The sequence below is a fragment of the Pirellulales bacterium genome, assembly GCA_036490175.1.
Lineage (GTDB): Bacteria > Planctomycetota > Planctomycetia > Pirellulales > JACPPG01 > JACPPG01.
On sequence record DASXEJ010000381.1, the window covers coordinates 1 to 57671 of the forward strand.

At 61.0% G+C, this 57671-nt stretch carries 48 protein-coding genes; 17 read left to right on the forward strand and 31 right to left on the reverse strand.

Features of this window, described 5'->3' with window-relative positions:
* Positions 1 to 1151: 1151 nt before the first annotated feature.
* The 4 genes from VGG64_28960 to VGG64_28975 form a co-directional block, all read right to left on the reverse strand.
* Positions 1152 to 1760, reverse strand: coding sequence for a hypothetical protein (locus VGG64_28960; GenBank protein HEY1603667.1), 609 nt, complete (start codon positions 1758 to 1760; stop codon positions 1152 to 1154).
* A 212-nt stretch (positions 1761 to 1972) separates the two neighbouring features.
* Positions 1973 to 2668: a hypothetical protein gene (locus VGG64_28965; protein ID HEY1603668.1), complete on the reverse strand. Its 696-nt coding sequence runs from the start codon at positions 2666 to 2668 to the stop codon at positions 1973 to 1975.
* 254 nt (positions 2669 to 2922) lie between these two features.
* Entirely contained in the window at positions 2923 to 3117 is a 195-nt protein-coding gene (locus tag VGG64_28970; protein ID HEY1603669.1) for a hypothetical protein, read from the reverse strand.
* Positions 3092 to 4366, reverse strand: a complete 1275-nt coding sequence (locus VGG64_28975; protein ID HEY1603670.1) for a hypothetical protein — start codon at positions 4364 to 4366, stop codon at positions 3092 to 3094. Before VGG64_28975 ends, VGG64_28970 begins: the two co-directional genes overlap by 26 nt.
* A 328-nt stretch (positions 4367 to 4694) precedes the next feature.
* Between VGG64_28975 and VGG64_28980 the strand changes: the two genes are divergently transcribed.
* Positions 4695 to 5405, forward strand: a complete 711-nt coding sequence (locus tag VGG64_28980) for a prenyltransferase/squalene oxidase repeat-containing protein (GenBank protein HEY1603671.1) — start codon at positions 4695 to 4697, stop codon at positions 5403 to 5405.
* Between the two features lie 62 nt (positions 5406 to 5467).
* On the opposite strand, the gene VGG64_28985 is transcribed toward VGG64_28980, so the two are convergent.
* Entirely contained in the window at positions 5468 to 6535 is a 1068-nt protein-coding gene (locus tag VGG64_28985) for an SMP-30/gluconolactonase/LRE family protein (GenBank protein HEY1603672.1), read from the reverse strand.
* A 412-nt stretch (positions 6536 to 6947) separates the two neighbouring features.
* On the opposite strand from VGG64_28985, the gene VGG64_28990 reads away from it, so the two are divergent.
* Positions 6948 to 8027, forward strand: coding sequence for a DUF3500 domain-containing protein (locus VGG64_28990; GenBank protein HEY1603673.1), 1080 nt, complete (start codon positions 6948 to 6950; stop codon positions 8025 to 8027).
* 60 nt (positions 8028 to 8087) lie between these two features.
* Here the strand turns inward: VGG64_28990 and VGG64_28995 are convergent, their stop codons facing one another.
* The 3 genes from VGG64_28995 to VGG64_29005 all read right to left on the reverse strand — a co-directional run bounded on the left by VGG64_28995 (position 8088) and on the right by VGG64_29005 (position 11439).
* The gene (locus VGG64_28995) at positions 8088 to 8486 is read right to left on the reverse strand and encodes a hypothetical protein (protein ID HEY1603674.1); all 399 of its coding nucleotides are present in this window, start codon (positions 8484 to 8486) and stop codon (positions 8088 to 8090) included.
* 87 nt (positions 8487 to 8573) lie between these two features.
* Complete coding sequence (locus VGG64_29000) at positions 8574 to 9557, reverse strand: zinc-dependent alcohol dehydrogenase family protein (GenBank protein HEY1603675.1); 984 nt, start codon at positions 9555 to 9557, stop codon at positions 8574 to 8576.
* Between the two features lie 142 nt (positions 9558 to 9699).
* Complete coding sequence (locus VGG64_29005; GenBank protein HEY1603676.1) at positions 9700 to 11439, reverse strand: acyl-CoA dehydrogenase family protein; 1740 nt, start codon at positions 11437 to 11439, stop codon at positions 9700 to 9702.
* A gap of 374 nt (positions 11440 to 11813) precedes the next feature.
* Between VGG64_29005 and VGG64_29010 the strand changes: the two genes are divergently transcribed.
* From VGG64_29010 to VGG64_29020, 3 genes are all read left to right on the forward strand, one after another.
* Positions 11814 to 12137 carry a hypothetical protein gene (locus VGG64_29010; GenBank protein ID HEY1603677.1) on the forward strand — a complete coding sequence of 108 codons (324 nt, stop codon included), beginning with the start codon at positions 11814 to 11816 and terminating at the stop codon, positions 12135 to 12137.
* 79 nt (positions 12138 to 12216) lie between these two features.
* On the forward strand, positions 12217 to 12582 hold the full coding sequence (locus tag VGG64_29015; protein ID HEY1603678.1) for a hypothetical protein: 366 nt from the start codon (positions 12217 to 12219) through the stop codon (positions 12580 to 12582).
* A gap of 5 nt (positions 12583 to 12587) precedes the next feature.
* The gene (locus tag VGG64_29020; protein HEY1603679.1) at positions 12588 to 13010 is read left to right on the forward strand and encodes a phage holin family protein; all 423 of its coding nucleotides are present in this window, start codon (positions 12588 to 12590) and stop codon (positions 13008 to 13010) included.
* A gap of 136 nt (positions 13011 to 13146) precedes the next feature.
* On the opposite strand, the gene VGG64_29025 is transcribed toward VGG64_29020, so the two are convergent.
* Complete coding sequence (locus VGG64_29025) at positions 13147 to 13863, reverse strand: hypothetical protein (GenBank protein ID HEY1603680.1); 717 nt, start codon at positions 13861 to 13863, stop codon at positions 13147 to 13149.
* 758 nt (positions 13864 to 14621) lie between these two features.
* Between VGG64_29025 and VGG64_29030 the strand changes: the two genes are divergently transcribed.
* Both VGG64_29030 and VGG64_29035 read left to right on the forward strand, forming a co-directional pair.
* A complete protein-coding gene (locus tag VGG64_29030; GenBank protein HEY1603681.1) occupies positions 14622 to 16316 on the forward strand; it encodes a transglutaminase-like domain-containing protein in 1695 nt (564 codons plus the stop codon).
* 17 nt (positions 16317 to 16333) lie between these two features.
* Positions 16334 to 17365: an alpha/beta hydrolase gene (locus VGG64_29035; GenBank protein HEY1603682.1), complete on the forward strand. Its 1032-nt coding sequence runs from the start codon at positions 16334 to 16336 to the stop codon at positions 17363 to 17365.
* Between the two features lie 113 nt (positions 17366 to 17478).
* Here VGG64_29035 and VGG64_29040 read toward each other — a convergent pair whose 3' ends face one another.
* From VGG64_29040 to trpB, 7 genes are all read right to left on the reverse strand, one after another.
* A complete protein-coding gene (locus tag VGG64_29040) occupies positions 17479 to 19323 on the reverse strand; it encodes a redoxin domain-containing protein (protein HEY1603683.1) in 1845 nt (614 codons plus the stop codon).
* Positions 19324 to 19627: 304 nt separating this feature from the next.
* Positions 19628 to 20329: a hypothetical protein gene (locus VGG64_29045; protein ID HEY1603684.1), complete on the reverse strand. Its 702-nt coding sequence runs from the start codon at positions 20327 to 20329 to the stop codon at positions 19628 to 19630.
* Positions 20330 to 20696: 367 nt separating this feature from the next.
* The gene (locus VGG64_29050) at positions 20697 to 22952 is read right to left on the reverse strand and encodes an alpha-amylase/4-alpha-glucanotransferase domain-containing protein (protein ID HEY1603685.1); all 2256 of its coding nucleotides are present in this window, start codon (positions 22950 to 22952) and stop codon (positions 20697 to 20699) included.
* A gap of 93 nt (positions 22953 to 23045) precedes the next feature.
* Complete coding sequence (locus tag VGG64_29055) at positions 23046 to 23555, reverse strand: tetratricopeptide repeat protein (GenBank protein ID HEY1603686.1); 510 nt, start codon at positions 23553 to 23555, stop codon at positions 23046 to 23048.
* Between the two features lie 85 nt (positions 23556 to 23640).
* Complete coding sequence (locus VGG64_29060) at positions 23641 to 24189, reverse strand: hypothetical protein (GenBank protein HEY1603687.1); 549 nt, start codon at positions 24187 to 24189, stop codon at positions 23641 to 23643.
* Between the two features lie 275 nt (positions 24190 to 24464).
* The gene (gene trpA, locus VGG64_29065) at positions 24465 to 25268 is read right to left on the reverse strand and encodes a tryptophan synthase subunit alpha (protein ID HEY1603688.1); all 804 of its coding nucleotides are present in this window, start codon (positions 25266 to 25268) and stop codon (positions 24465 to 24467) included.
* A gap of 192 nt (positions 25269 to 25460) precedes the next feature.
* Positions 25461 to 26708 carry a tryptophan synthase subunit beta gene (gene trpB / locus VGG64_29070; protein ID HEY1603689.1) on the reverse strand — a complete coding sequence of 416 codons (1248 nt, stop codon included), beginning with the start codon at positions 26706 to 26708 and terminating at the stop codon, positions 25461 to 25463.
* Between the two features lie 549 nt (positions 26709 to 27257).
* Here trpB and VGG64_29075 point away from each other — a divergent pair.
* The 6 genes from VGG64_29075 (at position 27258) to glnD (ending at position 34514) form a co-directional block, all read left to right on the forward strand.
* Positions 27258 to 27533, forward strand: a complete 276-nt coding sequence (locus VGG64_29075; protein HEY1603690.1) for a hypothetical protein — start codon at positions 27258 to 27260, stop codon at positions 27531 to 27533.
* Between the two features lie 254 nt (positions 27534 to 27787).
* Positions 27788 to 28771: an MBL fold metallo-hydrolase gene (locus VGG64_29080; protein HEY1603691.1), complete on the forward strand. Its 984-nt coding sequence runs from the start codon at positions 27788 to 27790 to the stop codon at positions 28769 to 28771.
* A 142-nt stretch (positions 28772 to 28913) separates the two neighbouring features.
* Positions 28914 to 29462: a cob(I)yrinic acid a,c-diamide adenosyltransferase gene (locus VGG64_29085; protein ID HEY1603692.1), complete on the forward strand. Its 549-nt coding sequence runs from the start codon at positions 28914 to 28916 to the stop codon at positions 29460 to 29462.
* A gap of 377 nt (positions 29463 to 29839) precedes the next feature.
* Positions 29840 to 31357, forward strand: a complete 1518-nt coding sequence (locus VGG64_29090; protein HEY1603693.1) for an ammonium transporter — start codon at positions 29840 to 29842, stop codon at positions 31355 to 31357.
* Positions 31358 to 31453: 96 nt separating this feature from the next.
* Positions 31454 to 31792, forward strand: coding sequence for a P-II family nitrogen regulator (locus tag VGG64_29095; protein HEY1603694.1), 339 nt, complete (start codon positions 31454 to 31456; stop codon positions 31790 to 31792).
* A gap of 55 nt (positions 31793 to 31847) precedes the next feature.
* A complete protein-coding gene (glnD, locus tag VGG64_29100; protein ID HEY1603695.1) occupies positions 31848 to 34514 on the forward strand; it encodes a [protein-PII] uridylyltransferase in 2667 nt (888 codons plus the stop codon).
* A 45-nt stretch (positions 34515 to 34559) separates the two neighbouring features.
* Here the strand turns inward: glnD and mutM are convergent, their stop codons facing one another.
* Positions 34560 to 35438: a bifunctional DNA-formamidopyrimidine glycosylase/DNA-(apurinic or apyrimidinic site) lyase gene (mutM, locus tag VGG64_29105; GenBank protein ID HEY1603696.1), complete on the reverse strand. Its 879-nt coding sequence runs from the start codon at positions 35436 to 35438 to the stop codon at positions 34560 to 34562.
* Positions 35439 to 35653: 215 nt separating this feature from the next.
* On the opposite strand from mutM, the gene VGG64_29110 reads away from it, so the two are divergent.
* Positions 35654 to 36733: a biopolymer transporter Tol gene (locus VGG64_29110; GenBank protein HEY1603697.1), complete on the forward strand. Its 1080-nt coding sequence runs from the start codon at positions 35654 to 35656 to the stop codon at positions 36731 to 36733.
* 59 nt (positions 36734 to 36792) lie between these two features.
* Here VGG64_29110 and VGG64_29115 read toward each other — a convergent pair whose 3' ends face one another.
* The 5 genes from VGG64_29115 to VGG64_29135 form a co-directional block, all read right to left on the reverse strand.
* Entirely contained in the window at positions 36793 to 38145 is a 1353-nt protein-coding gene (locus VGG64_29115; protein ID HEY1603698.1) for a DUF2252 domain-containing protein, read from the reverse strand.
* Positions 38146 to 38544: 399 nt separating this feature from the next.
* On the reverse strand, positions 38545 to 40737 hold the full coding sequence (locus VGG64_29120; protein HEY1603699.1) for a DPP IV N-terminal domain-containing protein: 2193 nt from the start codon (positions 40735 to 40737) through the stop codon (positions 38545 to 38547).
* A 200-nt stretch (positions 40738 to 40937) separates the two neighbouring features.
* Entirely contained in the window at positions 40938 to 41987 is a 1050-nt protein-coding gene (locus tag VGG64_29125; GenBank protein HEY1603700.1) for an Ldh family oxidoreductase, read from the reverse strand.
* A 146-nt stretch (positions 41988 to 42133) separates the two neighbouring features.
* Positions 42134 to 43303 (reverse strand): hypothetical protein, encoded by a 1170-nt coding sequence (locus VGG64_29130; protein HEY1603701.1) that lies wholly within the window; start codon positions 43301 to 43303, stop codon positions 42134 to 42136.
* Between the two features lie 214 nt (positions 43304 to 43517).
* The gene (locus VGG64_29135; protein ID HEY1603702.1) at positions 43518 to 44759 is read right to left on the reverse strand and encodes a Gfo/Idh/MocA family oxidoreductase; all 1242 of its coding nucleotides are present in this window, start codon (positions 44757 to 44759) and stop codon (positions 43518 to 43520) included.
* 262 nt (positions 44760 to 45021) lie between these two features.
* Between VGG64_29135 and VGG64_29140 the strand changes: the two genes are divergently transcribed.
* Entirely contained in the window at positions 45022 to 46056 is a 1035-nt protein-coding gene (locus tag VGG64_29140; GenBank protein HEY1603703.1) for a trypsin-like peptidase domain-containing protein, read from the forward strand.
* Positions 46057 to 46156: 100 nt separating this feature from the next.
* On the opposite strand, the gene VGG64_29145 is transcribed toward VGG64_29140, so the two are convergent.
* The 8 genes from VGG64_29145 to VGG64_29180 form a co-directional block, all read right to left on the reverse strand.
* Positions 46157 to 47890: a M56 family metallopeptidase gene (locus tag VGG64_29145; GenBank protein HEY1603704.1), complete on the reverse strand. Its 1734-nt coding sequence runs from the start codon at positions 47888 to 47890 to the stop codon at positions 46157 to 46159.
* Positions 47890 to 48285 carry a BlaI/MecI/CopY family transcriptional regulator gene (locus VGG64_29150; protein ID HEY1603705.1) on the reverse strand — a complete coding sequence of 132 codons (396 nt, stop codon included), beginning with the start codon at positions 48283 to 48285 and terminating at the stop codon, positions 47890 to 47892. Before VGG64_29150 ends, VGG64_29145 begins: the two co-directional genes overlap by 1 nt.
* A 169-nt stretch (positions 48286 to 48454) precedes the next feature.
* On the reverse strand, positions 48455 to 49249 hold the full coding sequence (locus tag VGG64_29155) for a DUF1559 domain-containing protein (protein ID HEY1603706.1): 795 nt from the start codon (positions 49247 to 49249) through the stop codon (positions 48455 to 48457).
* Positions 49250 to 49339: 90 nt separating this feature from the next.
* The gene (locus VGG64_29160; GenBank protein HEY1603707.1) at positions 49340 to 50383 is read right to left on the reverse strand and encodes an alpha/beta fold hydrolase; all 1044 of its coding nucleotides are present in this window, start codon (positions 50381 to 50383) and stop codon (positions 49340 to 49342) included.
* A gap of 76 nt (positions 50384 to 50459) precedes the next feature.
* Complete coding sequence (locus tag VGG64_29165) at positions 50460 to 51602, reverse strand: HlyD family efflux transporter periplasmic adaptor subunit (protein HEY1603708.1); 1143 nt, start codon at positions 51600 to 51602, stop codon at positions 50460 to 50462.
* Positions 51602 to 52330, reverse strand: a complete 729-nt coding sequence (locus tag VGG64_29170; protein ID HEY1603709.1) for an ABC transporter ATP-binding protein — start codon at positions 52328 to 52330, stop codon at positions 51602 to 51604. Before VGG64_29170 ends, VGG64_29165 begins: the two co-directional genes overlap by 1 nt.
* A gap of 193 nt (positions 52331 to 52523) precedes the next feature.
* Entirely contained in the window at positions 52524 to 53663 is a 1140-nt protein-coding gene (locus tag VGG64_29175; protein ID HEY1603710.1) for an ABC transporter permease, read from the reverse strand.
* 3 nt (positions 53664 to 53666) lie between these two features.
* Positions 53667 to 54305: a CerR family C-terminal domain-containing protein gene (locus VGG64_29180; GenBank protein HEY1603711.1), complete on the reverse strand. Its 639-nt coding sequence runs from the start codon at positions 54303 to 54305 to the stop codon at positions 53667 to 53669.
* 312 nt (positions 54306 to 54617) lie between these two features.
* On the opposite strand from VGG64_29180, the gene VGG64_29185 reads away from it, so the two are divergent.
* Together VGG64_29185 and VGG64_29190 are read left to right on the forward strand one after the other, a co-directional pair.
* Positions 54618 to 55733 carry a DSD1 family PLP-dependent enzyme gene (locus VGG64_29185; protein ID HEY1603712.1) on the forward strand — a complete coding sequence of 372 codons (1116 nt, stop codon included), beginning with the start codon at positions 54618 to 54620 and terminating at the stop codon, positions 55731 to 55733.
* Between the two features lie 260 nt (positions 55734 to 55993).
* Positions 55994 to 56458 (forward strand): YbaK/EbsC family protein, encoded by a 465-nt coding sequence (locus tag VGG64_29190; protein HEY1603713.1) that lies wholly within the window; start codon positions 55994 to 55996, stop codon positions 56456 to 56458.
* 106 nt (positions 56459 to 56564) lie between these two features.
* Here the strand turns inward: VGG64_29190 and VGG64_29195 are convergent, their stop codons facing one another.
* Complete coding sequence (locus tag VGG64_29195) at positions 56565 to 57620, reverse strand: hypothetical protein (protein ID HEY1603714.1); 1056 nt, start codon at positions 57618 to 57620, stop codon at positions 56565 to 56567.
* Between the last annotated feature and the right edge of the window lie 51 nt (positions 57621 to 57671).

Consider the following 57671-nt stretch of genomic DNA (forward strand, 5'->3'; position numbering starts at 1 on the left):
AAAAATCTGGACTCTGTAAAAATCTCAGTCTCACGTGGCGGGTATGGTTCGGGCCTGGGCGATACCCGGTAGTCGATTGTTCTTACCACTACCGGGGGTCGATAGATGTCCTGCACGTGCGATGCCTTCGGGGAGCCTAAGCTCCTCGAATGTCCATTTGCAAGAGTAACGAACGATTATCTGCATCGATTGTCGACGCAATTACGCTCGGTAAATTCTGTGCTGCCACATGGCGAAGCGGGCGACCATTAATCTGCACATTGGCACGCTACGCTTGCCGGTGCGTACGCTGTGCGTATGGCTAGCGTGTTGGTGTCATTCGTCGTTGCTGTCTTGGCGAACTGTGTCGCTGTGCAACGACGTGACAAGGGCAGGTCGAGGGCAGGGGCATACACCGATAGATCGTGCTGTGGTGGTGCTGTTCTATCGGCTCCGTGCGATTGTTGTTTTATGCGTTCGTGATCTCGCCTATGCACAGGGTACAGCTCTACGGCGTCTAAACTCGCGGCCCTGATATTTCGACAACTATTGCGACAGGTATTTGCGAGGGTGTTATTGGGGGCGATGGCGTAGGGGCTGATATTGGGGAGATGTAGAACTGGCCAAGGGTGTTAGCCTTGGCCAAGTGTGCTTTGTGGTTGTTGTTGGTGTGGTCAGATTCTTGTTCGTTTGATACGTGTTGTGGCCCCACATAGCTTGCAGCGACGTACCTCTACGCGGTAGTGGGCGATGGCTGCTGTACTGATGATTGTTCCATCAGTTGCGGTATGGGTCTCGGTGACTGTGATCTTTCCATAGTCGCCGTATCGTCCTGGGACGTGCCAGCAAAGTGATCTGAGGTAGGCGAGCATGGTCTAGCTCTCCTGGGCTGTCGTGGTTGTTTGCGGATGACTTGCCATTTATGGCGTGCGACTTGCTTGATTCGTTTCTTACGGCGAAGGATTCCCAAATGATTTGTAATCAGTTTGCTCGTGAATTTCGTGATCTTCGCAATCTCGGGATTGCTTATCGGTTCGGTGGCGTTTAGCAGGAGTTCGTTGATGCGGTACGACTTGGTATTTACCAATGCTCCGAATTCGTCGCGTATGTCGTGCCGTGATGGTCTTCCGCTCATCTTGATGCGGTGTTTGCGTTTTCCCACGATGATGCTCCTACTTGGTGGGTTTCTTGCTGGTCAACTTGTACGATCCATCCTCAGTCTTTGTGGCGAGTTCTTGTCTCACCATCCACTGCATGTGCCCTTTGCAGCGATCTAGCGGTACGCCAGATGCCTTGGAAATGTGGTCTACCGTTTTTGCTTTCGCTGACAACGCGGCATTAATTGCTCCTGCGGCTGTGGCAATCCGCACGCCGAAGCGATCACGCTTGGGCTTGGCGGGCTTGGTTGCTTTCTTGGTTGCTTTCTTAGTGGTGGTCTTGGCTTTTTCCTTCGCGACTGTCTTGGCAAATTTCTTGTCATCGGCTGCCAAACGCTTTTTGATTGCGACTGCTGACATGCTCTTAATCTCCTTCAATGTTTGTGGGGACGCGGGACTTTTGACTAACGATGGTGGCAATGGGCGATGCTCCATTAGGAATTTGGGATCAGGCTTTTCGACTCTTGGGTTGAGGCCGGCTAAAAGCAGGCTGCGATAGCGACGGCGGGCGGTAATGATCTCCACGCCGTGATAGAGCTTGCTGCTCCGCCCGCCCGTCTTTTCGCCTTTGTAGTCCCAGGTCAAAACGATGGCAGGCATTCTTCCGCTGATCGCCGTTGGCATCTTAAGCCCTCTGTTGGTAAGGGGTTACGCTCCAAGCATAACCCCCTCTACAGAGGGGTGCAATGGGCCTTTTGCGGGCCTGCGGCGATAGCATGGCCCTAGGGGGCATTTTCGAGTGCCGAGGGGCTTACGGGGGCAGCCAGGGGGCTTAAACGGGGGCTTAGTGGGCCACGAATGGGCCTACTGACGTGATGCAACGGCGTAGTGATCGGCTATAGCAGTTTTTTGCCTTTGATATTCGATGGCAGTATGACGATTTCTTTCTCGTTTCTACCGTTGAAGTACGCGATCACATCTTTCTTCTGACACGTGCCAGTTCTTACGACGGGTTTGTTCGTGCCGAAGCATAATCGTTTGGCAAACCATTTCGCCTTAGCCTTGTCCACAGTCCATGAAAGTCCGTTGTGTTCGCCACCACGATAGATGGTGAGGACGTCGGGCAATTTCTCGAATGCCTTCCGGTCGTCCTTTTCCATGATGTGATGCCGCATGGATCTCGTCGCCGAGAGAAACGATTTCCATAACTTCATTTCTTGCCAAAGGAATTCGGAATCAATCCAAATCTTGCCTAGTAATCGCCAGAAATCTTCGTCTGGTGCGTCTTCCATCGGTAGGTCGAGGAATGCCCTAAGCCGATCGGTCCTAGGGTGCATAAATACGTATGCTTCCCAATTTCCATCGGCGATGGCCTTATCTAGCGTTGATGTCATCGACTCCATTTTGTTCTGGACTAACGCATTGAATTGTGCGGCAAGGACTTCGATGTCTGCCGACCACACCTTCGGTTTGTCGTTTTTGCTCTTCTTTTTGGCAACCTTCTTCGACGATTTCCGCGTAGTCTTGCCCTTGGCCATGCTCACCCCCGGTGCGGTCAGATTCGTGGTGGATAAAAACCCATTTTGCTCCACGAATATAATCTAGGGCTGGCCTATCCTCCCACTACCAAGTGGAATTGGTGTAATGCTCATTCGTTGGGCTTGCTTTTTCGCAGTCGCGGGAGCGATTTATAGTGCTCTTTTCTTCGTAATTTCTAGTGCTTTCAAACACCACACCACCAATACCACCCCTATTACGACCTTTGCGTCTTCAAGAAACCCCTATTTTTCTAGGGTATTTCCATGTCGTGGGGTGTCACAAAACGTAGTGTAAAAACCCCAGTTCATCAGTGCCTAGAATGGTTGATAAAGAGCTGGTGCTGTGCGAACCGTTCCCATACCTCTTCCACGTCACGTAGCACGCATTCAACCTCGACCTTGGCTGTCCAGTCGCCAGTTGATGCCATCAGTTTACGCATCGAATTGCGGGCCTCGTGCAGATGACGCATCACGCTGTTATGCAACTGCTGTTGTTGGGTCACGATAGCTCTCCAAACTGAGGTTAGGCCGAACTCCATAGCGGTTGAATTCGGCCAGGATCATTCGTCGGACCAGCCCTACATCTGCACGCTTCATCAGGAATGAATCATGCACGGTATACAGAGCTAGTTTGGGCCGTTTGGCCCTGATCTTGTTGCAAATCCCTCTGATAAAAATGGTGGCTTCGTAGTTTTGCAATATCCACGCCGATCGGCGGTAGTCGGTTCGCTTTAACTCCTCAAGCATGGCAGCCACTGAGGGATAGCGATCCTCAAACCGGTTACGCAATTTCGACCGCCATGACGGTTTGCCGAAAAATACCTCCGCGTAAAACCGAGTCTTAAACCGGTTGCGATCCTCGCCCCTCTCCATCAGGCTTTCGTAAAACCGCCCTCGCTCGCATAGCTCGATATACTCCTCCACGTCAGGGTGTCGATCTGCCTTGGTCGCGGGTTGTTGGTCCGCATACCGATAAGGATCTCTGCCATCCTCGAACGTACGCAGCAACAATCTCTGCTTACTTTTCCCGGCTCGAAAAAACTGCCTTGCACAAATGCCAGCGATAAGCGGCTGGCTGTTGGCTAGGTCGAGTGATACCAGCGGTTCGCCGTCGACCCGCAAGCAGGGGCGTAGCTGCTTGGCAAGTGACGTTATCGGGGTATGCACACGGCCGAACCGATCGCACGTCAACGGTAGCTCTCCATCGACGAACTTCTGGCAGGTTTCCAGCAACTGCAATCGGTACGCCCCTACCGTCAACGTGCTACCCTCATCAGGCACCATCGTGGCTACGATCGACTCTGCCAGCGGCATGTCAAACGTCAGCACCGCTAGCCTTCGCTTAAGCCATTCATGCACCGGCAGCAGCGATACCGTAGCGGTCCCATACGCGACCCGAATGGCGTGGTCGACCGATTCATCACGGCACCTCACTCGGCGGGTGTGACGATAGCCTGGGGCCAGTCGAAAGCCATACGACTTGTGGCCCTGTTGGGCTTGCTTGTCACACTGCACTACTCCACTGTCAATCAGTGCATTGCGGAGTGTCTTGTAGACACTGACGGGAATGACTTTCGTGAGATAGTCGTACTTGAGCCGTATGTACCCTCGGTTGTCTGCCTGCCAACTAATCCACTTCCAATGCAGCAGATTCAAAAAGTAGTGGGCGTAGTCGCGTTGCGACTTGGGGAACATTTTTGGGTCGTACATCACTGGGATGTAGAACGATGCCGGTTTATCCGTCCATGCCATGTCGAAATTCTTCCTTTCAAATGGGTGACCCGATCGGCTGTCATGCGAAAGGAAGAATCACAACAGCCGATCGGAATCGACGCGGGAGCGACCCGCTACCCATTAGTATTTTCTGCGTATCCTCGAATTGACTTCTGGTTGCCCTCAATTGGTTGCTATGTCGTTACTCGCACACCCGCTAGGCCAGCCCCTCGGCCCCATCGCGTACGGGGCTCACTGACCGCCGATCGACTGCCAAGGCCCCTCGGTTCGCCTTTGGGTGCCGAAGGCCCTTAGGGGGTCGCTGGCGGGCTCGGTTCGACCCGTCGCCCCCTGTTTAGCCCGATAGTTGTGCCGTTTACGACGAAAAGCACGGTATCAATGGGTTTCATCGTCGAACGATGCCGCCACGACGGGCAAGCTGCACCCGATCACACGCCAGGCGCTCGACAAGATGTGGACGCTACAGCGCGAAGACGGCGGATGGACCTGGCTGAAGTGCGATTGGCCGCCGATGGAATCCGATGATCATTTCGGCGTTGCGTTTGCAGCCATTGGGGCGGGCGTCGCGCCGGACGGATACGCCGACACGCCGGCGGCCAAGGCCGGCTTGGACAAGATCCGCACCTACCTGGCGAACAACCCTCCGCCGACCTTGCATCATAAGGCGATGGTCATGTGGGCCTCGACGTACGTGCCGAACCTGATGACCGATGCCGACCGGCAGGCGTGCATCGATACACTGCGCGGCCTGCAGCACGACGACGGCGGTTGGGGGCTGGCCACGCTGGGCAACTGGCAGCGCGGCGACGGCACACCGCAGGACACCGCGGCCAGCGATGGCTACGGCACCGGCTTCGTCATCTATGTGTTACGTCGCGCAGGAATTGCGGCCGACGACGCGCAAATCCAGCGTGGCATTACCTGGCTCAAGACCCATCAGCGGGAAAGTGGCCGCTGGTTCTCGCGGTCGTTGCACGCGGACAGCAAACACTATATTTCGCACGCGGGCACGGCCTTCGCGCTATTGGCGCTGGCCTCTTGCGATGCGGCGAAGTAGGGACACGACGATGGAATGGTGCGATCGACAGTGGCAGCGCGCCAGTCGTTGCGGGGCTACTGCTACTTCTTCCACGGAATGTGATAGCCGTCGACGTTGAGCCTAATGCGGTACAGCTTCTTGTCGACGGTTACATACAGCGTGCTTGCCTCGGCGCCGATCCCGAATTCGCAATTGCTCGGCAAGCCTTCGGTCGCCTCGACGTCGGCCGCTACCGTGGCCGTGGGAATAAAGGCCAGTTCCTTGCCTGCGGGATCGAGCACTAGTATTCCCGGCCGCTTGGCGCTGCGTGCCGCCAGGTAAAGATTCCCTTGCACGTCGATGGTCATGCCGTCGCAGCCATCTTCCTTGCCGAAATCAATCAAGGTGTGGCGTGGCCCACTGACCGTGCCTGCTGCAGACAAGCCGAAGGCGTAGACCTTCATGGCACCTTTCGCCGGTTTGACGCCGGCCTGGATGCGATCGCTGCCGTTGTTGGTATCGGCAACGTACAGTGTCTTCTGGTCCGGGCTGATGGCGATGCCGTTGGGCTTTTCGACATCGTGCGTCACTTCATTCACCTTGCCGTCGGCGTCGATCCGATAGACGGCCCGCTGCTCGAGCTCGCGCGGTTCAGTTCCCAAGTAACGCGGATCGGTGAAATAGATGCGTCCTTGCTCGTCCAGACATAGATCGTTGGGAGCGTTGAAGTGCTTTCCCTGATAACGGTCGGCGAGCGTCGCGCGCTCGCCCGTCTTTACGTTCCAGCGAGACACGCGGCGGCCCCCCTGGTCTGAACCCTCGCAGGCGATGAGTTGGCCCTGGGCGTCGAATGCCAGTCCGTTTGCTTTGCCGCTGTCGGCCGTGAAGGTTGACGTTTTTTGCGTGGCCGGATCGAAGCGGACGATTAATCCATGGTCTGCCCCTTCCGGGATATCGGTGAAGTAAATGCTGCCGTCGGGGGCAACCGCCGGACCCTCGGTCAATCCGCCGGCGATTGGCGCGGTGCGCGTGTAGAGCAGCTCGAGCCGTGCATTGGCAGGCACAATATCATTGTCGGCTGCCAGAACCGCGCGCGGTGCCAGCGAAACCACGAGCAGCAGAGCCGCCACTACCGGTCGCCGGCATTTTTCGTTGATCTTGATGCGCATGATTAACTCCGCGAGGGGGGCCGCATAAGGGTGGCGTCCTATCTAGGGCGCAGAGGGGCACTTTAGTCTGCTGGCGGAGGCTATGCCATAGTGGCGATCTGCTTGTAATGAGGCCGACGGTTAGGACCGATGCGGTCGGGGGGCATTACGTAAGCGCAATTGGCCGGGGTACCACGCCCACGCCAAGTGTGGGCGTGCGAAGTAAGTTTTGACGCCAAGACATGCCCACGCCAGCGTGGGCATGGCACCGGGCCCAAGATTTTTAGCTTCCTGCGGACTCGTCTCTGCTCTGGGCCCACGATGCTGGTCGATTTGCACCGTCGCGGCGAGTCGTGTCTAATCGAAATTGTTCGGGAACGTGGAACTCAAAAACATCGCACGCCATACCCGTCATCCCTTCGGAGGTCCTGCCATGACACGCGACAACCGTCCGTGCCCGGATTGCTCTTCTTCGGACGCCGTAACCGCTGTTGATTCCGTGAACCGGCGCGACTTTTTGCGCACGGCCGGGGCCGTAGGCGCGGCGGCTACCTTGGGTTCGTTGCCGTTGTGGACGCCTGGGCGAAGTTGGGCGGCCGATACGGCGGCGTCGAGCAGTTCGTCCCCCGAATCGTTGGTGAAGGTGCTCTACGATGCGTTGAAGCCTGAGCAGCGCGCCAAGGTGTGCTACTCGTGGGACCACACCGACCCGAAGCGTGGTTTGCTGCGTACCTTTGTCGCCAACAACTGGAACATCAACGACCAGGAAATCAACAGCGACTTTTACACCGACGACCAGCGGGCGATTGTCCGTTCGATTTTCGAAGGAATCATCCAGCCCGATTGGCACAAGCGGATCGACCAGCAGTTGCAGGACGATGCCGGCGGCTATGGGGAGCAACAGAGTCTGGCCATCTTCGGCACGCCCGGCGCCGATAAGTTCGAGTTCGTCATGACAGGCCGCCACATGACTCTGCGTTGCGACGGCAATTCGAACGATAGCGTGGCCTTTGGCGGTCCGATTTTCTACGGGCATGCCGCCGATAGCTTCAACGAAGGCCCGACGCATCCGGGCAACATCTTCTGGCCGCAGGCCGTGGCCGCCAACAAGGTGTTCCAGATGATGGACGAGAAGCAGCGCAAAGCGGCGCTCGTCAAAAGCCTGCCCAACGAAAGCAAGGTGGGCTTTCAAGGATCTTCTGGTGGCTTCCCCGGCATCCCCGCCGCCGAACTATCGAGCGATCAGCGCGAAGAGTTGCAGAAAGTGCTGCAAGTTCTCTTGGAGCCGTATCGTCAAAGCGACCGCGACGAGGTCGTGGCCTGCCTCAAGGCGCAGGGCGGGCTCGACAAATGCTCCCTTGCCTTTTACCAGGACGGCGATATCGGCAACGACAACGTATGGGACTGCTGGCGTCTGGAAGGCCCGTCGTTCGTGTGGTACTTCCGCGGAACACCACACGTCCATGTGTGGGTCAACGTGGCCAGCGATCCGTCGGTGAAGCTGAACGCGTAAGCGGTCGATCAAGGCCTCAAACGATCGCCGGTCGTCAACACAGCCGAAATGGTTGCGGATTCAAGGCGCGCGGCGGTACGCCTCGCGCTCGAATGGGTTGTCCCAATAGGGGCTCCGCCCCGCGAGCCACAGTGCCAATGCGCACAGTCCATAGGCAGGCAGGAAGGCCGGCCCCCAGCGTTCGTACTGCGCGACGTGTACCAGTTCGTGCTCGCGCGAATCGTCAAGCGCCCGGCGATCGACCCCCAGGACGACATGACCGAGCGTCATCGCCGCGGCACCCTGGACAAGGGGCGCGTGTGCCAAGAACCGCGTCACTGCGCCGCCCCAGAACTCGAGAATCCGGCCTCTTCGGCGGCAGCCTCCGCCGGTCGCCAGGCCGATAATCCCCATGAGCAATCCCAACGCCGTCGCGGGCGATACCCACACGATCAGTATGATTGCGCGTAGCGCGGCCATATACGCAATACCTGCTCCCAGGCGGTTCCAACGTCTGGATCTAATTGTGACGCCGCCACTGCCACTATGGTTCGACGGATCGCAAATCTAACCCGGTGTCAGTAGCACCTTGCCATCGCGGCCGGGCTTCATGGCATGTTCGAGGGCATCTTTAATGCGCGACAGCGGATAGGTTGCCTCGACCGGGGCGCTCAGCTTTCCTTCGGCAACGAGCTTGATCAAAGGACCGAAGACTGCCATTTGATCCGCGGGCGTTGCCTCGCTAAACCAATGGGCAAGCCAGAATCCCCGCAGGCTCACCTTGCGAAAGATCAAGTCTTGCTGCGCCACGCGGCACGGTTCGCCAGAAAGAGCGCCGTAGTTGACCACCGTGCCGCCAGGTGCGACCGCATGGGCCAGTCGCTGCGTGGCTTCGCCGCCGATGCAATCGATGGCCAGGCGGATCGAAGCTTTCTCGGTAGCTTCGGCCACACGCTTGTGTAGATCCGGTCCGTCGACTACCACCGCATCGGCGCCAAGCTTCTTGAGGGGTTCGATCAATGCCTCGCGCCGCACGACATTCACAGTGCGCAAGGAACGGAGCTTGGCGAGCGTGATCAAGTACGAACCAACACCGGAGTTGGCAGCGTTCTGAATGACCCACTCGCCCGCTTTCAGATCAACGATGTCGCGCAGCAAGAGCAGAGCCGTGGGTGGGTTCACGGTGAGCATCGACAACTGCTGGCGGTTAGCCTCGGCAGGCATAGGTAGCAATCGTCCAGCCGGCACCAGCATTTGCTCGCGCCACGCGCCGACGCCGGCGGGCAACAAGACGATGTCTCCGGCCTTAACGTTTTTCACCGCGCTCCCGACCGCGATCACGCGCCCCACCCCTTCGTTGCCTGGCACGGCCGGCAACTTGGGAAGGATTCCGTATTGCGCCGACAAAGTCAGCACGTCAGAAGGGTTGATCGGCGACGCTTCTAGCGCCAACAGGGCCTGGTCGGCGGCCGGAGAGCCAGGATCGGGCAGCTCGACACAGCGGGCAACTTCCAACGGGTGCCCGAAACTTTGAATTTGTACAGCTTTCATGGTGCGATGATTGCCTTGGCGTTATGAGGAAAGTTGGTGAATGAAGTTAGGGAATTACCTGTGTTCAAGCGTTGCAGGGTCGCTCGGCAACTGCTGGCGGCGAGACAGCTACGATACGGTGCCCGGCCCTTGCTGCGACTCGTTACATCGACGGCCGGGCACTGGCGGGCGAGCGTTCGCGGAGCGGAATACCACGAGCCAATGCGTCGCTCTGCGCGCGCCAGTCGAGATTCGCCGCCACGAGCGGGGCGAGCTGCCGCTGGCACCAACGCTGCGCGACCACGACGCCCTGACTGTCGCCGTGAGCATGGACAGACCATTGGGCATCGTCAAGCAGCAACGCCGCGGCCATCAGTCGGACCAGACTGTAGGCGAACCCACGCGCTCCGGCTTGCACGTAATCTCGTCCTTCGGCCAGTGCCACGGGAAGGTAGGCCCGCAAGCGGTTGGCCGCTTCGCGCGTCTGTGCCACGGCGTCGCTAAGCTCGCCCAACGTTACTCCGGCGGTCAGTTCGTCGATTTCGGCCAGAAACGGGCCGAGCGCATCAGACTTTTCGATCGCCCGCAGCGCGTCGAGGCTGAGCACATTGGTCGTTCCTTCCCAGATCGACAGGACCTGGGCATCGCGCAACAGTCGCGGCAAGCCTGTGTTCTCGACGTAGCCGGCGCCGCCAAATCCTTCGACCACTTCGCTGGCGCCGGCCACCGCTTGCTTGGCGGTATACAGCTTGGCCAGCGGCGTGAGCAGTCGCAAGACGGCCGATTCGTCCCTGGTGGCGGTGCCGCATTCCTCCTTGCCCAACAGCTCCAAGGCACGAAAACCCAACTGAAACCCGGCCTGGAAATCGACGGCCAAATCGGCCAGCGTTTCAACGTGCAACGGTTGGTCGATCAACTGCTTGCCGAAGACTTCGCGACGTTGGGCATAGTCGCGCGCCAAGGCCAGGGCGCGGCGCATTCCTGAAAGGGCGCCGATCACATTGTGTAGCCGGGTGATGTTCACCAATGTCGTAATATTGCGCACGCCATCACCGGGTGCGCCGAGCATTTTGGCCCTCGTTCCCTCCATGCTTAGTTCGGCAGTGGGGAGGCTGCGCGTGCCCAACTTGTCCTTTAAACGATGGATCAGGATGTTGTTCAGCGCGCCGGCCGAATCGCGTGTCTCTAAATAGAACAGCCCCAGACCGCGGCTGCCTGGTACGGTGTTGCCTCCCGCGTCCTCGACACGGGCGAGGGTCATCGTCATTTGCGCTGTCGTGGCCGATGTGAACCATTTGGCTCCGTAGAGACGAAACCAGGGGCCGCGCTCGTGCTGGGCGATTGTCTCGGTCCGGCCCACGTCGGAGCCGCCAGTGCGTTCGGTCATCCATTGCCCGCTGGTCCAGAATTGGTGTGGGTCGCGCGATATCAAATGGAAGTACGCGCCCGATCGCAATTCGTCATCCCCCATCACTTCGATCAATCGCGCGGCGCCGTCGGTCATGGCCAACGGACAGGAATAGGTGGCTGACGACGGATTGAACAGGTACAGCTTCGCGAACTGGTAGAGCCTAGAAAGGGGACCAAACTTGCGCTCGTAGCCGATGGCGATCAAACCCTCTTCGGCACTGACCCGATCGAGTTCCTGCCAACCGCGGGCAGTCTCGATGTGGTCGATCCGCCGACCCCACGGATCGAACTGCACCAGCTGCGGTTCGTGTGCGTGGGCATCCTCACCCATTGCCAGAATATCGCCCACCACCCGGACGCCGAATCGCTGCAGGTCGGGCTCGATTTCGGCCAGCTCGTCGGGCGGGATGTGCCGGGCCAGGTAGCGGCGCAGGACGTGATCGTCGTCGTACTGATTGCCAAGTGCTGGCGGATCTTGAAAGAATTCAGTCATGGCGAGTTATGCCTTGAATGCGGAGGCGTCCAATCGCTTCGAGCGAGGCGAGTACCAGGAGCTGTAGAGATGTGTCGATGGGTGCCGAGCGGTCTGCGAGTAAATATCCAGCGCGGCGCTTGATTCTATCGCTGCGCGGCGGCCTGCAACAAATCGTTCCGGCAAAAATGCTGGCTCTGTGCGGTCGCGGATAGGAGGTGTTTCGGGCGGCGCTGGCACCAGTTTTGCTGCTTTTTCCGGCCACACCCGGCGCCGCCCACAGTGGCCGGCCAATTGTGGGCTCGGCGGCCGTGAGCTACGTTCAAACAGGCACATGCCGGACGTGCAACTTGGGAAAATCCCGCAGAACTCGCCAGAAAGTGATGGGTAAGCCTGTGAGCGTGCCAAACCATGATCCGTCCGAAGGTCGTTCAGAGGCCGGCGGAACTTTCGAGAACCTCGGCCGTAAGTTAGACGAGCGGCCCGAGGTGCAGGCAGCCCAAGAGGCCCTGCGACATGCCCAGGAACAGCTCGAGCGCGCCAAGCAACAGTATCACGAAATCCGTGCCCAGGCCGTAGAGGGAATGAGCAAGCCCGAGGATCGCAAGGTCAGCGACCTGGTTGCCACGGCCCTGGAAATGGTGCGAAAGCACCCCGGACCGGGCGTACTGGCGGCCGTTGCCTTGGGCTGGTTTGCGGGACGTATTTTCCGGCGTTAGTTCATTCGACATCGCTCGCCCGTCGGCCTGCGAAACTGCCTGACTGTGGCGGACTTTTGTTGCCAAGAGGCTTTTCCCAATGTCCGGCTATCGCATAACCGATCGCGAGATTTTGCTCCGCAAGCGGAAATTGCGGGCCGAGATCGCGCGCTCGCGCCACGCGACACGAACAACCTTGGCGACCCTATCCGGCGAGCGTAGAAGGCTCACGTCCTGGCGGACCTATGTCCGCCGTTTCCCGGTGGCAACGCTGGGAGCGTCGTTCGGTGTCGGCATGTGGCTCGCAGCGGCCCGTCCGGGCGGAAAACTGCCGCGCAGCCTGGCGTCGACCGCGTTCCGCTGGGGATTCGCCGCCGTGCAATCGGGCGTCCTCAGTGATCTGAAGTCCCTCTGGATGGCTTACCAATCGCGTGGTGCAGGCCCCGGCGCCGACATGGATACGTAGAACGAATGGCTGACGACGAAGATTCGCTGTTTGGTCCGACGGTGGCCGAGGTAGGCCGCCTGCGGGACGAGCTGCGCGAGCATGTCGCCATGCGTTGGCAATTGGCACGACTGGAATTATCGGTTGCCTTCGCCGATCTAAAGCGGTTGGCAATCTGCCTGGCCGTGGCGGGTCTGCTGGCCCTGATCTCACTGCCTGTCGCCGTCGTGGCGGCGGCCGATGCCTTGGCCGGGCAGCTTGGCATCGACCGCACCGGGTGGCTGTTGATCTGGTTCGCCGGGCTGGTGGTCGCCGCGGTCGCCACGGGGTGGCTTGGCTGGCGACGATTCCGGCAACACTTCGTCGGACTCGAAGAGACGCTGGAAGTGCTCAGGGAAGACCAAGCGTGGGTCGAGTCGCTGACCGCACGCAGCAAACGATCTCCGTAGCAAATGACCGTCTTGGCCGTTGTCGCGCGTCGATCAGGCTCTTATTCGTAGCACGCGAAGAATTGCGACATGCGCCGCTTGAGCTGCCAGGAATGGCTACCGACCGGCATCAAGTTGCCAGAGCGGCCCGGTGGAATTAACCCACGCCGGGGCGGGCATCCATATCGCACATCGAGTCCATGCCCAGGCGCGTCTTCAACTCTTCGAATTGGCGGAAGTAGTTGTCGCTGGAAGAGTGAACGTGCTCGGCCTCGGTGATGAACTTCATCTGGTCGTCGCAATGGATCGAGCGGTCCTGGAAGACGTGCTCGAAACCGCGCAGATCCTCGCCGTAGACGATCAGCAGTTTGTGCTCGTCGAACTGAACTTCCTGCGGGGCGGCGGGGTTAAGCACCGCGATACCGACGCAGCCGTCGTTCAGCAACAGCTCTTCATAATCCCACAGGATGCTTTTCAGCACCGGCATGTCGATATGCTCGCGGTACAGGTCGACGTGCCCTCGCTGCTCGCGATTGTGGCTCGTCTCCAATACCACGTCGACCTCCGAGCCCAGCGGATCGAGGAGTTCCATGAACAACTCGAACAGCTCCTCACGCGAGGCGGATCCCATCAGCACGGGCACAGAGCAACGGCTGTCGGCGTCGTGATAGACGTCATGCCGAAAGCCTTGCCGTGGGACTACCTGCAAGTTGTAGGACGGGCGGATGGCATCGGTCAGCGTAAAGTCGCCATAGCGAGCAACGCCCAGGTGCGCCTCGAGCTCCGATTCGCTCAAGCGCTCGAAGCTGCTGGTGCCGGTTGACACCTCACCGTCGCGAAAGACGTTTCGGAATATGCGTTTCAAGAAGCCCATTGATCGAAAGGTCCCGAGTCAGTTGTGTGGGCAGTAATGCTTTGTGACACGGCCGGCGAATGACCGATCCTTAAGCAACCCTAGGTTACGCTCATGGCTCATATTCCCCAGAGGACGTCGAATGTCGGTCCGGGGGCTGTGTAGGTCGGCAGAAACGGTATGATCGGATTCCTCAGCACAACGCGCACCGACGAGCCGAGGGCCCCCTGTCGCTCGTACGGATTGCGCTTTCGGCCGGTTCGCGACAGCGCGATCGGCCGAAGAGTCTCGGAAGTTCCTCGAAGTTAGTCTAGCACTTGGCTCCGGTGGCGGAGCCCAACTGGTCAAACGGTACGGTGAAATTCGTCCCGCTGCCAAGAAAGAAATGCGCGTCACGAAAGGTTTGTCATCGGCGGAATCCTCGCAGGCGAAAATGCCGTCGCTTTCTGCACAGCGTACCAACAAAAATAGGAAGCCCTTCTCACGCTTGCCTGCGTGCGAAATGACTTCCCTGAGTCGCTCGTATCTGGTTTTGGTCGTGCCCGCAATGGCCGACAGCACTCATTCTAACGGCGGTACACGATTCCGTCGCGTTTTTTACCGCCGCCAAGATCTGCTACTACTAGGTTACGTTGCGTAGGTATATTTCGTTCGGTCCGTTTTTTCGTTCGCGTAGCAGCCGGGTAATCCAACTATCCTGGCTGTGCGTTCGGCCGAGGCACCCGATCCGTGCTGCCGATCGGCCGCTAGCAACCACGGACTATCGAGGAACAATGCCCGTGTCCGAGTTAATGTGCGGCACCGCGAAGTGCCTGCGACTGCTGGCGATGCTATTGATGGTTTTGCCGGGGTGCGCGCCGCAAAAATCGACGTTGCCTGATGCATCGGCCACAGACTTGTCGGCCACCTCCCCAGCGGCAGCCGACTCACCGGCAACTGTGCGGCGCGTCTCGGCCGGCGATCCACCGGTCGCCAACAGCGTTGAGCCGCTCTCGGCAACAGGGCCCGACGAGCGTCTTGCCAGGTTGGTCGGTCAGGACAGATGGGACGTTTATTACCTCGGCGGGGCACGATTCGGTTACGGATCGACGCGCTGGCGACGCATGGCCGACAAGCCAGACCTGATCGTCGCCTCAGGCATGCTGCGGTTGTCCATCAAGCGCTTTGGCGAAGTGAGCGATTCCGAAGTTAGCATGTCGGTTGTCGAAACCACGGCCGGAGAAATCCGCAGCTTCGAGTCTGACGCGCGGCTCGGACCGACGCCCAACAGGGCCCGCGGAAAGCTCGTTGCCGGCACGATGCAAATCACGCTCGATTCCGGCGGCCAGACTCGCGGCAGTAGCATCGCGTGGCCCAAGGGGACTGGGGGATACTTTGTCGTCGACGAAGAACTGCTCTGCCGGCCCATGCGGCCCGGCGAGCGGCGTACCGTGCGATCGCTGATGCCGATTTTCAACCAGATTGCCGAGATCGAGCTGCGGGCTGTGCAACTCGAATCGACCGAATTGCTCGACGGCCGGCGGGAACTTTTGCGGATCGAAACGACGACGAAATTGCCCGGCGCCGACCCGATGGAAGGTGTCATGTGGACCGACCGCGACGGCGAGACCGTCAAGACATTGACCACGGCGCTCGATCAGGTCGCCTATCGTACGACAAAGGCGATCGCACTGGGCAAGTCTGAAGCCGCGGGACTCGACCTGGGAGATCGCTCGCTGGTGCGGCTTGCAAAACCGCTAGCCGATCCCCATCGCGCTAAGGAAATACACTATCGTTGTCATCTCGACGAGGGGGATCCGGCCCGGGTGTTTTTGTCTGATGCGAGCCAGCAGGTCACGGCGATCGATCCGCACACCGCGGAAATTGTCGTGCGGGCGCTGCGGCCCGCGGCGTCGGGGGCTGAAGGTGGGACAGGGGATCGCGCGTCAGGTAGCGCCGGTACGGGCGAAGCAGCAAAAACCCCCACGGATGATGATCGGCAGCCCAACAGTTTCATTCAGAGCGATAATCCGCGGATCGTGGCGATGGCGCGCGAGGGGGCAGGGAACGAGAAGGATCCCTGGCGCACCGCTGTGGCCCTGGAACGATATGTCCGCGACAAGGTGAAGGTGAAGAACTACTCGCAGACCTTCGCCACGGCCGCGGATGTCGCTCAGAGTCTCGAAGGCGATTGCACCGAGCACGCCGTCCTGTTGGCGGCACTATTGCGTGCGCGTGGGCTGCCAGCCCGCGTGGCGATCGGACTAGTTTACGTCCCGGCCGAACAAGCTTTCGGTTTTCACATGTGGACCGAGGTTTATGTCGACGGACAGTGGATCGGAGTCGATGGCACGTTGGGCCTGGGAGGAATCGGCGCCGGCCATTTGAAACTGGCCACGTCGAGCCTGAAGGAAGCAACGGCATTCTCGAGCTTCTTGCCCGTGGCCCAAGTGTTGGGGAAGCTCAAGATCGAGGTGCGCGACGAGAATCGATAAACGCGGAATTCAAGTCGATGAGCTGTCCAGCACTCAGCGATGGTCGATTCCTGCACGACGAACGCCGCTTGAGACAGATAGAACCTATGCAAAGCACGAAGTTCACACTGACCACGCCTGACGACGTGTCGCTGCACGTTTATCGTTGGCAGTCGCCAGGTCCGGTCAAAGCGGTGGTGCAGATCGCCCATGGCTGGGTCGAACACGCGGCGCGATACGGCCGGCTGGCCGAGGCCCTGTGTGCGGCGGGCTACGCCGTATTTGCAAACGATCACCGCGGGCATGGCCGCACGGCGCGCTCTTCGGCCGAACTGGGTTTCTTTGCCGAGCGCGACGGCTGGAACCACTGCGTTGCCGACCTGTGGCAGCTTCATCAGCGAATCGCGGCCGAATTGCCTGGCGCGCCCATCATCGCAATGGGGCATTCGCTCGGTTCGTTTATGATTCAGCAATTCCTCAGCGAGCATGGCAATGCGGTCGCCGGCGCGGTGCTTTCGGCCACCAACGGCAAGCCCCCGGCTATTGCGCCGCTGGCGCTTGTTCTGGCACATGCCGAGCGGCTGCGCTTGGGCCGGCATGGCACGAGCAAGATATTGCAGTACCTGTTTATTGGAGCATTGAACAAATCGTTTGAGCCGGCGCGGACGCCGTTTGACTGGCTATCGCGCGACACGGCCGAGGTCGACAAGTATCTGGCTGATCCGCTGTGCGGCTTTTCGCCGCAGGTGCAGGCGTATCTGGACGTGGTACACGGGCTGGCCGAGATGTCGCGATCCGCGCGACAAGCGCGCATCCCGCAGCAGTTGCCGATTTACATTTTCTACGGCAGCCGCGATCCGGTGGCGGTCAATATGAAGCAACTGCGGGCGGCTTACCGAACGGCCGGGCTCGCGCAGGTCACGTACAAGGAATATCCCGACGCCCGGCACGAGACATTGAATGAGATTAATCGTGACGAAGTGACGCGAGATTTAATCGCCTGGCTGGACAGCGTCGTCGATCGCGCGAGCCAGACCGCCGGCGCAACGAGTGCGCCGCGCGGCGCCTGACCCTGTCCGAGCTGGCTTTTCGGCAAGCCTACAAAAAATGCCCACGCCGCGTGAGCGACATGGGCATCGTTTGTAGTTTCATATTCTGTCGCAACCTTTGGCGGCCGCGGCGATTACTCAGGCGCGGCCGAGGAGCTGTCTCCTCCCTTATCGCCACCAGAGGATTTTGCGCCGGCTACTTTTTCAGCCGTGCGGTCCTCTTTCGGATCGATCGACGTGTAGAAGCCGAACATCATTTCTTCCCACGTCTGTTCACCGAATTTGACGGTGGCCGTCGGGTCGGGGTTGGCCAGGTTGTCGGCCGAATTATCGAAGTGGGCCGTGCATTCCAGTCGCGTTCCCTTGGGCATCAGCTTCGGCTCGGCCAAATAATAACGCAGTTGCCAATTGAAGTCGTACTGGGGAACATCGAGCAGGACTTCTTTGGTGCCGTCCGGATATTGCGCCTCGAACTTGAAGCTCTTGCCGCGCAGATGCATGTGCGGCATCAGGCTCAACAGCAAGGTGTCTTTCAGAAAGCGGTGCTTCCCCTTGATTTCGAAGTTGCCGTCGCCAGGCGGAATCTTGAACGCCACGTCGCCGATCATGCCGTCGCGGAGCGTTTTCTTTACCGTCTTCGGATCCGCAAACTTGAACCCCACCGCGCTACGATCGTCTTGCGCCGTGCCGTTGGGGGTGTAGTGCAGTTGGAAGACTAATTTCGCCCCGGCCGGTACGAACGTGGCCGTGCCTGCCGGATTGGTATGCGGAGGCGTTCCCGGTGCATAGCCGGCCAGGCCGCCGCGGCCCCCTTCAAACTCGTCCTGCCCTTCGACCTTGATGAAGACGATGATGTGATGCACTACGCTGCGATTGCTCGGTCGGCATTCGCTGGCCTGCACCCACTTGTCTTCTTTCCAACCGGGATCGACTGTGAAGAACTGATATTCAACAGTTCCTTCCGCCGGAACTTTGTAGGCTTCGTCACTCATGTAGCAGATCTGATCCGGCGTGCCGATCTGCCAACCATCGACAAACTGGCGCGGCGCCGGCAACTTGTTGGTGTCCCCTTCGGGGCAGCCGTTGGCGATCCAGGTCGTGATGAGTTTCTTTTCGTCCTCAGTCAGACGGGCGTCATTGCTAAAGTGCCCATGACCTGGGTCGGCAAACCAAGGAGGCATTTGTCCGCCGGCAACCACCTCGCCAATCATTTCCGCCCAACCTTGCACCTCGTCGTACGAGGTCATGGCAAACGGGGCGATCTCGCCCGGCCGATGGCAATTGACGCAGCGATCGTTGAAGATTCGCGCAATCTGGTTCGCATAGGTTACATCGCCGTGCGGTTCATGCTTGACACGGCCAATCAGGCAACCGTCGGCCTTGGTCATGGGCTTGGCCACTGGCTTGCCCGCCAACACTTCGTCGATGGCCGAGGCGAGGAAACGTTCATTCAACTTGGGCTTCACGTAGCCGGCTCCGGTCTTGAAGCCGTATTGATCATCAATGCGACCGCAATAACGAATCGTCTGGTCACCATCGAGCAGGAAGACCTCGGGCGTGCGCTGCGCACCCATCGCGTCGGCCAACTTGTTTCCCAGATCCTTAAGGACGGGAAAACCGAGTTCGTGACTCTTCGCGAATGCCGCGATGTCCGAGAGCGAGTCTTGCAGGTTGGCGTCGACGCCGACGAACGCAACACCCTTGGATGCAAACTCCTTGGCCAATTCGGCCAAACGCGGCGCATAGATCTTGGCGAGCGGGCATTCGGCGCCCAGGAAGACGACGACTGTGGCGTTTTGCCCCTTCAACTCGCTCAGCGAGATGTCGCGGCCGTGATGGTCGGGCAATGAGAAGGCTTCGATCTTTCGACCAATCGGCGAGGCGTCGGCCGTGGCCGCTGCCGCCATCGACGCTTGGCAGACCGTGGCCATCACGACACCGACAAATCCGATCGCCGCGAGGAGGCCGATACGCCGCATGTGTCACCTTTGAAAATACGTGTGGTTGGCTTTTTTTCGCGATACGCGGCTGGGAACCAATCGAATCGGCTGGGTGGAAGTCGCTTCGAATCAATTCGGCCCAAATCGCCTTGCGCGCTAAGTAATTATTTGACCATGATCCGCGTTACGAAGCCAGGGCAAAATGGCGAGAAAGGCGAAGCTACGGCAGCCGATGCGCTCGGGACGCATGCGGCTGCCGCTTCGCCTTCTCAACTGCCCTGGTACCTATTCTCTGGCCAGCCCCGACACCGATCTCGCCAGCTATACTGGCGTGTGCTGATCGTTAGGCGCCTGGGAAGCGGCCGCCGCCGGCGGGGAAATCGAACTTGGCGCCCTGCATCTTTTCGAACTGTGCCTTTTGCTCGGCCGTCAGAATCGCCAGCGCCTTTTCGTTGCGCTCTTTTTGCATGGCCTGGAAGCGTTCACGCATGGCTTCGCGATCGCCGCCCCCGGCACCGCCACCACCACCGGCGCCACCCTGGCCGCGGCCCTGGCGTGAGTCGGCCACCATGGTCTCGACCTTCTTTTTCTGCTCGTCGGTCAATTTTAACGCCGTGGCGACTTCGGCGTCTTGAATGGCACCAAAAGCGCCGCGCCGCTGGATGGTCAGCTGGTTGAGCCGTTCTTTCTGCGAGGCGTCGAGCAGGGCGTCCACCTTGCCGCGCAGCTCTTTAACCTTCTTTTCGGCATCGCCGCGCAGCTCTTGCATCTTCTCGCGACGCTCTTCCGGCGACAGATCCTGCAGGCCGGAGAAGATTTCCTGCATCTCAGACATCGCTTCGGTCGCGGCGTCGCGGACCTTGGTCGTTTGATCAACGCTCAGCTTCAGTTCTTTCTGGACCGCTTCCTGATTCAACAGCGTCAAGGTATCCATGCCGGGGATGCCCATGCCGCCACGGCCGCCGCCACCTCCACGCCGTTGCTGTTGCGCATTTGCCGAACTGACAATAGCCACGGCACCGATCAACGCCACTACGGCGACCATAGACCTACGACGGAAAAGCATGAGTTGGCTCCTTGAAAGCATGTGGGCAGTGAAACGTGTGAAATCCACCCCGGATTCGATCGAAATCAGTTTCTTGTGGTCGGTAGCTTGCGGGCCCCGATCCGTGTTTCTCACCTAGGTTTCAGCTCGGTCAACTTTCCATCGACCGGACACAAAGAGCGGAGCGAAGGCGCAACAAGGGAACACCGCGCTGAATTAAACCCCGGCCGTCCGGCATTGTTTCACATCCCCCAGGGAAATGCCAGAAACCTTCCTTGGAGAATGACTTCGGACGATGCTCGCCAGTGCCACGATGTACAGATTTCGAGGCCGCCAACGGCAAAACACCCGCGGATTGCGACTGCTGTTACCCCTCGTACACGCGTCGCTGGGGCGTGGCGATGATCGATTTCGGGGCCGGCTGGGCGTGCGGGCCATCTACCACATACTGGGTCGATTGCCTTACTGACGACTCTCTCGCGACCCCGGGCTCCTTTTTCGCGGGAGGGGCTGCGGCAATGGCCTCGCCTGGTGTCGTTCGCGTCGCGGCCGGAGACGTGACGATTGCGAGTTGCAGGTCGACACTCCATCGTCCGGCTGCGTCGCCGACGACGATCCAGTGGGGGAATACCGCCACGGATTGCTGGATGGTCTCCAGCCCGCGCTGCGATCGGCTGACCGATTGAATCGGAAAGGCCCAGATTCCTCCGACTTCGGAAGCCGACAGCCCGATATCGACGCCGAGCCAGCGATCGACCAGCCGCAACGAGCCGACACCGCTGAGATCGAGTCGGTGGCCCAGATCGGCCAGCACGCGTCCCTGAGAGTCGACAAAGTATCGATCGGGGCAAGCAGGCGGCAGCCCGGCAAAGTTGAATTCGACCGCAAACCGGCAAGGTCGTCCGGGGGGCAAACCCGTGAGCTCGTAATGGATGTCGACGACCGAGCGGTCGGCCCACAGGGTCAATTGCTTGGTGACGGTAACAGGCTGGCCGAAGGCGCGGCCCGTGCGTGCCAGTTGTGCACAGACGCCCCCCTGAATGCGGCGCAGTCGCGCGCGGTAGCGCCCAGCGAGGAAGTCGCCTTGCTCGGTCGCCGCGCAGGCGGCCACTTGGTCGAGCGTGCAGCGGACGTCAAAAAAATGGTCCAGCAGGCTTTTTCGAGCATAGCTGTCGTAAATCAGGTGGGCGTTTTCCGCAGCGCTTGCCAGGGTGGCTGTCTGGCGATGATAGGGCTCGGGCCGTCGCGTCAAGGAGGCCAGCAGATTCGCGCCCACGTCGCGCACGTCTAACTCATACAACTGTCCGCCACGGTCGGGTGCCAGAAAGAGGCCGAGCTTTCCGCTCGTGAGCGACAGCTCTTTGTGCACATCCAGATTAAAGTCGTCAATCGTGGCCGACAGCCACGGCTCGGTGCGTCCGGCGACGATATCTAACAGCGACTCGGCTGCGAGCAGGTTTCGGTACACGGCCTGGCGCAAATGGGGCGAATAAACGCCGCCGAAGATCCCATGCCAATAAGCGCAGCCGCATTGCGCGCGATAGAGCGCCTGCCGTGCCTGTTCAATGAGCGGGTGACTGTCGTCGGCGTCTTCCGCCACGGCTGCCTGGGCGCGCTTGCTCACTTGCAGCATGCGGCAATACATCTCGTCGATCTCGGGGTAGCGGACGCGAAAATTGCGCCAGGTGCCTGCCAGCGGGATTGCCGAAATGTCGGATGTATCCGGTGAAATGCTCGTCGATTCCGCCGGGGAGTGCTGGACGTTCTTGGCCAACGTCGACCAAGGCCCCATCTCGCGGTAACTCCCCTCGGGCACGTACACTTTGCCCAGCGGCGGTACGTGGTCGATGCACTCGCCGAGCGTGGTGACTTGCAGCCAGTCGGAATTCGCGGCCAAAGCATCGAGAAAGCGGCGCAGCCAGCGACTGTTTTGCATCCGCTCGCGCATGCCGGGCCACGCGCCGAACTTTTCGGCGTCGTCGGCATAGACCAAGACACCGCCTGGATGGCGACGCGCTTCGTCTCGCAAGTATGCGATCGTTTCTTCTGGCTCGGCAAACGGTATCAGATAGCGTAAACGCTCTTCGCCGGCGAACAGCGCGATCAGCCCACCTTCGGATTCGGTCAGGTAGTAGCCGCGCAATTGGTCGTCGGCCAGTCCGGCCGCATGGAAATGAAAATCGTCGAGCACGGTATGTTCGATGTCGCAGGCCGCCAGGTCGGCCGCCAATGCCGGATCCCAGATGCGCTCTGGCATCCACATGCCGCGCGGCACCTGTCCAAAAAGCTGGCCGAGGCGCCGAGAGAATGAGTTGATCTGCCCGCGGCGATCGGCCTGCGAGAGCATCGGCAGCAGCGGGTCGTGATAGGCGCCCCCCATGATCTCGATGCGGCCCGCGGCGGCCAACTCGCGCAGCCGATGCGTGTATTCCGGATGCCGCCCGGCGAGCCAATCCAGCAGCGACCCGCTCGTGTGCAAATTAACCGGCAGCGTCGGGTAGTCGGCCAGCGTCTCGACCAGCGGCAGATAGCAGTCGCGATAGACGCCTTCGGTGACCTGATCCAAGTTCCCAACCGGTTGATGCTGGTGCAGCGCAAGCACCAGGCGGAGGCGATCGTTCATAGTAGAAATCCGTTTCGCTGGGGCGGGATTTGGCACACCGCTCGTCACGTGGCGATCCTATCGCACGGAACGGCAAACCACCAAGAGCAGTCGCTAGCGTGCGTCGGTGGCGGCTAGCTGGGCGGATCGCATCATTTTAAGAGCGGCCGTCGCCACTGCGCAATCGGGGAACTCGCCGATAGCACGCTCGTAGCATGCCAGGGCTTTGTCTCCTTCGCCCATCTGGCTGTAGCAGAACGCGATATTGCAAAGTGCCATCTCGCGATAGCTCGTGGCACTCGCGCTACCGACGAGCAGGCAGCGCCAGCGGTCTGCCCAAGGGTGCCGACGCATGAACTCGTAGGACGCTTCGAAGCACGGGACGGCGTCAGCAAATTGCTGCTGGCGAACGAGGACGATCCCGCGTCGATGGTCGTTCACCAGCAGGCGACGCATGAACCGATAATACACCAGGCAACAGGCCGCCCCGATCATCACGCCAAGGCTCGGGTCGCGATCCTTGAACAGAGCCGAGCCCAGCAGGGCAGCGCCAATGACGATGGCGATCTGAACGATCGCGGCGCCCCAGGATATCGAACGTACTACCGGCGTACTTGCGGCCATCTGCGCTCGACTCGAATGGGCTCAAAACTACGCGTGTTCGAACTCCCTTCGATTCGATCACAAATGCATTTGCATCGCAAACGGCTCAATCGATCAGCCACGGCCCAGGTCGTTCTTCGTTTCCTTCGACCGGGTCGCGGCGTTCCCATTCGCGGCGTAATTCGCTCAGGCCATAGGCGCACAGTTCGAACTCATGGCTCAGACGCTCCAACACTTCGCTTTCGTCCCGATTCTTGTCCGTGCGGATGGTACTGGCGATGTAATACGCACGTTTCCCCTGTTCGCGATAGTCGAGCAAGTGATCGACGCGTTGCTCGCACTCTAACCGGCGGATGAATTCGGGATAGACGCCGGTCCAGAAGAGGGTGAAATCGCCAATGTGCCGATGCACTTCGCGGCGGGCGTCGCCGACGCGGGCTTCGCCTTCCAGCAGCATGGCGGCCACTTCTTCCAGCCGGCGGCCGCTGAGACTGCGAACGTTGTAGATCGCGTCGGTGTGAACAAAGCGGGCCATCATGCCGGACAGATAGTCCACCAGCGGTGGATCGGCCACACCGAGCCGAGTCTGAAAGACATACTCGGCCAAGCCGGAGAAGAACTGGTAAAGCGTCGGCTGCGAGCGGCTGCGGTCCATTCCTCGCTCTCCTGGAGCTTAGGGGCGTCCGCCGATCACCTCGGGCAAGTCAATCTACTTGTCGCACTGGGGCGATCGCGGCGCCGCCAATTCAATTATTCTCCGAGATTCGCCAGATTCCAGCGGAAATCTACGCAGGCCCGCGCCAAATGGTCAAGGCGAGCTTATTTATCGAGCGAACCCTTGGCGCCCCGGGGGTGTCGGCAGCGACCGTCAACGAGGGCGTTGCGGCGTGGAATGGCCGAAGACGGACCAGTGGATAACAGGCAGAAACGCTACGAGCCCAGCGCATCCACAAGCTCGGCCACATAATTGCCGATCTCGGCCAGCACCTGGTCGCGTGGGCGGGCGCCGGCTTCGGCCACGCGACGGACGACCGCCGAGCCGACGATCAGTCCATCCGCCACGGGGGCCAGAGTGCGGACATGCTCGGGAGTGCTAATGCCAAACCCGACGCAGATGGGCAAATCGGTCTCACCACGCAGCCAGCGCAGGTTATCGATCAGCTCTTGCGGCAGAGCGGTTCGCTCGCCGGTGATGCCGGTTACCGAGACGTAATACAGAAAGCCGGTCGAAGTGGCCGCAATCCGCAAAGTCCGCTCGCGGGGTGTGGTGGGGGCGACCAGTTGTACCAGGCTGAAGTCCTCGCCGCGGCAGATCCGCGACAACTCTTCCGACTCGTCGGCCGGCAGATCGGGGACGATCATGCCAGACATGCCGGCTTGCTTGGCGTCGCGCACATACGCGGCCGGACCGTGCCGCAGCACGATGGCGTAGCTGACCATGCTGGCGACCGGCGCGGACAATTGCGGCTGCGCCTTGCGCACGGTGTCGAAGATTTGGGCCAGCTTGACGTGCCGTTCCAGAGCGCGCGTATACGAGGCCTGGATCACCGGACCGTCGGCAATCGGATCGCTATAAGGGATTCCCAGCTCGCACAGGTTGGCCCCCCGGCGCATTATTTCGGCCAGCACCAAGGCGGTGAACTCCAGGTCGGGATCGCCGGCCGTCACGAATGGCATGAAGGCCTTGCGCCCTTGGGCGCGGAGCGCGCGGAAAACGTCGTCAATCGCGGACATCAATGCTCCGGTTCAGGTCAGGCTTGGTGTATCTAACTTTCAATTCGATCTAAGTGTCCGCAGAGAGTACAAACTTGGGTGCCATGTCCACGCTTGCGTGGACATGCCGTCGGTCTCGCTTACAGTCCGCATGCCCACGCGGTGCGTGGGCATGGCACCCGAACTCTGGCTCGGGCAGGCTTGGCATTTCAATCAGGCGATCGTTTCGCCACGTAGCCGAGCGATCTCGAAGGCGTCTTTGTCTCCGCGGCCGGATAGGCATACGACCACGGCTTCGGTCTTGGGGCGCTTGCGGGCCTCTTCCATACCTTTGGCCACCGCGTGCGAACTTTCCAGCGCGGGAAGGATCCCTTCGCTGCGCGCGAGCGCGTCGAACGCCGTCAGGGCTTCGTCGTCGCGGGCAAACGTGTAGCGGGCTCGGCCCGAATCTTTCCAATAACTGTGCTCGGGGCCGACGCCTGGGTAGTCGAGCCCCGCCGAGATCGAATGGACGTCGCTGGTCTGGCCATCTTCGTCCTGCATGACATAGCTGTAACTGCCGTGCAGCACGCCGGGCGAACCAAACGACAAGGGGGCCGCGTGATCGCCCGCTTTGACAGAGCGGCCGCCGGCCTCAACGCCCAGCAGTTCGACGTTCCTGTGTTCGACAAACGGATAGAACATGCCGGCCGAGTTGCTGCCGCCGCCGACGCAGGCCACCACCAGGTTGGGCAGCCGGCCGAGTTGCGCTTGGCACTGCTCGATCGTCTCACGGCCGATCACGGATTGGAAGTCGCGCACGATCACTGGGAACGGATGCGGACCCACGACCGATCCAAGGATGTAGTGGGTCGTCTCGACCGTGCTCATCCAGTTACGCATCGCTTCGTTGATGGCGTCGCGGAGCGTCCGCGAGCCGCTGGTGACCGGCCGCACTTCGGCTCCCATCATCCGCATGTTGAAGACGTTGAGCTTCTGACGGCGAATGTCTTCTTCGCCCATGTAGACGACGCAGTCCAAGCCGAAGCGCGCGCATGCCGTGGCCGTGGCGACGCCGTGCTGCCCGGCGCCGGTCTCGGCGATGACATGCTTCTTACCCATCCGCAAAGTGAGTAGCGCCTGGCCGAGCGTGTTGTTGATCTTGTGGGCGCCGGTGTGGTTAAGGTCTTCGCGCTTCAGATAAATCTGCGCGCCACCGCACCGCTCGCTGAGCTGCCGGGCGTGGTACAGCGGCGAAGGGCGGCCCACGTAGTTCTTGAAAAGATCGGCCAGCTCGGCCGCGAACTGGGGGTCGCGCTTGGCTTCGTCGTAGGCCACGGCCAACTCTTCCAACGCCCGCATCAAAGTCTCGGGCACATAACGTCCGCCGAAGGCACCGAAACGCCCGACCGCATCGGGCACATGGCTCGAAGCCGGTGTATTTACGGCGGGCTTGCCACCGGTAGGAGTCGTAGCTGGCATAAAAAGTCCTTATCGCTAGCGCGCAAGTCGCCCAGGTAGCGGGCCGCCCTGGCGCGCAGAAAAGTCGATTGTCAGCCGGGCAGGGCAGGGGGTCAAGGGTGGGGATTTGGCCGAAGCCAGGCGAGATTTTTCACGGGCCAGTATGTTGACGGGTGGATTGAAGATGCCGGTTCGTCAATATGTTCCACGACTACCTCAAGCGTGCGTGTTCCGCGATCGGCTAAACGTCGCGCAGGATGACCCTTGTCGAATAAATATGTGCAAGACAGACACGGCAAAGTCGAAGTGGTTCGGGTGCGTGACCCTGGCGCGTAGTCTCGCCTTAGACCGGCCATTAATGGGAGGTAGCACTTGATGGAAGTCGATCTGTGCTGTCGCGCTTTCTCGTGAACGGGAACGTAACTCTCAATGCTGTATGCGGTATCTACTGGAACGTGCGAGTTCCGAATTTCGGCGCGACTACTACGCGCAGCATGCGCGACAACGTCGCGATACTATAATCAGGGATCGAGGATACTGTTCGCTGATTATCCGGAAGGGATTCGCATCATGTTCGAATTAGACGCCATAATTTGGCAGGTCGAATGGACGGTCATTGGTGTGCCCGTCGTGGATGTCGAAGAGTTTGGATATCGCAAAACGTTGTTACGCATAGTTTCTAGCCGTGATGAAGCTATCGCAATTGCTCAGCAAGTTCTCCACAGAGCTGAAGCTGGAGTATCCATAACTCCGTTGCGAAAGACCGGTCCCTGCGCCTGGGAACCATGTGGCGAGGCGGAAATATTACAGACCGACATCTATCAAGCTACGGAATCTGATACCTAGTTATTTCGGCGCCATTCGACCTCACTTCGCGCCATCGTTCTAATCCGCGCAACAGGTCCAGCCGCCTTGCGTTCAGGCTGGTTTCCATGGCGCGCAAACTCGCTCAGCGTCATGCCGGAATCACTGGCCGTTGCAATCCGCGGCGTTATCTCACCGCACAAATGCCCTGCCGTCGTTTTGCCAACGTGTCGTACAATTGCGCAGGCCCATTGCCGTCTGACGTTGCACCGTTGTCAATTTCTTGAGGCCGCACGATGCTCACGCTTCAGCCTGTCGATCAGTTGGTCGTTGACATTGCCATCGATAATCTTACGGATAGCTACTCCAGCAAGCCGGCCAACGTGTCGCCGGAGTTTGATAATGTGATCGCGGCCGGCGCGACAGAGATTTCCGGCACGACATTGTGTTGCGCTCAACTGGGGCTGGCGCTCGTGATGACGGCGACTGTGGGGAAGCATCGCCGCAAACTCTTGTTCGACACCGGGCCCGAAGGGGCCATTTTCTTGCGCAATTGCCGGAACCTGGGCATTACGCTCGACGAAGTGGCGGCCATCGCCATTTCGCACGGCCATTGGGATCATACGGGCGGGATGCTCGACGTGCTCGATCAAATCACGCGCAACCAGCGCGGCAAGGAAGTGGAATGTCATGTGAACCCGGGCATGTTTCTCGAACGGGGCACGCGGCTCGATACCGGAAAAGTCGCCCCGTTCGCGAAAGTTGCTTCGCTCGACGAACTGGCGGCGCACGGGGCGCGGCTGGTCAATTTGCCCGCCGAGCGCGAAATGTTCGACGGCTGGTTCTATCTCAGCGGAGAGATTCCGCGCGTGTCGAGCTTCGAGAAAGGGCGGCCTGACCATTTGTGTCGCACTTCGGCCGCGAGTCCCTGGCAGCCCGACCCGCTGATCATGGACGAGCGCTACCTGGCCGTACACGTAAAAAACAAGGGGCTGCTGATTTTCAGCTCTTGCTCGCACGCGGGCATCGTAAACGTGCTCTTGAACGTGCGCGAAAAGTTCGCCCATATTCCTCTGTACGGCGTACTGGGGGGATTTCATCTGGCCGGCAAAGGAATGGAACCGTTGATCCCCGAGACGGTCGCCGAGTTGAAGCAGTTCGAGTTGCAGCAGATCATGCCGGCCCATTGCACGGGCTGGCGCGCGGTACACGCCTTGCTGAACGAATTCGGCGAAGACGTCGTCACACCGTCGGCCGTCGGTAGTCGCTTTACGTTTTAGCGACGCCGGGCTCTGGGGCAGCTCGCTACGGCGAAGCTGCGCTTGCTTACCGCGCGACCTCGGCGCTACAATCGGCGCACATGCCCGCAAGGGCGAGTTTCCACGGCGGCCATCGGTCGCAGGTCACCAGGGCTCGATCGCTATGAAGATCTATACCAAGACGGGCGATACCGGTGACACGGGGCTATTCGGCGGACCGCGCGTGCGCAAAGACGCTCCGCGGATCGAAGCCTATGGCACGGTGGATGAATTGAACGCCGTGCTGGGGATGGCGCGGGCCGATGCGTTGACCTCGGATGTGGATTTGCTGTTGGCCCGCGTCCAGAACGAGCTGTTTGATCTGGGGGCCGAATTGGCCACTCCTGACCCGCAAGCTCATCAGATGGTTACGTTGGGCGCGACGCACATTACGGCGTTGGAAGCCGCCATTGATCGCCACGAGGTGGGGCTTGCGCCGCTCAAGCAATTTATCTTGCCGGGGGGCAGCCAGGGGGCAGCTCTTTTGCATTTGGCGCGAACGGTCTGTCGCCGGGCCGAACGCCGCGTGATTACACTGTCGGCCAGCGAGTCGGTGGCGCCGACGCTGGTCGTGTACCTGAATCGGCTGAGTGACCTGTTGTTCGTGTTGGCTCGCTCAGTGAACCAATCCGCCGGTCGCGGCGATGTGCCCTGGCAGAAATCTCCTTCTTGATTGCGATGCCGCGGGCGTATTCACGCAGGGTAGGGACGTGCCACAATGGCGCGGCTGACCACTCTTGCCACGAACCGCTTTACTACTTCTGTGCGCCTCGGTTACGTTGTTGTCGCGGGATTAACGTCATTCAAGGTGATCCACGAGAAACGTTCGCAGGGGATTGGCTGTCGCGCGGCTATCGCGCGGTGGGCGACTACGACAATCAGCAGAACCATCGCTAAGCGGGCGACTGGGGCCGCGCGGGATGTTCGCTCGACAGTAGCCCGCGACGATTCGGCTATGGCTGGATGCGACTGGATGGATGCTCAGGCGGCGGTTCGGACCGGTGATTTTCACGGTCCGACGGGAGTCTCATATTCAAGGGAGGGCTTCGCGTGTTAGCGATTTATCAAAAAATATTGTTCGTGGGCGCATGCACGCTGTGTATTGGCTGGGTCACGACCGCGTGGGCGCAACCGGCCGAGACGGCCGAAGGAGCGACCGAAGCTACGCCGGCTGCCAGCGAAGGCCCCGCAATTATCGACGACACTCCGGAAAGCTCGCATGTCGAGCCGGCGCCGCAGCCCATCGACAAAGGCGACCATGCCTGGATGCTGGTCTCGTCGGCGCTGGTGTTGATGATGACGGGGCCGGGGCTGGCGCTGTTTTATTGCGGATTGGTGCGCAAAAAGAATGTGCTGAGCGTGATGATGCAGTGCATCTTCATGATGGGATTGATGACCGTCATTTGGGCGCTGTGGGGTTATTCGTTGAGCTTTGGCGGCACGCCGGGCGAGGCCTCTTACAGCCCCTGGATCGGCAATACGGATTTCCTGTTCATGCGCAACGTACAACCGTTCGAAAAAGATGGGGCCATTGTCTATCCCATCGAGGGGACCATTCCGCGACTGACGCACATGCTGTTCCAAGGCATGTTCTTCATCATCACTCCGGCGCTGATTTGCGGCGCGTTTGCCGAGCGCATGAAATTCAGCACGATGGTTGTGTTCATGGTCTTGTGGGGCACGTTGGTCTACTGCCCACTCTGTCATTGGGTGTGGGACGGCGGGCTATTGGCCTGGGATATTCCGGGTGGCCACAAAGCCGATGGAGCCTGGTTCGGGGCGCTCGATTTTGCCGGCGGCACGGTAGTGCATATCAGTTCGGGAATCTCGGCGCTCGTGTGCGCGCTGGTCATGGGACGACGGCTGGGATTCGGCACCGAACCGATGCCTCCCCACAATTTGACGTACACGACCACCGGCGCCGCACTGTTGTGGGTCGGCTGGTTTGGGTTCAATGCCGGCAGTGCCCTAGCGGCCACCGAGCAAGCGGCCAGCGCGTTTGTCGCCACCCACTTTGCGGCAGCCGCCGGGGGATTGGCGTGGGCCGGCATGGAATGGATCACGCGCGGCAAGCCAAGCGTGTTGGGAATGTGCTCGGGGCTCGTGGCCGGCCTGGTTTGCATCACGCCGGCGTCCGGCTTCGTCTTGCCGATGCCCGCCTTGGCCATGGGCGCGGCCGCCGGAGTGGTCTGCTTTCTGGCCTGCACCACCCTCAAGACCCGACTGGGTTACGATGATTCGCTCGACGCTTTCGGCGTACATGGCGTGGGAGGAACGCTGGGGGCGCTTTTGACGGGAATCTTTGCGACCCGGATCGTGGGTGGGGGCAACGTCTCGCTGGGGCTGCTCGAAGAGATGCAGAAGGGAGAGCAGGCCTGGTCGCTCGACATCGCCGGTATCGGGGCCCAGGCGGCCGCCGTGGGCGTGACCTGGGTCGTCGCCGCCGTCGCAACGTTTGTCATCCTAAAGGTGCTCGACGTGGTGATGGGATTGCGGGTTTCGCAACGGGAGGAGATCCAGGGATTGGACCTCAGCCAGCACGGCGAGGAAGGCTACATATTCATTTGATTTTGTCACGGACGATTCAATACTTTCTTTAGCGGACGTCGCGCGCGGCGGAATTCTTGTTCCGCCGCGCCGGCTGCCGATATCAGGAGTTGACCGATGAAGAAGATCGAGGCCATCGTTCGGCATTTCAAGCTCGAGGACGTGAAGAACGCCCTCAGCGCCGAAGGGATTCAGGGCATGACCATTTCCGAGGTCCGGGGCTTTGGGCGCCAGAAGGGGCACACGGAAATGTATCGCGGGCAGGAGTACACCGTCGATTTCGTGCCCAAGGTGAAAATCGAAATCGTTGTCCCCAGCGAAGGAGTGCGTCGCGCCATCGACACGATCATGCGCGCGGCACAGACGGGCCAGATCGGCGACGGCAAGATTTTTGTCGTGAGTCTCGACGAGACCATTCGCATTCGCACCGGCGAAACCGGCGAAGAAGCAGTTTGACCGCGTCCGCAATCGACCGCGACGTTCCCACGATTGGTAGAGAAACACACCTACGATGACGAGTGCTCCGCAATTGCGTTCCAACATACTCGTAGCCAAGCAGCACTTGAGCGAGGGGCGAGAAAAGCTTCGGCAACGGCACGCGCGCGGCGCCTTGGGCGCGCAGATCAGCGCCGCGATGGCCGATCTATTCGACACGATCGTTCTCGAACTCTACGAAGCGGCGCTCGCGGACCTGGGGGAGACCGGGCCAAACGGCCTGGCCACGGAAGTTGCCTTGGTTCCCCACGGCGGCTACGGGCGCCGGGACGTCGCGCCATTCTCGGACGTCGACCTGATGATCTTGCACACGCGGGCTGCCACGCAGCGCGTGACCGGCCTCGCCGAGCGGCTGGTGCGCGACGTGTTCGACGTGGGCTTGCACCTCGGCCAGAGCGTCCGCACGGCACGCGATGCGTGCAGCCTGGCCACGCAGGACGCCACGATTTGCACTTCACTCGTCGAGTCGCGTTACCTGGCGGGCAGCGTCGGGTTGTTTACGCAGTTCGCGCATCGCTTCGAGCGGCAAACGCGCCGCCGCGCGCGACGTTTGATCGGCGAGATCGACCAAGCACGCCGCGAAGAGCGAGCACAGTATGGCGAAACGGTCTACCTGCTCGAGCCGAACATCAAACGCTCGCAGGGGGGGCTGCGCGAGATCCAATTGCTGCGCTGGGTAGGCTTCGCACGCTACGGCGTGGCCGATCCCGACGGTCTCAGGCTGGCGGGTGCTCTGGCGCGGCCCGATTACGACCTCATCCGGCGCGCCAGCGAGTACTTGCTGCGGTTGCGCAACGAGATGCACTTTCACGCGGGCAAGTCCAGCGACGTGCTGGACCGGGCCGAACAGATGCGGCTGGCGCAAGTCTACGGATTCGAGGGCAAGGCTGGTCTGCTGCCCGTCGAGCAGTTCATGAAGGAGTACTTCCTCATGACCAAGGGAGCCAGCCACATTGTGTCGCGATTTGTCACCACCGCGCGCTCGGCGCCGGCCTGGCTGGAAGTATTTAGTCCCCTGTACAGCCATCGTTTCGAGCGCGACTTCCGCGTGAGCCGCAACTATGTGGCGGTGAATCCGCGCAGCATGGAAACGGTGCGAGGCGACCTGGCGCAGATATTGCGATTGGCCGACGTGGCAAATCGCTATGACAAACGGATAGCGCATGCCACGAGCGAAGCGATTCGGGCTACGATCCCCCAGGTGCCCAGCGACGTGACACCCGTCGTGGCGCGGCATTTTCTCTCGCTGATGGATCATCCTGCGCGCTTGGGCGAGCTGCTGCGAAATCTGCACGAGATGGGGGCGCTTGAGAAAATCATTCCGGCGTTCGAGCACGCCCGCTCGCTGCTGCAATTCAACGAATACCACAAGTACACCGTCGACGAGCATTGCCTGCGGGCCGTGGAAGCCGCCACGAACTTGTTGACGGATAATGGACCGTTGGGGCGCGTGTATCGCCGGATCAAGCGAAAATGGTTGTTGCACCTGGCTCTGCTGCTGCACGACCTGGGCAAGGGGTTCCCCGAGGACCACAGCGACATCGGCCGCGACATCGCCGAGCAGACCGGCCATCGATTGGGCCTGTCCGACGCCGATACAGAGACGCTGAAGTTCCTAGTGCACAAGCATCTGCAGATGGCCCACCTGGCCTTCCGCCGCGACACGAGTGATCCGCAGTTGATCGTCAAATTCGCCGTCGAGGTGGGCTCGCCCGAGGTGTTGCAGATGTTGTTCGTGTTGACGGCATCGGACTTTGTGGCCGTGGGGCCGGGAGTGCTCAACGGCTGGAAAGTGCAAGTGCTGACGGGCTTGTACCGAGCGACTATGAGCCATCTGGCCGAAGATGCGCCGGCTTTACGTAATGAAGATCTCTTGCGGCAGCGTCGCGAAGAAATGCTCACCCGCCTTCCTGCCAGCGAAGACCGTACCTGGTGGCAACAACAGTTAACAGCGCTACCGGCGCCGTATTTAGACAAGACCGGTATCGACCAGATCATCGAGGACCTGACGCATTTGCATCGCTTGTCGCGCGGCGATGTCGCGGTGCAAACCCGCTATTTGCCCGAAGCCAACACGATCGAATATCGAGTTGGAACTTACGACGAAATCACACCCGGCGTGTTTCACAAGTTGTGCGGAGCGCTGGCGAGCCAGGGCTTGCAAATTCTGTCGGCCGAAATCAACACGCTGGCCCATGGTCTGGTGTTCGATCGCTTCTGGGTTCATGACCCCGATTTTGCAGGTGAACCGCCTCCTTCGCGCGTCAGTCAGGTGGAGCGTGCCATCGAAGAGTCATTGAAGGCCGGTCAGGACAAACGCCCAGCCTTCCGACGCGTGTGGCGCTCGGGCCGCGACCGCAGTCCGGCCAGTTTGAATCCGCTGCCGACGCAGGTCCGCATCGACAATAGCACGTCAGATCGATTTACCGTTGTCGAATTCTTCGCCGCCGATCGCATGGGCTTGCTTTATACAATCACGCAGACCCTGTTCGAGCTCGGGCTGTCCATCTCAGTGGCCAAAATCGGCACGTACCTTGATCAGGTCGTCGACGTTTTTTACGTGACCGATTGCAATGGCAACAAGGTCGACAACGATGGCCGCATCGAGGAGGTCCGCGGACGACTTCTGGCGGCCGTCGAGGAGCTTGAAAAGCAGGAAGCGGGCCACGCCCGCGCGCTGTGACGTTCCTCTCGCCATTGACTCGCCCGGTCGGCGCGTCGATGCCTGTCAGCGGCGAGCGCGACGCACAGACGCCGATGCGGGTTGCTTCGGCTGGCAGCTGGGGCAAAAGAATGTCGATCGTTGGGCCTGTACCACCCGCACGATCGTTTGGCCACAGCCCGTGCAAGGCTTGCCATCGCGATCGTACACGCGGTGATGGTTTTGAAACCCTCCTTCCTTATTGAGCGCGTTGCGATAGGTACCGTCGGACAAAGTCGATCCCTCGTGGCGAATCGCGGCGTCCAGCACAGCCAGCATGCAATCGTGAATCTGTTGCCATTCGTCACGCCGCAATCGATCGCACCGTCGCGCGGGGTGAATCGAGGCCCGATGCAGGATTTCCGACGCGTATAGGTTGCCGATTCCGGCCACGGCGCGCTGATCCAGGAGGGCCACCTTGATCGGGCGCCGGCTATGGAACAATTGCTCGCGCAGCGCGTCGCAAGTGATGCTGAGCGCGTCGACCCCCAACCGCTCGGGGCCGTACAACGCGTCGAGCTCGGCCGGATTTACCACGCGTACCAGGCCCAGCCCGCGACGATCCCAGTACATCAGCTCTTGCCGCTGGCTGTTCTTGCGGCCTTCGAGATGTATGCGCAAACGCAGATGTTCGCGCGAGGGCGGGTCCGCCAGCAGCACCAGGCCGGTCATGCGCGGCTCGAAGACCAGCGAGCAGCCGTCGTCCAGCCGCACGACCACACGCTTTCCGAGCCGGTCGACAGCCGTGACCGTGCGGCCGACTAAGCGGCGGCGAAACGACGCACCCGCCGGCGTCATCTGAATGGGCCGCGCCCGCAGCCGGCAACGCTCGACCTCGATGATGCGGCTACCGATCGTGGCCACGATGCCGCGACGCATGGTTTCGACTTCGGGTAGCTCGGGCATGAATGCTCCTGCGGCGTTTGCCCATCGTGCGGTGCAGCGGCGTGTTGGGCTGGAAAGTAGGGGAATTGTAGCGCATGGCTTTGCAGCGGGACAGGCGGCTACCTGTCAGCGAGAGGCGGGCAGCCTATAATCAATCATTCGTTCGGCAAAAATGGCGCGTCAAAGTGCGCCGGCATAGCAGCGACCAGGTTGCGACACTTCATCAGGAGCTTGCTTTGAGACGAAACTTGGCAATCAGCATTCATACCGTGGTCGTGACCACATCGGCGATTCTGTTGACCTGTCTGGTCGGCTTGCGATCTGTCGCGGCCGAGGAATCGATCGAAGAAAAGTATCTCAGTCACGTACGACAGGTGACCGATGGCTTCGTAAAGGCGGGGGAAGGATACTTTTCGCCGGATGGCCGCGAGATCGTCTATCAGGCGGTGCCGAAGGACTATCCCTTCTACCAGATCTATACACAGCCGCTGGGCGGGGGATTTTCGCGCCGCGTGAGCACGGGCCGTGGCCGCACGACCTGCGCCAACTTCTCACCAGATGGCAAGAAGCTGATCTTCGCTTCCAGCCATCTCGATCCGCAGCTTGATGCGACCGAGGAAGCCGAACGCGATCAGCAGGCGGACGATGCCAAGACGGGCCGCCGCCGCCGTTACGAATGGAACTTCGATCCGCACATGGATATTTTCGAGTCGGATCTGGATGGCAGCAACCTTCGCCGCCTTACCGATACGCCGGGCTATGACGCTGAGGGGGCGTTTTCGCCCGACGGCCGGCAAATCGCCTTTTGCAGTACGCGCGACGGCGACCCCGACATTTACGTGATGAATGCCGACGGGTCCAACGTTCGCCAACTTACCAACTCGCCTGGCTATGATGGCGGGCCATTTATTTCGCCCGACGGCAAGTGGGTTGTATTCCGCAGTGACCGAGACAAGGAAGGGTTCTTGCAGATCTATGTCATTGGCATTGACGGGACGCACGAGACGCCGCTGACGACAAATCCCAATTCCGTGAATTGGGCGCCGTACTGGCACCCCAGCGAGCCGTACATCATTTGGACAGGCGCAGACCACAGCGATCCGCAGGCGCGACCCAACTACGATTTATGGCTGATGCGTTTCGAACGCAAGGACGGGTTGATCCTGCCCGGGCCGATCACGCGCGTGACCGATAATCCTACGGCCGATGTGTTACCGGTGTTTTCGCCAGATGGCAAGCGGTTGATGTGGACTTCGAACCGCACGGCGGATCATGCCAGCCAGCTATACATCGGCGATTTCCAACTGCCGAAGTAGCAGCGAGCCGGCCGTATTTTTCGCGTGCCGCGCGTCGGCGTGTTACCTATCGACGCGTGTTACCTATCGACCTCGGCCGGCAGGCGCCCGTCGCTGACGGCCTTGGTAAAGGTGCGGAAATCTTCGTCGTTTTGGTCGGCGTAACTTTCGGCGAAGTCCGCGACCGCCTCGTCGAAGCGATCGCCGGTACCCAGATAGGCGCTGATGGCGCGGGGCTCGCCCGAGCGCGCGTGGGCGCGGGCCAGCACCCAACCGCAAGAGGAAGCGAAACCGGCCATCATGGCCGGATTGTAGACTTCGACGACCGGCTTGACGTGAATGTCGCGCAATTGGCGAACGTAGAAATCGCGCCCGGTTTCGGCTCGCGTCCAACCCAGGAATAGATCGCTGGCCGCCTGCATCAGGCGTTGGCCGATGACAACGCGTTGACCGTTGTTGCCGTAGAGGCATTTATCGACGATCGGCTCCAAGACCGAGGGACGCGCCTCTTTGACTTGCAAAAACAAGATATCGCGCGGCTCGGCCATGAGCAGTAGCACGCCGCAACGCGTCCCCACACTGCCGACACCGACCACTTTTACGGCATGATCGATCAGCTTATAGCGGTCCAACAGCACGCGGCGTTCGTCGGACAATGATTGCCGATAAGCGTGAAAAGATTGGCGGACATGGCTGATAAACTCCACTGCCTCGGCATGCTGGGGATGGTAAATGAGTGGCGGATCGTCATGAATGCGCGGCTCTGCGCTGCGCGCATCCAATAGTTTGGGCGAGCCGCGATCGGTGAAACCGTGGGCCGCCTTGCGGATTTCGCGCACGTCGCGCTTGTCGAACGCTTTGTCCGACAATCGTGCCAGCAGCTCGTCGACATCGACGCTCTCGTACCAAATGTCGAGCGGGGCCATCGTGGCATAGCGCGCCATCTGCTCGCGATAACTGCGCAAACAGGCCAGAGCCGCGGCGCGGGCCTGCGTTGGCTTGAATTCGTTGTGGCGACCCGCGATCACAAAACTGGCTGCCAGCCGCTTGACGTCCCATTCCCAGGGGGCGGGCAGCGTTTCGTCGAAGTCGTTCACGTCGAAGATCAATCTCCGCTCGGGCGTGGCAAAGATGCCAAAATTCATGGCGTGGCAATCGCCGCAGGCCTGCACCCGCAAGCCCGTATTGGGCGTCTGGGCGAGGTCGTCCGCCATGATCGCTGCGGCGCCGCGATAGAACGAGAACGGGGATTGCAGCATGCGGCCGTAACGGATCGGCAGCAAGTGCTCAACCCGGCCGACGCTCGATTCGATGAGGATAGCGACCGGGTCACGGCGATCGATCGACGGGTGCCAATCGGCATGCCCCGAACGCGGCGCTTGTTTGCGTCGTGATCGGCCGTCGTCGGCCGGCGCGTCTTCGGGAGTTGACACGTTTTTTGTCGATTCTTGCCTCGGCGACGCGACCGCCGTTGCTGTGTGCGCTGCAGGGTGAGGATGTTCGGCTACTGCGTGACTCTCGGGCGTCTGCTTGGGCTTGAGCTTTCCCATGTCGAGTCCCCCGTGCGATGTGTTCGCGCTCGGATAGACGTGCGGAATATCCTGTCCAGCCACCGGCGCGCTGCAGAAACTGCCATAACGTGACAAGAGGCCAGCGTCTCGCGGCCGCGTGGCGCCAAGCTGGTACGGTCGCCATTGGCCGGGACGCGTCTGCTGTAGTTTAGAGCGCCGGTGCCTGGCTATGCCAGTATTTTGCCTTCGGCAATTTCGCGGCGATTCGTACGGAGGAAAACACCATCCGGAGTGCCTTGCAAACGACAAGAGCCAGCGGTGCTATTTGCCGGCCACGTGCTTCAGAAAGTGCTCGGCAATCCGCGTGTACAGGCTGCGGGTCATCACCGGATCGGACACCATGTGCGTCAGCCCAGAAAGGGGCAGAAAATCGAAATCGCGCTGGGCGCGGAACAATGCGTCGGCCAGGCGGACGCTGTGCAAGAAATAGACATTATCGTCCGCCGTGCCATGTATGACCAGCAGCGGACGCGTCAGGTCCTTGGCGTAGGTTAGCACTGAGCTTGCCGCGTAGCCCGATTCGTTCTGGTCTGGCAGGCCCAGGTATCGCTCCGTGTAATGCGTGTCGTAATCGAGCCAATCTGTGACCGGCGCGCCGGCCACGCCCGCGCGAAACAGTTCGGGCGCGCGCATGACGGCCATCGCCGCCGCGTATCCGCCGAACGACCAGCCATAGATCCCGACGCGCGACAAGTCGAGCTCAGGATACTTGGCGCCGAGCGCCTTGAGCCCTGTCGTTTGGTCGGCCAGTGGTACGTCGATCAAATTGCCGCGCAGCGCCCGTTCCCACTCTCGGCCACGCCCTGGCGTGCCGCGCCCGTCGATCGAGACGACGATAAATCCCTGTTCGGCCAGCCACTGGTCCAGCAGGTAGCGGCTTCGCGCCGCGACGACCATCTGCCGATGAGGTCCCCCATACACGCTGACGATCACAGGGTATTTCCGGCCCGGCTGAAAGTCGCTGGGTCGTACGATCGAGGCGTGCAGCAGTGGCGACTGCCCCACAGTGGTCAATTCGACGCGCGGCAACAGCGGTGTCGTCTCGGCGATGCTCTTCAACGTCCCGACCTTGCTGCCGTCGCGCCGATGGATCGTGTATTGCGGGTCTGACGAGAGTGTCTCGGTCGTCAGCACGTAAATACCACTGGCCGATGCGACCACCGCGTTATGAACGCCAGGCTCGCGCGTGAGTGGTTCGGGCAGAGGGCGCCCACTGCTGCTCCCCTTGGGCTGATTTCCCCCACCGGGCCTCGTCTGGCTCAGAGGTATGCGGTAGACATGCGTTTGAGTTGGCTCGGCACCGGCCGCCACCAGGACAGCGTTGGCGCTCTCGTCTATGTCGATCACGCGGTGATAATTGAATCCCGAAGGTGTTATGGCACGGACCCGCTGGCCATCGCGTGCGCGCAGTTCGAGCTCCCATTGCCCGTTGCGCTCGCTCGACCATAAAAATTCGTCGCCCGACGGAAGCCAGCGAGGCAGAGTCGGATCGAGATTCAGCCAGGCCTTATCGGTTTCGCGCAACAGCTCCGACGTGGCGCCGCTGGCCGTGTCGACCGCAAGGAGCAACTCTAAAGTTTGCTCACGGTTTTGCACCAGGATCACCGCCGGCGCGTTATCATCCCAGGCGACCGTGGTGAGATAAGGGAATGCCGTGCCATCCCAATCGATCCAGCGGGTCTCGCCGCCGGCCGCAGGAACCAACCCCAATCGGACGCGAGCGTTATTCTTGCCCGGCCTCGGATACCGCCAACTTTGCGCCGGCCGCTCGGGATGGGCCGGGTCGGCGATGTGCAGCGTTTCGACGTCGCTCGTATCCGCCTCTTCGTAGAGGATCGTTTTACTGTCGGGCGACCACCAGTAGCCGCGCATGCGACCCATTTCTTCCTGGGCAACGAACTCGGCCAGCCCATGGGTCAGGGTTTCGGTCGCTCCATCGGTCAGGCGCAGCTCTCGCTCGGATTCGATATCTATGACATACAGATCGCCGTTGCGGACGCATGCCACCTGGCGGCCATCGGGCGAAAAGTGCGCGTCGATGGCTTGGCCGGCCGTACTGGTCAGTTCCTTGGCGGCGCCCGTGGCACGCTCGATAACAAACAGTCGGCCCGACAGCGGCACCAGAACCCGCTGGCCATCGCGGGCAAGCTCGAACGTGGCAATGCCGCGCGCCGCCAGGCGGAGTCGCTCGCGACGGGCTTTCTCTTCGTCGCTCAGTTGCTCGTCCGCGCCCCCCAGCAGCTTGGCCGCGGTGGCCAACACACGCTCGCGGCCCGTCGTCACATCGAACTCGTAAAGATCGCGCACAAAGCTGCGCGGGCCTGATCGCAGAAAAAGCACCGCATCGCCGGCACGCGTGATTTCGATACTCGCGGGCCGCCCCAGGCTGAAGCGGAACGTCTCGGCATACTGTTCCAGGAACTCGGGATGCCGAACCGTCGGCTCATCTGCCATCGAGGTCCTCGCGAAACTGGTGAAAACGAACACAAGCGCGACAACCCACGGCGGCGGGACGACGGCAGGTGACTGGCGAACGAACATGCGGCGACCTCGAACAAGCTGTCGACGAATTCCTGTAAGCAACGCCTCGCAACAATTCGCCGCGTTAGGCGAGATTTTCAGCAGAAAAATGCCCTCGTGGCGGACCTGGCGTCTCACGCTGGGCAGGCAACTCCGAACTTGGCGGCCAACTCGCGCAGGGCCTGCCAATTGCCGTCGTCCAGTGGGATGCCATCGGAGGAGCGCGCGGCCAGCGTGCGGCGTTCTGGATCGCCGGGAAGCAGAATCTCGTCGACGCCGTCGATTCGTGGGCAGCTGCGCACGAAGGCGGCCAATTGAGCGACCTCTTGCGCGAAGTGCGCTTGGCCACACATGCCCTGCGGATCCATGACCAGCATGAAGACGCAATTACCCAATTGATTGATGGGTTTCTCGCGAATCGTAACTCCGGCCGAAAGGGCACCGGCGAGGACCTCGATCATCAGCGCCAGTCCAAACCCCTTGTACGCCTGATCGCCCCCCATCGGGCGAATCGTCCCCGGCGGATCGGCGTAGAGAGAATGAGGATCATTGGTCGGTTGTCCCTGGGCATCGAGCAGCCAGCCATCGGGACACGTTTGGCCCGCGATCCGCTTGACGCGGACTTTGCCTTCGGCCGTGGCGCTCGTGCCGAAGTCTAGGACCAGCGCACCATCGGGGTGCGGCACGCCAAAGGCCAAGGGATTGGTTCCCAGGCGCGGCGCCGTGCCGCCGACCGGCGCCACACGTCGGGCGGCGCCATGCGTGTTCGCCATCAATAGCGAAACCATACCGGCGTCGGCAGCGTGCTCGCAGTATTCGCCCAAGCGGCCGATGTGGCCCGTGTGAATGAGCGTGCCGACACAGACGCCACCGTGACGGGCCTTGGCGATGAGCCGCGCGGTCAGATCGCGCGCCAGCGTCTGGCCGAAGCCCCACTGGCCGTCGGCCAAGAGCAGAGCATGCTCTTCCTTGATAACCTTGAGCTTGGCCCCGGCTTTGAGTTCTCCCTTGGCGAGTTGATCCAGATAGTAGGGAACTCGCATCACGCCGTGCGAATCGTGACCGCGCAGATTGGCCGCTACCAGGCTGCGGGCCACAACCTGGGCCTCTTCCACGGCAAGCCCTCCCGACAATAGTAAGTTCGTGGCGAATTGGGTCAGCTGATCGGCGGCGATGGTCGGCATGGGCAGGTAGGCGTGGGAAAAAGGGAAGGCAATAGCGTAGTGCGCCGCGGCAGACCAGTTTAGCGCCTAGCGCGCCCTGCTAGCAAGCTATGCGGAGCCGTGCTGCTGCACTTCCGAAATGACGGTCATGGTGATGCCGAAGACGCCTAGGGCTCGCCGATGATTACCGCACGGCCGCGACCGATGGGGCCTTCGACCAGCGGGCGCACACCGTCGAGCGCGCGGGGGTCGCCGTTCTGAATGCGCGCCAAGACGTTCATGACGAGCGGCTTTACCACCGGGTAAAGCTCGACCCAGCGGGTCAGCGCACCGGCGGCTTGCACCGTGATCTCGTTGTCCGTCATGCGAAAGTCCATGGCACGCATCTCGGCGCCGGCAAACAGTTCTGATCCCAGCATCTCGAGCGTGATGGTGCGCACGGCCCCGCTGGCGTCGCGGGCGAAATGCGGTCGCACGTCGAACAACTTGTCACGATCGGCCCTAACCTGCGCGAGCTGCGCTTCGAGATCCTGCCGCGTTTGCTCATCCGGGGCGGAGCGCGCGTCGGCACGCAATTGCTCGATTGTCTGACTGGCCGCCGTCAGGCGTAGGCCCGAGATCGCCGTCAGTAGATCCGCGACATCGTCCAGTGATTCCAGACGGTCGACGCGGGCCAAACGCTCGTCGAGCATCTGTGCAAACAATTCGTCATAACTAGCGGGGGCCGGTGCACCGTCCGAGCGATTTTCCTTCCGCCGCTCTTTGAATTGGGCTACCGCGTAGTTTGCCAATGCGACCGTAGGGGTTTGCAGCCGCAGATTGCCATCGAGCAACGCGACCAGTCCGCCGGTTTCAGCCCGCGATACTTGCACGTTTAGCATGGCCGTGACGCGCGTGGGGGCATTGCTCCACGAGGTGCGTCGCAGCGCGGCATCGACCCGCAGCCGCGCGCGATCTTCGGCAAAGTTTGTCCCCTCGGGATCGAAGCCGATACGCAGCGATTCGATACTGTCTCCCCCTCCCAGCAATCCTTTAATGAGCGGGCTGAGCGCGGAGTTGAGTTTGGTCATGTCGAGCGGCACGGGCGTACCGTCGGGACCCGTCGGGGGTGCCAGGGCGCCCAGCACTTGACCACCCAGGTTGCGCAGGCGGTCGCGCCGGTCGGCCCGTTGCTGGTCTGTCAGTTGCCCGCGCGGTATCAGAAGGGGGCGCCGTGCGGGGGCTGCGGGTGCCGGCGCCGGTGCCGGAGTGGGCAACTCTTCTTGGGCGCCAACTAACGGCGCCGACAGCGCCAGGGCCATGCTGGCCAGTGCGATACGGTGAAAAAATAGTCGCATGATGTATAGCTCTCGGCTTTCGGTTGTGGTGGTACTCGCCTCTGCCGGCCCGGGGATGGCCCCCGCGCGTGGAATTAAATCAATGCGGCTGAACACATGCAGAAATTGTACCGCAATCATACTCTTCGGGCGCGCTGGGCCACGCCGCCGCGCAGTCCAGAACCGTGGCTTTCATTGCCGACGGAGACTACCTACTGTTCGCCGTCTACTGGGTTTACGCTATTTCCCAGCGCGCCACCTGACCGCTGCGTAGCGCCTTGTTGCCCAGGTGGGCACCCTTGACGGCGGTGACACCCGCCTCGGCCGGGGCATTAGGCTTCTTACGGCTCCGAATGCACTCGATCCAATTGGTCAGATGCAGCAATTCTCCATCCGGAGTCGCGAAGAAATCCGCTCCGCGGGGGCCTTGGCCCAGAATAAGTTCGCTCGCAGCAAGTTTCTTGTTCCGTTCGGGGATCACTTCGTAACGGCCACGATCGAGGTACAGCGTCCCTTCGGTCCCCATGAATTCCAGCATGGCCGCATTGCGGGCGTTGACAAAAGTTCCTTCGAAGTAGACCTGCGTGCCTTGCTCGGGATAGTGCAAAAGCGTTTGCACCGTGTCGGGCGTTTGCCACAGCCCGCCGGCCTGAAAGTGATCGCCGATCGTGGCGGCTGTCGCCGGATGATCGAGATCGAGATACCAGTTCGCGACATCGAGAAAGTGAACCATCAGGTCGGTCAGGATGCCGCCGCCGAAATCCCAAAACCACCGCCAATTGCGAAAGCGGTATTCATCAAAGGGTTGCTCGGGTGCATTGCCCAAGAACCGCTTCCAGTCGACAGAGGCCACGTCAATGTTCTCAGGCTTGGGATTGTGCCGCGGCTGATTGCGATTCCAGGTCAAATGAACCTTGTGAATCTTGCCGAGTTGGCCGCTGCGGATGATCTCGTGGCCCTTTTGAAATTGCGGCATGCTCCGCTGCTGCATGCCCACTTGCACGATGCGCCCATGTTTGTTCTGGGCGTCGACGACGGCTTGCCCCTCGGCGAGGTTATGCGTCAACGGCTTTTCGACGTACACATCCTTGCCGGCCGCGCAGGCGTCGATCGTAATCGGCACATGCCAATGGTCGGGCGTGGCGATCAGGACCGCGTCGACGTCCTTGCGGTCCAACAGCGCGCGATGATCCTTGGTGGTGAATGGATCTCGGCCGACGGCCTCGCATCCGGCAGCCACGTTCTTGTCCCACACGTCGCACACGGCAACAACTTGCACGCCGGGAACCTTCTGCAGCGCCCCCAATAGGTGCCGGCAGCGTCCGCCGACGCCGATCAGGCCCACGCGGATTGTCTCGTTGGCGGTCACGGCGCGGACCGTGCCAGGAGCGTTTGCGGTCAAGGCCGCTGCGGCCCCCATCCCGGCGATTTGCAAGAATGCGCGACGATCCTGCGACGATGCGTGACGAGTGTCCATGGAAGGCTGCTCCGCCTGAGAGTATTCGAGAATGCTGCACCGCACGAGGGACGTGCCCGTGGCGCGCTCATAATAACCGGCACTCTCGGGCGAAGCCATTGCGGGCTGACGGCTGGGTAACGCAATTTGACGGCCCGAATTCTTCTGATTCGGCGCGAACCTGTCCTGTGCTTGCCGGTCGATTGAGCCGCGCATAGCATTCTTCACCGTTGCCTGTGCGACGGAATGTGTGTTGCGCGGTTTGCGAAAGGAAGGTATCGTGATGCCCGGCTTTTTGGAGCTTGCTGCCAGCGAAGATGCCGTGCGGTTTCCTGCGTCGTCGTCTGTCCGTCGGCCTGCGGACGATGCTGGCCTACTCGACGCTTACTCTCAGGCGGTTACCCATGCCGCCGAGCTTGTCAGCCCCTCGGTGGTGAAGATCGAAGTGCGCCAGGCTGCGCAACGCAATGCGCACGGCCAGGACGTGCCCGGGGGTGGCGGCACTGGCTCGGGGTTTGTCATTACGCCCGACGGCTTCGTGCTCACCAACAGTCACGTGGTCCATGGCGCCGAAAAAGTTCAGGTGATGTTTTCCGACGGGCAGAAGGTGTCGGCCGACGTCGTGGGAGACGATCCGGACAGCGACCTGGCCGTGATCCGGGCCCATGCTTCGGAATTGCCGCCGGTTGTGCTGGGGGACTCGCAATCGATCCGCGTGGGACAATTGGCGATTGCGATTGGCAACCCGCTGGGGTTTAGCTGCTCGGTCACTGCCGGCGTGGTCAGCGCGCTGGGACGTTCCTTGCGGGCGGGAAGCGGCCGATTGATGGACGACATCATTCAAACCGACGCGGCGCTCAATCCGGGCAATTCGGGCGGGCCGCTGGTGAACTCGCGCGGCGAAGTGATCGGCGTCAACACGGCCATGATCTTGCCGGCGCAAGGAATCTGTTTTGCCATCGCCGTGAACACGGCGCGGCTGGTGACCACGCAATTGATCGCCTACGGCCGCGTGCGGCGCAGCGTGATTGGCGTGGCGGGCCAGAATGTCGCACTGCCACGAGCATTGGCGCGGCAGCATGACATACTGTCCGATACGGCTGTGCTGGTGATGGGAGTCGAGCCACGTGGTCCTGCCGCGGCGGCCGGACTGCACGAAGGAGACTTGATTGTCGAGTTCGAGGGGCGTTCGATTGCCAGCATCGACGACCTGCACTCGGTGCTCACGCATGGCCGTATCGGCACGACATGCCGCATTCTGGTGCTACGCGACGGCGATCGAGTCGAACTGCAAATCGCGCCGGCCGAAAAGGCCTGAGCAGCTCTCGCCGATCAGAGTTGAGGAGACGCATCGGTTTGGCGCATAAAAAATGCGTGCCGCGCACGAGGCGCGGCACGCATGCTTGTCAAATATCTCGTTAGCGGGCAGACAAACTTAAGTTCACGGGCTCGCCCCCTGCGATCGTGAACATGGCCTTCAGTAATGCCGGGTCTAGATCATTCGGAAGCAGTCGGACCGATCCGTCGTCAACGGCCACCATGATGCCGCCGAATTCCTTTGCCAGGCCGGCCTTGGGGTGGTCGGCGTCGAACTGCCAATCGTCAGGCTTGGTCCAGGGAATAGCGTGATCTTCGTCCACTTCCACAACCGCGATCGTGTTTGAAAGTCCGTCGGTAATCTGCATCAATTTGACGCCGGTCTCGCCGGGGAACGTGGTCACGGCACCGCGCGGTGTCAGATACACGGTCCGGCCGTCGGTCAGTTTCGAATGGGGCGACTTGTACGTCGCAGGCATCTTGGCGATCAGCGCCTTGTTGTGGTCGCTATCCCACGGCTCATCGAGATGGAATTCCTTGTAGAGATTTTTTTGATCGAGGTACGGCAACACGGCGACGCGCCAACTCAGCAGCGGTTTACCATTCTTGGCAATGTAGGCGGGAGGGAAGGCTTTCGACTCGTCCGTGGCGGCAAAGTTATGATTTGCCAGCATGATCTGCTTGAGATTGTTCATATCGAGTCGTCGATCGCCCGCTTGGTTTTCGGCAGATTTCTTTTCAGGCTCGGTTGCGGCGGGCTGCTTGGCCTCTTGTGCCACGAGTTTCCAAGGAACCACGCTCACGAAGGCTGCGACGACGAGCGCGCTCGCAGCGACAATCAGATAATTGCGAGTAATCGGTTTGACGCGTGTCATGGATAGAATTCTCCTTTCCAGGTTTCCAGAAGAACCAAAAACGCCTGCAGTGGCGAATGACGGACGCAGGCACGCCTCGGGGCGAGTGGCAAGCGACAGCAACAGACGGCCATATTCGACCGGCCGCGCGATACCGCGATCGAGCACCAATTCGTCGCAGGCCGCTTCCTGGGTCTCGGACCAGCCGCGTGCCATGAGCCACACCAGTGGATGAAAGAAAAACAGGGAACGGACCGCCAGCGGCAGCCAATTCCAGGCCAGGTCGCGTCGCTGCAGGTGTGCCAGCTCGTGCCCGGCCATGACGCCGATTTCGGCATTGTCAAATGTCGCCAAAACATCATGCGGAAAAATGATTGTCGGCCGCACGATGCCGACGATGGCCGCGCAGGCCGCCGTACGCGACACGCGCAGCTCGGGCAAATGCCTCAGACCAAGACGCCTCGCTTGCTGCCGGCAAAGCGAGCGGAGCGATCGAGCGCGGACAGCCACGCTGAGACGAACCAGCCGGCGGGCAGCGCTCCACTGCCGCACGGCAATCACGATCGAAAACAGCACACCGATCAGCCAACAAAAGCATGCGACGATCTTTGCGACGCGCGCAACGGCGGGAGCAACGGCACCATGGGTCTTCGAGGCGGCCTTGGTCTGGCCGTACTGTTCAACTTTACCAAGCTGTGTCAGTTGGGACGCGTTCGTGGCCATAGCCTGGGCTGGCGCCAACGACGCCGTGTTAGGCGGCAGCACCGGTACGTCTACCGGCATGGCCCAGACTATGGCCACGAGCAATTTCACGCACGCCAATCGCCACATCCAGCACACGACGCGCGGCGACAGAAACGTACACCTACACGACAAGAGCCAGACGATGGCCAGCACAATGCCCCCTTGCCAGGTGGCGCGCCACATAGCGTCGAACCACGACTCGGTCCACGGCCCGATGTATTGCAGAAGAGTATTCATCATTTGCTCTCCTTATCGCGGGCTTCGAGTTCTCGCAGCAATTGTTCGACGCGGCGCGCTTCGGCCTCGGTCAGGTTGGGAGCCTTGGCGAGATAAGCGATGAAAGGGGACATCGAGCCGCCCAGCACATCCTCGACAAAGTTGCCCACCAGGCCGTGCAACAGGTCGGCCTTGGTGATCTTGGGCCGGTACTGATGCACGCCGTCGACCTTGCGGCGGCCGAGATAGCCTTTGCTGCGCAGCCGCTCCATGATCGTGAGCAGCGTCGTGCGGGCCTGGCCCGAAGTTTCGGCAAAATACCGGGCGACTTCGCGCACCGTGATGGGATGGTGGTCGGCGACGTATTGCAGCACGTCGAGTTCCAGCGGACCGAGCGATTCACGCGGGGGCGACATAGTGGGTCTCCTTTGCCTATGCGTGTAGTCAGTGTATCGAAGACTATGCGCGTAGTCAACAGCGCGCGGAAAATAATTGAGGATCGAAGCGCACCGCAAGCCGTGGCGAGCAATGCGCGAACAGAGACGCATCGCGCCAGGGTGAATTCAGCCACGAACCCGTCACCGCCTAATCCGGCAGCCGGACGGGCTCGCCCCCGTTGCGGGTGAAGAGGGCCGTTAAGGTTGGCTCGGCAATCGTATCGGCGATGAAGTGGACCGAGCCATCGCACAGCGCGGCGTGGAAACCGCCCAGGTAGTGCCCGCCGAGTTCGGCCTTGGGGTCCTGCGGTTCAAACTTCCAATCGTCGGGCTTGGTCCAGGGAACCGCGGCTGCGTCGTCGACTTCGACCACGGCGATCGTGTTTGAGGTGCCGTCGGTGATATGCGCGAGGCCGATATTCTTGCCTCCGGGAAATGACGTGTTGTCGCCGCGCGGTGTGACGTACACCGTGCGACCGTCTTTAAGTACCGATGTCGGGGCCCGATAAACGTCGGGCATCTTTGCGACGAGCGCCTTGTTGTATTCGCTATCCCATGGCTCGTCGCGATGAAAATCGTTGTAGAGGGCCTGCTGTTCCAGGTAAGGGAGCAATGCGACCCTCCAGCTCAAAAGGGGTTTCTCCGCTGTGCCTGAGTACGCCGCAGGAAGCTTATTGAAGGTGTCGTGATAGTTGAGCATCGCGAGCATGATGCGTTTCATGTTGTTTGTCGTTTTTTGCTTATTCCTGGCCTCGGCCGCTGCCGCTTTGGCGCCCTCCTTGTCATCATCCGCGAGCGCGACGGCAAACACGGTTGTGGGCCGCTTCGTAGCGGCGTCTTCGGCCGCGAGCCGTGCGACGAACAGGCCCCCTACAAAGAAAAGTAGGAAGAATGCTGTTGAGAAATGATGCCGACAAGCAAGTCGATAGACGCGAACCGCCATGAGAAGCCTCCCCCCTCTTTTTTTAGACCGATCCGAAGGCCATATGACCCCGCGCCGGAAAGTTTCTCGCAAGCGACCGCACGAGGCGTGTTATTTATTGAGCCTGGCGGTGATCCACTCGCGCAACTCTAGGAGCACGGCCGGTGAGATCTCTCCGGCAAAGCCTGGTTCGGTGTTGTCCTTGACTGGTTTCAGATTGTGGCTCGCCCCGGCGACGACAAGAAGTTTATGGTCGTCTGCGGCGCGCGAGGCCAGGCCCACATCAACGGGCTTGGCGTCGCGCTCGGGCGAAACCTGTACATCCTGCTCGCCAGCGATGACCAGCACCGGGCCCTTGATCCGGGCGGCCAGTTTGCTGGGATCGGTCGCGAAATTGCTTTGCAGAAATTTGCCGATGTAGGCCGGATAAAGCGCCTGCAGCCCCGCGGGCACATCGCTTGGTACTTTTCCGGTGTCCTTGATCGCTTGGACCACACGGGCATTCTCGTCAAGAAAATACTTTGTCTGCTCGGGCGTGGCCTTTTGTTTAACCAGCAACCGTACGAGCTGATCGTGAATCACCGCGTCGAGCGATCGGCCCGGTGTACTCAACAGAACGAGTACGGCAGGCCTTGCAGGAGTGGCGGCCAGCTTTTCGCCCACGGCTAGCGCCAGCACGCCCCCCTCGCTATGGCCGAGGATGCCGACACGATCGGCAGCGATTTCCGGCTGCCGCCGGACGAACTCGTAGGCCGCGGCGACATCGTCGACAAAGTTTTCCCACGAGAAGAACTCTCCATACTGCGCGCGGTCTTTGGGCAACTCGCCGACGTTTGCGTGCATGCCTCGCTTGTCGTACCGCAAGGATGCGATACCGTGTTTTGCCAGATCCACGGCAATATCTTTCAGCAGATCGGTGACCAACGTCGGTGCTTGATTGCCGTCGCGGTCTGTCGGGCCGCTGCCGGGGACTAGTACCACGGCCGGGAACTTTGTACCCGGTTTACCTTCCGGTAACAGAAGTGTGCCAGCCAAGCTCGTCCCGCCGGCGCCAGGAAAGGTGACGGTCCGATCGACGGGCTGCGCCGGCACAGTAGTGGCACAGGTTAAAAATGTGCCAATCAGAATCGCGACAGTTTTTACCAGGCTCGACATCTGTTCCCGCCCTCGGTGTCGAAATCGCCCTGACAGTCTAACCGTGCGAACCGTGCATGGACAACGGCCGGTCGTCCTAGCGCGACGTGGCGCTCGGATTGCTTGTCGGGAGCGACGGCGTGGAGAGCCTTCGTCCAGAGGCCAGGCTGTTTGTCCGGACGGTTTCTGTCGCTTCGCCGGCGGCGTTCAGGAATGCGTCGACTTGCTGGCCCACGTACATGTTGTCGGCCCCGGGCGCCAGGGCGTAGATTACTTGCAATACGCGCGTGTCGACACGCTCGACGCTGTTCCCGATGAGCGAAACCTTAGGCTGAACATAGGGCTCGACGCGCACGAACGACAAGGCGATCTTCTGGCTGGCATTGCCGCGGACGCATGCTTCGCCGGGAATGCCAGGGCGAAAGCGGGCGATATCTTGCTCGTCGATATCGATCCGTACGTGCATTTGCGATAGATCGCCCAGCACCACCAGCGGCTGCCCTGGCGGCGTGCCTACGTACTCGCCTGGGCGCACGTCGACTTTCAGCACGTGACCGTCGACCGGCGCCCGGATGTGCAGCCTGTCGAGCTCGGTGCGATATTGCTCGACCAGCGTGCGCTGTCGCGCGACGTCGACGCGGGCCAATGCCTTATCGTGTGTCCAGCTACCGGCCTTGAGCAGCTGATCTTCGGCCTTGGCCTGCAGCATCGCTTCGATCGAGCTGGTCAGCGACTGGCGCCGCTGAATGACTTCTTCCTCGGGCACCGCGCGGTGGGCCAGCAATTTCTCGCGACGTTCGAGCAAGTCGCGCTGGGCCACGACGTCGGCCTCGGCCCGCCGCACTTTTGCCTCACTGGGCGGAATCTCTTCCGGTCGCGGCATTTCTTCCAGGCGATCGAGCGTTGCCTGCGCGGCGGCCAGCTGCGCCTCGCGCACGTGCAATTCTGCAAGGATCTGTCGATCGTCGAGGCGGAACAGCGCGTCGCCCGCCTTGACCTGATCCCCCACGTCGACCAGCACTTCGACGACGACACCCGGTTCGGGCGAGCCGACCTTGATGTTCTCGGTCCGCGCTTCGACAAGGCCAGCAGCTGCGATCACATCTGCATACGGAGAGCGCGCCGGCTCGGCCAGGGGACCATGCTCTGGCGGCGCCTGGTGCGTGCGCACCAGGTGATAACTCATGAACGCGATGCAACCGACCGCAATGCCTGGCAAAAGCAATTTACCGAAGGACATCAGGCTTCTCCCGCCGGCGTGCCGGCAGTTTGCGTGGCGACGTGTTCGACCCGCCCGTCGGCCATGGAAATGATCCGGTCACCGTAAGAGAAAATGCGGCTGTCGTGCGTCACGACGATCACCGCGCGATCCTTTTGAACCACCACGCGGCGGACGAGTTCGAGCACCGTCTGGCCCGACTTGGCGTCGAGCGCCGCGGTGGGTTCGTCGCACACGAGCAGACGCGGTTCGTGTACTAGCGCGCGGGCAATGGCCACGCGCTGCTGCTGGCCGCCGGAGAGCTGGCGGGGCAGGGCGTCTGCCCGAGCGCCCAGGTCTACCGCGTCGAGCAGTAGCCGAGCGCGGTGGAGGGCATTGCGCCGGGGTACACGGCCGATCAACAGGGGCACTGCGACGTTCTCAACCGCCGAGAGTGCCGGGAGCAGGTTGTATTGCTGAAAGACAAATCCAATGTTCGTGGCCCGAAATTGCACCAATTGCCGCGGCGATAATCGCGATTGCACGGCGCCGAACACGTCGACCTCGCCCCCGGTGGGCCGCAGCAAACCGGCGATGATCGAGATCAGCGTCGTCTTGCCGCAACCGCTGGGGCCGACGAGCAATGTCAGCTCGCCAGCATGAACCGTGAGATCGACGTCCACGAGTGCGCGGACCCGCGTATCGCCGGTGCCAAAATCTTTTCCCAGGCTGCGGCAAGCGACAGCGATAGCGCTGTGGGCCGTGACCATTATGCGACCCTCGGATCTGTTGCCGCGGCCCTTGCGCCCGATAACTCACGATAAGGTGGTGGACCCGCGTGGGATGCCTGGGGTCGGTCGGCAAGCCGTTCCCCGCAATCAAATTGCGGGAGACCCTCCGTCCACTGCGTCCAGTGGGATGCGCGACCCCAGACATCGGCACGGGAAAGACGCGTTGATTCATTCATGTGCGGAAGACCTCGGCAGGCTCCAGCACCAGCACTTTGCGCGCACTAACGAGACTGGCTAGCACGACGATCAGGCTCACGGCGCCGGCCGATAGTGCCACGACTTGCCACGGCAGATAAAATCCTGCCAGGTGTGCGAGGTTCTTTGTTCCTTCGAAAAACAGAGCTGTGAGCCCCACGCCGATTCCAAACCCAATGCAACCCACGATAGAAGCTTGCAGCAGCACCATCAGGATCAAGCGGCCATTGGTCAGCCCCATGGCCTTTAGCGCGCCGAATTGCCGCAGGTTTTCCAAGGTGAAGAGATAAAACGTCTGGCCGGCGATGGCCGTGCCGACAATGAATCCCAACCCGATCGTGATGCCGAAATTCACCGGAATGCCGGTCGAGCGGAGATAGTAACCGACCGTGCGCCACACGAAATCCAATCGAGACAACGCCAGCAAGCCCGTCTGGGCCTGGATGCGGCGGCAGGTTTCCGGCACGCTCGTCAGCTCGTCGGGCTGCGCGAGCACGAACGACATGCGATTGCGCTCGCGGGCTACAAATTCCATAGCCTGCGTGTAACGGCAATACATGATCGGAAATGTTTGAAACGGCGGAGACGCTTTGCAGATGCCGACAATGATCGCGCGCTGGTCGTTCATCTCTAACGTATTGCCCAACGTCAAGGGCTGGCCGGGCCAGAGATACTCGAAGCCTGCCTTGTCCACGATCACTGCGTCGGGATGGCGCAACTCGCTGAGGGAACCCAAGAGCATCTCGGTGGGTGCGCCGACCAACGTGTCGTCATCCAATCCCAAAAGCGATACCTGGCGAAAACTGCCGTCGGCCACCCGCGCCCGAGCCAACCCTTTATAGAATCGCACGGCCCACGAAACGCCGGGCACACCACGCACGCGAAAGACGTCGTTCTCGCCCAGCGGCTTGATCTCGTCGGAATTCTGTACTTCGGGTCGCATGACCCAAATGGCCGCTTCGCGGATGTCGCTGATCTGGCTGGCCGTGCGGCTCATCAAGCCGACAAAGATCGCCGTCTGCTGCGAGATCAGCAGCGTGCCGAAGGCCACGCCAAAGATCGTGCCCAGGTATTTGGCACGATCTCCGGTGAGCATTCTCCAGGCGACCCAGTTCATCGGTTACCCTTTGCTGGCCGAAGGCGTGGTGGTCTGGGCATAGCCCAAGGCCGTCAGCGAGAACGTGGCGATGTGGTCAGCCAGCCGATCGACGGAAAGCTGCCGGTATTCGTCGACGCCGATCAACAGCTCGGCAATCGGACGATGCACGTAATAGAAAAGGCATTGCCCCACGATGCTGAAGCCCGTCACATAGGCCTGGCTGCGTGGCGTGCCCGCAGGCAACAAGTCGGCCAGGATTTTCTCCAACTCTTCGGCCATGGGTCGAATGTAGTCGTCGACCACTTCAGCGCAGGCCGCGGTGGGGCTGGCCAATTCACGCAACATCAACCCCAAATGCCAGGCTGGCCGCTCGGCGTACAGCATGCGGCTGAGCATCGTATGTACAAATGCTCGCAGGCGCTCGGTAGCCAGCATCGCGGGGTCCCACTCGGGCATGGGGACTTGCCCAACGCAGATGCATTGCGCCTGCCGCACGGCGTCGATATACAACCGCTGCTTGTCACCGAAGTAGTAGTTGACGCTGGCGACATTCGCTTCGGCACGGTCACAGATTTCGCGCACCGTGGCCAGCTCGAATCCCTTGTCGCAAAAGATCTGTCCTGCCGCTTCCAGCAGGCGATTTTTAGTGTCGTCGGTCATAGTTTCCGCCTCCGCCAGGGGCGTGGTAAGAGAGTGTCAAAACAGCCGATTAAAACATTTGTTTCAAACGATTATATTAAACACTCATTTCATGGGCAAGACCAGCCGCCGGGTTTTCCGTGAATCGCGATAAGTGACGGAGCCTAAATGCCATGCGACGCTAGCAGTCACGAGCAAAGCAAAGTTTCTTTGCACAATGTCTCTCGGTTTTCTAAGATTAGAAAACCCGCAGACGCCTTCCTCCGTTGCCTGCCGTTTGAACTAGCAGCTTGCCGGTTTGTTTGGCGAGCGCTTTGCTACGAGGGCCAGACCGTGAGCTCCACTTTGCCAGCGCCGGAATTGATCGAGTCGACCAAGGATGCGCTTGATACGCCGGCGCTGTGCCTGGACCTGGCGGCCATGGATGCCAACATCCGCGCCATCGTCGACGCTTGCCGCGCGCACAACGTCGCCTGGCGACCGCACGCCAAGGGGCACAAGGTGCCGGCCATTGCACAGCGCGAAATCGCCGCCGGCGCGATCGGGATCACATGCGCCAAGCTCGGCGAGGCCGAGGTCATGGCCGCCGCCGGCATCGGCGAATTGTTGATCGCCAACATGATTGTGGGTCCCATGAAGTTGGCGCGGCTTGTCGAGCTGCGCCGCATCGCCGATCCAATTGTCTGCGTCGATCACATCGACCAGGTGGCCCCCATGGCCGAAGCGATGAGTCAGGCCGGCCTGACGTTGAGAACTATGATCGAGGTCGATATCGGCCTGCGGCGCGTGGGAGTGCTGCCGGGTAAAGGGGCGCTAGCGCTGGCCGGCCAGATTCTGGAGAGCCCTGGTCTCGAACTGGTCGGCATCATGGGATACGAAGGACATTTGTTGACCGTTGCCGACGCGCATGAAAAAGGGTCGGCCATACGCGCCGCGCTGGGCCAACTGACGGACACGGCCGAAGCGTTGCGCCGCGCGGGCTTGCCGTGCGATATCGTTTCCTGCGGCGGGACCGGATCTTATCCCTTTGCTATCCAGCAGCCGGGCATCACCGAGATCCAAGCCGGCGGGGCGATCTTTATGGACGCCTATTACCGCACGCGCTGCCGCATACCCGACTTGAAGTACGCGCTGACGCTACTGACGACGATCGTCAGTCGACCGGCGCCCGATCGGGCCATCGTCGACGCCGGCCGCAAGTCGATCAACATGGAGCTGGCGATGCCACTGGTAGCGGGCCGCGACGATATCCGCGTAAAAGGATTGTCGGCCGAACACGGCACGCTGGAACTGGGGCCCACGGCGCGCGATCTAAGGATCGGAGATCGGCTGGAACTCATCCCCGGCTACGCCGACCTGACTGTGGCACTGCACGACGAACTGTACGGTTTCCGCGACGAACGGCTGGAAGTGATCTGGCCGATCGAGGCCCGCGGGAAACTGCGGTAATTTGTCGCCTCGGCCAAATGGGGCTGCTCGCGTTGCCGGCAATCTGGCAATGGCGGTCGTGCCAAAGTGTCTTGGCGCTTGGCTTACGGCTCTGCAAGCCGCCGGAAATGCCGCTTTTCCCTGGAAATCCGTCACGGTTTAGCGTACGAGCTTATTTCCTGGAAATGTGCGCCGTTCCGACGCGACTGCCGCGGCTTTGCCCCGTAAGATAAAAGGAGGGGAGCTACGGTTCTCTTTCGCCAGGGAGGGGAGTAAGAGCCATGAATGTCCTCGAATTTCTTGACGAGCACCACAGCACCTATCAGGTGATCGACCACACGGCGGCCTACAGCGCGCTGCGGATGGCCGAGGCGGTACATGTCTCGGGAGACATGGTCGCCAAGAGCGTCGTGCTGAAGGCAGGGCACGGATTCTGCTATTTCTTGGTCGTCGTACCCGCCACTTCGCGCGTGGATCTGGAAAAGATTCGCGCCACGATGGGGCTAGACGAGATCGAACTGGCCAGCGAGCAGGAGGTCGCGGCGCAGTGCCGCGATTGTGAAGTAGGCGCCATGCCTCCCTTTGGATCGCAACTGGGCATGGAGACGATCATCGACGAGTCGCTATCATCGAGTGAAGAGATCGTCTTCGAAGGCAATAGCCACCAGCAGGCGATTCGCATGAAGTATCGCGACTACTACCAGCTCGAACATCCGTTGATCGTGCGGATCGCAACTCACATTTAAACCCGCTGCGCAAAAGAGAACGCCCGATTCGTTGCTGTGAGCGACGAACCGGGCGCTGTGGGTCTCCAGCGGATATTACTCTTCTGATCTTGTCAGTTGCGCGCGATTAGCGCGACGACGGGCGCCACGTGCCAATGTCTGTGCTGACCGGCTTGGCGTACACCGCGGGCACCACGCTGCCGGCGGGCGTTGTGGAAATCGGCCGGGCGGCGGTCCGCGCATCGGCTTCGGTGTCGCGGCGCGGGGCCGATGCCGGACCGGCTTGCGTTCGCGGTTGCTCGGGCTCGGGATTCAGTTTAACGTCCGGCGGCGACGGATTACTCGGGTTGAACGGTGGGGCATTGCCTCCCGAGGCCGGCGCGCTCGGCGACGTGCTGGGGGACGGATAGTTCGACGTGCCTTGGCTACCGGATCCGTAGATCGAGGTCCCGGCATTTGGCGCGCCAAACGTCGAGCTGCCCTGTGCCGGCGCGCTGAACGTCGAATTGCCTTGCGCCGGTGCACCGTAGGGGGACGTGCCTTGTGTCGGCGCGCTGTAGTTCGAACCGCTTTGCGTAGCCGGTCCGGGGTATGTCGGAATGTTCGAGCCGTAGTTAGCCGAATCTGCGCTCGGCGGATACAAAGACGGCGCCGGCGTGACGCCCGGCATCGCGGGTGGGGCGGGTGGGCCAGCCGCGGGTACGCCAGCACCACAGCAGGCCGGAGCAGGCGGGGGTGCAACCGGCATGGCCACGGGAGCCGGAGCCAGGTAGTTCGTCGTGTAGGCCGGGTAGGCGGCCGAATAGACCAGGCGGTACGAGCTGTAAGGCACGTACTGAGTCTGTTGCACCATCGTGGTCACCGGCCGCATCGTGGTCGTAGGGCCGCACAGACCGCAACGCGTCACCGGCTGGTAGGTAGTCACCGGCGAATTGACGACGACGGGGCGGAAATAGGTCTGCGGCACATAGTTGACCACAGCGGGCGCGGCGCATGGCGCGTAATAGCTGACCGCCGGCGGAGCAGGGGGCGGGACATAAACCGGTGCGGCGGGCGCAACCGGCGCAGCTGTTCCGCAGCCGCGGCACCAGTGAAAAATCGCTTTGCTCTCGGTCGGTCCGACCAACAGCGACCCCGCGAATGCGGAAGCCATGATCACGCTACGAAGATTCAACTGTGTCATATTGTTCTCCCCCGGCAGACTGAGGTTGACCGCATCTTTGGTTAGAGTTTC

What these genes read in the sequence shown, in the direction of transcription:
- glnD (HEY1603695.1), top strand. Translation starts at nt 31,848, where the DNA reads ATGACGAGTGCTCCGCAATTGCGTTCCAACATACTCGTAGCCAAGCAG.
- VGG64_29180 (HEY1603711.1), bottom strand. Translation starts at nt 54,305, where the DNA reads ATGACCGACGACACTAAAAATCGCCTGCTGGAAGCGGCAGGACAGATC.
- VGG64_29190 (HEY1603713.1), top strand. Translation starts at nt 55,994, where the DNA reads ATGAATGTCCTCGAATTTCTTGACGAGCACCACAGCACCTATCAGGTG.
- VGG64_29095 (HEY1603694.1), top strand. Translation starts at nt 31,454, where the DNA reads ATGAAGAAGATCGAGGCCATCGTTCGGCATTTCAAGCTCGAGGACGTG.
- VGG64_29045 (HEY1603684.1), bottom strand. Translation starts at nt 20,329, where the DNA reads ATGGTCGCCGTAGTGGCGTTGATCGGTGCCGTGGCTATTGTCAGTTCG.
- VGG64_29000 (HEY1603675.1), bottom strand. Translation starts at nt 9,557, where the DNA reads ATGAAAGCTGTACAAATTCAAAGTTTCGGGCACCCGTTGGAAGTTGCC.
- VGG64_29120 (HEY1603699.1), bottom strand. Translation starts at nt 40,737, where the DNA reads ATGGCAGATGAGCCGACGGTTCGGCATCCCGAGTTCCTGGAACAGTAT.
- VGG64_29175 (HEY1603710.1), bottom strand. Translation starts at nt 53,663, where the DNA reads ATGAACTGGGTCGCCTGGAGAATGCTCACCGGAGATCGTGCCAAATAC.
- VGG64_29005 (HEY1603676.1), bottom strand. Translation starts at nt 11,439, where the DNA reads ATGACTGAATTCTTTCAAGATCCGCCAGCACTTGGCAATCAGTACGAC.
- VGG64_28960 (HEY1603667.1), bottom strand. Translation starts at nt 1,760, where the DNA reads ATGCCAACGGCGATCAGCGGAAGAATGCCTGCCATCGTTTTGACCTGG.
- VGG64_29160 (HEY1603707.1), bottom strand. Translation starts at nt 50,383, where the DNA reads ATGTCGAGCCTGGTAAAAACTGTCGCGATTCTGATTGGCACATTTTTA.
- VGG64_29135 (HEY1603702.1), bottom strand. Translation starts at nt 44,759, where the DNA reads ATGGACACTCGTCACGCATCGTCGCAGGATCGTCGCGCATTCTTGCAA.
- VGG64_29155 (HEY1603706.1), bottom strand. Translation starts at nt 49,249, where the DNA reads ATGGCGGTTCGCGTCTATCGACTTGCTTGTCGGCATCATTTCTCAACA.
- VGG64_28995 (HEY1603674.1), bottom strand. Translation starts at nt 8,486, where the DNA reads ATGGCCGCGCTACGCGCAATCATACTGATCGTGTGGGTATCGCCCGCG.
- VGG64_29165 (HEY1603708.1), bottom strand. Translation starts at nt 51,602, where the DNA reads ATGTCCTTCGGTAAATTGCTTTTGCCAGGCATTGCGGTCGGTTGCATC.
- VGG64_29055 (HEY1603686.1), bottom strand. Translation starts at nt 23,555, where the DNA reads ATGGCCGCAAGTACGCCGGTAGTACGTTCGATATCCTGGGGCGCCGCG.
- VGG64_29060 (HEY1603687.1), bottom strand. Translation starts at nt 24,189, where the DNA reads ATGGACCGCAGCCGCTCGCAGCCGACGCTTTACCAGTTCTTCTCCGGC.
- trpA (HEY1603688.1), bottom strand. Translation starts at nt 25,268, where the DNA reads ATGTCCGCGATTGACGACGTTTTCCGCGCGCTCCGCGCCCAAGGGCGC.
- mutM (HEY1603696.1), bottom strand. Translation starts at nt 35,438, where the DNA reads ATGCCCGAGCTACCCGAAGTCGAAACCATGCGTCGCGGCATCGTGGCC.
- VGG64_29040 (HEY1603683.1), bottom strand. Translation starts at nt 19,323, where the DNA reads ATGCGGCGTATCGGCCTCCTCGCGGCGATCGGATTTGTCGGTGTCGTG.
- VGG64_29195 (HEY1603714.1), bottom strand. Translation starts at nt 57,620, where the DNA reads ATGACACAGTTGAATCTTCGTAGCGTGATCATGGCTTCCGCATTCGCG.
- VGG64_29080 (HEY1603691.1), top strand. Translation starts at nt 27,788, where the DNA reads ATGCTCACGCTTCAGCCTGTCGATCAGTTGGTCGTTGACATTGCCATC.
- VGG64_28990 (HEY1603673.1), top strand. Translation starts at nt 6,948, where the DNA reads ATGACACGCGACAACCGTCCGTGCCCGGATTGCTCTTCTTCGGACGCC.
- VGG64_28975 (HEY1603670.1), bottom strand. Translation starts at nt 4,366, where the DNA reads ATGGCATGGACGGATAAACCGGCATCGTTCTACATCCCAGTGATGTAC.
- VGG64_29075 (HEY1603690.1), top strand. Translation starts at nt 27,258, where the DNA reads ATGTTCGAATTAGACGCCATAATTTGGCAGGTCGAATGGACGGTCATT.
- VGG64_29170 (HEY1603709.1), bottom strand. Translation starts at nt 52,330, where the DNA reads ATGGTCACGGCCCACAGCGCTATCGCTGTCGCTTGCCGCAGCCTGGGA.
- VGG64_29150 (HEY1603705.1), bottom strand. Translation starts at nt 48,285, where the DNA reads ATGTCGCCCCCGCGTGAATCGCTCGGTCCGCTGGAACTCGACGTGCTG.
- VGG64_29025 (HEY1603680.1), bottom strand. Translation starts at nt 13,863, where the DNA reads ATGGGCTTCTTGAAACGCATATTCCGAAACGTCTTTCGCGACGGTGAG.
- VGG64_29085 (HEY1603692.1), top strand. Translation starts at nt 28,914, where the DNA reads ATGAAGATCTATACCAAGACGGGCGATACCGGTGACACGGGGCTATTC.
- VGG64_29020 (HEY1603679.1), top strand. Translation starts at nt 12,588, where the DNA reads ATGGCTGACGACGAAGATTCGCTGTTTGGTCCGACGGTGGCCGAGGTA.
- VGG64_29125 (HEY1603700.1), bottom strand. Translation starts at nt 41,987, where the DNA reads ATGCCGACCATCGCCGCCGATCAGCTGACCCAATTCGCCACGAACTTA.
- trpB (HEY1603689.1), bottom strand. Translation starts at nt 26,708, where the DNA reads ATGCCAGCTACGACTCCTACCGGTGGCAAGCCCGCCGTAAATACACCG.
- VGG64_29050 (HEY1603685.1), bottom strand. Translation starts at nt 22,952, where the DNA reads ATGAACGATCGCCTCCGCCTGGTGCTTGCGCTGCACCAGCATCAACCG.
- VGG64_29130 (HEY1603701.1), bottom strand. Translation starts at nt 43,303, where the DNA reads ATGCGACTATTTTTTCACCGTATCGCACTGGCCAGCATGGCCCTGGCG.
- VGG64_29140 (HEY1603703.1), top strand. Translation starts at nt 45,022, where the DNA reads ATGCCCGGCTTTTTGGAGCTTGCTGCCAGCGAAGATGCCGTGCGGTTT.
- VGG64_29035 (HEY1603682.1), top strand. Translation starts at nt 16,334, where the DNA reads ATGAGCTGTCCAGCACTCAGCGATGGTCGATTCCTGCACGACGAACGC.
- VGG64_28985 (HEY1603672.1), bottom strand. Translation starts at nt 6,535, where the DNA reads ATGCGCATCAAGATCAACGAAAAATGCCGGCGACCGGTAGTGGCGGCT.
- VGG64_29145 (HEY1603704.1), bottom strand. Translation starts at nt 47,890, where the DNA reads ATGAATACTCTTCTGCAATACATCGGGCCGTGGACCGAGTCGTGGTTC.
- VGG64_29015 (HEY1603678.1), top strand. Translation starts at nt 12,217, where the DNA reads ATGTCCGGCTATCGCATAACCGATCGCGAGATTTTGCTCCGCAAGCGG.